The organism is Alkalibaculum bacchi (assembly GCF_003317055.1).
Lineage (GTDB): Bacteria > Bacillota > Clostridia > Eubacteriales > Alkalibacteraceae > Alkalibaculum > Alkalibaculum bacchi.
Window position 1 is genome coordinate 115,343 of sequence record NZ_QNRX01000006.1, and the last position, 57,671, is coordinate 173,013.

Sequence of the window (57,671 nt, forward strand, 5' to 3'; positions counted from 1 at the left end):
TTCTTTTTACAATAGCGCGTAAAGCTTCTTGCCTGTTCCTTCCTAAGCGTATTTCTTCTAAAGCTTTATGAAATTCGTCACTTAAAGGTCCTGTAATCTTGTCTATTGTTCTCTTTAAAGCCATATCAAAAGACAAGCCTGCTTCTACGCTAACATATAGTAAGTCTAACACATCTGGCAAGGAACGAGTAATTTCTTCTTTCCTCTGATCTGCTTTTACCTTGATCATTCGGTAGGGTAAGATAAAACCAATTGTCGCACCCATGAAAATGATAAGGTAATCGGTGCTCTCTCCATTTGAAGAAGCCATATACAACAAAAGTGCCAAAAGTAAGCTAAACATCATTTGAACAGCTACTATTCTAGCAAAGCTCACATTCTTTGGAGAGCCCGCCATAATAATAGTATTTTCATATTTTTCTTGTAGTCCTTCGGGTGTAGCATTGCTTATAGATTGTAATAACTTTTCATAAGAAGGCTTCATTATCCTTTCAGAAAAGGATTTTCTCATAGCTCGTTCATCTTCTGGTAAAGATTCTACATCTACAAATACTTCAAGTCTATCTTTTACTGCTTTTTTATCAGCAAAAAACATCTCATTGATTAATAATACAATTGCAATAGTAGTCATAAAAGCAATGATATATAGTATTATCTCCATATCTTCACCTCACTCTATACTTTTACATCAACTAATTTCGTTAATACAATAATGCCGATGAGTTCAAGAAATACTCCACCAAATATCATAATCTTACCTATTGTTGTGGTGAATAAACTGTCTAAGTATCCAGGGCTTATGACGGAAAGCCCTAAAGCAAGGGCAATAGGAAGTACACTTACTACAATCCCTGACATTCTCCCCTGAGCCGTTAAAGACTTTACTTCTCCTTTAATTTGGACTCTTTCTCGAATTGTATGAGAGATGGTATCTAATATATTTGCAAGATTCCCCCCCACTTGTCTTTGGATAATAAGGGCAGTAATAAACATATCCAAATCTTCATCGTCTGTCCTATCTGACATTTCCTTAAGAGCTTCTTCTAATGGCTTTCCATAAGAATTATCTCGAAGGACTTTCCTAAACTCATCACTAAGAGGACCTTCTAATTCTGTGGTGACTACTGCCATAGCCTGAGTAAAACTAAAGCCTGCTCGCAAACCATTCGCGATAATATTAAGGGCTTCAGGCAATTGACCGTTTATCTTAGCCATTCGTGCCGTTTTTTTCATTCCTAAAAATATGCCTGGTAGGACAAAACCAATAGGCATAAATAGGAATGCGAATGCAGAGCGTAAAAGCAAAAAGAGTATTCCTCCAAATAGAATACTACACATAAAACAAAGCCCCGTAAACTCTTCAGGTTTCATAAGGACTGCTGATTGACTTAATTTTACTCTAGTCTTTTCTGAGTAAGCCCGGTTTGGCATGAACTTACCTAATTGAGCAAGTATAGCACTTAATTGTTCTCTTCTGTCCTTTTTGGCGTCTTCACTATACTCTTCATAATCTTGATCATTTGTAATCTTTTCCATCCTAGACAAAGTATCTATCCTTGGAGAAAAGAGAAGGGAATAAATGCTAAGGACTAAAAAAAACACTGTCAAAAAAGCTCCAAATAAAATAAATCCTTCCACCTTTAAAACCTCCTTTGAGGATTTCCTCGTTCAATAAATACGCTTGGAGGTATGCTTTCTCCTGTTACTCGTATTTTTTCCATACATGCAGGTACAATTCCAGTAGGAACATGTCTCCCCACAATATTCCCATAGGCATCAAACCCCTCTTGTTCAAAAGTATAGATATCTTGAGTGGTAATGGTTTGCCCTTCCATCCCTGTAATCTCAGTGACTTTTGTCACCTTTCGAGAGCCGTCATTTAAGCGGGCCACTTGTATAATCAGATTTATAGCAGATGCAATCTGCTCTTTGATAGCCCTAGAAGGTAGTTCCATTCCAGACATCATGACCATAGTCTCAAGACGCGAGAGACTATCCTTCGGGGTATTTGCATGTACTGTGGTAAGAGAACCATCATGACCTGTATTCATGGCTTGGAGCATATCTAAGGCCTCTCCGCTTCGGACCTCTCCTACGATAATTCGGTCTGGTCTCATACGAAGGGAGTTTACTACTAAGTCTCGTGTAGTGACTTTACCCCTTCCCTCCATATTTGCTGGTCTGGCTTCTAGAGTAACTACATGGTCTTGTTGAAGCTGTAATTCTGCAGCGTCTTCAATGGTAACAATTCGCTCTGTACTAGGAATAAAACCAGACAAGATATTTAAGAGGGTCGTCTTACCGCTGCCTGTACCTCCTGATACGAGAATATTGACCCTCCCTCGTACACAAGCTTTTAAGAGAGTTGCCATCTCTTGACTTAAAGTACCAAAGGATATTAAGTCTTCAAGAATAAGTGGATCTACAGAAAATTTACGTATGGTTATGGTTGGCCCCTTTAGAGCAAGTGGAGGGATAATAATATTTACTCGAGACCCATCCGGTAGCCTTGCGTCAACCATAGGTGAGCTTTCATCTACTCTCCTTCCTAATGGGGAGATGATTTTATCGATAGTGTGCATAATATGAGCTTGATCCCGAAAAGAATACGGAGTCTTTTCGAGTTTTCCAGACCGCTCCACATAAATGCTATCAATACTATTGACCATGACCTCTGAAACCGTTTCATCATTTAACAAGGTGGTAATGGGTCCATAACCAAAAATTTCATCCATTACAGAATTTGCGATGTTTTGCTTATCCCCTAGAGAAAGATGCTTTCTTGTTTCTTCTAGTAAGATATTCACCGTATCCATAACTTGGTCTTGAACCACTTTTTTTTCTGAAGAAGTAGCCGTTTGGGGATTGACTATAATATTATCGATTACCCTGGACAATGCAACATTTGCTATTTGATCTAATTCTTTTTTTCTTTTGCTGCTTATATCTCCATCAGGATATGTTGTAGTTTTCTTTTCTTCTGGCCCGTCAAATCCATTTTGTTTTCCAAATACGCCTATTGCCATTTATCTTCTTCCTTTCTTATTTTCTGTAGAAGAAGGTGCCTCCTGTGTAATCTTTTTTGCCAAATTCAAGTACTCTTTTGCCACTCCCTTAGGCCTTCCCTTTTCTATGACGGGAACGCCTTGATTCAGTGAAGCAGTAGCGAGTTTATAATCTACGCTTATAGAGCCAAAGACCTCTTGTTGCAAAGTAGCTTCTACATCTTTTTCTTTAATAAGCCCTCTATTATCTGCTTTATTTAAAATCACTTTTATTTTTCCTTGGGGATAATTAAGCTCATCTAAAGTAATTAAAGCAGATTTTACATTTCGAATGGCCGATATTTCAGGAGTAGTAATCATGAGAAGCATATCCGCACTCACTAATGCTTGATTGACAGGCTCATAAAACCTAGCAGGCATATCTACTACAATATAATCAAAAGAGCTTCTCAAAGTATTTAATATCTTTTCTACATGATTGGCATTAATAAACTCTGTCATCTGAGGTTTTGCATTAGCAGGTAAGATGACGATACCTGATTCATGAGGAAGGAGATAACTTTCCATTAAGTCTTCATCAATATTTTGAATATCTTCTACTACATTTGTTAGTGTAAACCTTGGAGCAATATTTAGTGCTAAAGACACATTGCCAAAGTCGATATCAAAATCTACAAGAACCACTCTTTTAGATGTTTCCCTTTGAAGAGCAACGGCTAGATTGACGGACACAAAAGTCTTTCCTACACCGCCTTTGGTGCTAAACACAGTAAGCACTTTACCTAGGCTCTTCTGAGGTTTTAGGCTTGAGGTTTTTTCTCTTGTAGGAACAGGTCTTCTTTTGATAAGTTCATATGCACGATATATGGTCTCTACAAGCTTTGCTTCTGTAAAAGGGTAGAATAGCACGTTCTGAGCACCCGCAGAAAGGGATTTGTATATAATGTCTTCATCAAATTCTCTTTCTACCATAATAATAGCCATATTTGGATATTCTTCACTTAGAACTTCTGCTACTCTATAGCCATCACCAGAAACACTTGCATCAACAAGAATTACATCTACAAAATTTGTCTCTAATTCTTCAAAAGCTTCCTCATCAGACTTTACTGCCCCAACTATTTTTATGTATTCAATATTTGATAGAACATCCTCTATATAGGTTCTTTCCTCTCCAATAATCCCTAGTATAAATACTCTTATAAATTCCATCTGCTATCTCTCCTTGTAGGTGCCAAAATTTTCAGAACTGTAGGACTTAAAATCTATCTTTTTCGTATCAGAAGGATTTCTAAGGGTAAAGTTCATCGTTCCATTGGATAAGGCATAGACTAAAACCTCGGCTTGCTCTGGTTTCACTAATAGGGTAAGAGTAGATGGAAGATCTGTTTGAGATGCTGGGTCTCGTTGTTTTGCATTGCCTACTGCAAGAACTTCAATATTTTGAAGCTGAGTGTATGTAGTGGTTACCTTAGCAATATCTTTGTTGCTATAGGTTACTAGAATATCGATTTTGTCCCCAACATTGACAAAGCCAGCTACTCCGACCACCTCATCTGTTGGAATGGAGATCGCCCTCATATCGTCTGGTATTCGATAAGCTAAATCTGCATCGGATTGACCTAGAGCTACTTTATTGGATAAAATTTGCTCTCCTTTTACGATTTCCATTGTTGAAATGCCTCCAATGATTTTACTGATAGATTTATTGGCATCTGGGTGTACGGCATCTGCAGGCATGGATTGAGATACCAACATCTCCTCTGTAATCTTTACATTAGCTGGAATAGTATTCGCCGCCACAATAACCTCTGTATAACCTCCCCCATCTACTGCAATAGCTCCAGATTTTTTCATATAAGTACTTAGTCCAAAGACTGTGGCTAGGCCTAAGATGATTGCAAGGATCAGTATTTTTTTATTAGCTCTCATAAATTTGCTCCTTTCTGTAGTACTAATAACTTACATTTTTTACTCTAATCTCATAACGGCTTGGGCGGTTAGAGATACCTCTTCTTTATTATTAAAAAACAGCCCTACGATGGGTTCAATCTCAGCTTCAGCAATAACAGTTGTCGTATCTGACGAAAAGGTAGTGTTTACACCAATTATTGTCAAACTTGATGCTACTGAAGCATTGATTACAGCCTCTTTTGCATCGTCAACAACTGCGCCCTTGTCATGATATATAGCAGCTACCCTAGCGCCTTCTCTTGCTGCGTTAGTAAGGGTAATCTTACCATTGAGTATCCAGCCAAATTCGATCATGCCTAGGATTAATGCCAATAATATAGGTAAAACCAGTGCAAATTCTACTAATGCTTGGCCTTTATCGCTCTTTCCTAACTTTAATAGACGACTCATCTTGCATTCATCCTCTCTACATGTGGCAAATCTTATGTTAAAAGGACAAAAAATCCTTATATATTCCGCTTAAAGTAAATAATGCACCAAGTGCAATGGCTACGCCATAGGGTACATATAATTTTTCATCATGGATTTGATGCTTTTCTAAAAGGAGATTCTTATGTATTTGATCTAATTTTTCACTTTTAAAACTAAGTGAAAGAGCTTGCATTATAGGTATTGTAAAAAATAAGAAGTATTTTTTTAAAAAACAAAATAATTTCTTTTGATAAATCAGGTAAACAAAAACTACAAGCAATCCAGAAATGGCAGAAAACAAAGTAGCAACTACTACAAATCTCCACCCCATAAGAGAACCAATCGCTCCCATTAGTTTTACATCTCCTGCACCCATAGCACCGGATGCAAAGGGGATGAAGAATAAAACCATCCCTGTAAAAAAGCCTGCAATACTAAAAACCAATCCTTCAAAGCCATTAAAAATTGTATTTAAAACAATTCCCATGAGAATAGCTGGAAAGGTTAAAGCATTGGGAATTCTCTTTTCTTTGATATCGTAAAATGTAGCAATAAGGGCTACCATAACTAATACGACTTTTACTATTAAAATGTCCATGTATGCTCCTAATCGTTTCATATAGTAGAAATGCTCTCTCTATTGGAGAGAACATTTCTTAAAATAAAAAAAATATTATGATTGTTCTGTTTAAGCTGTTTTTTTAGTTAACGCAGTTTTAATCTCTTCAAGTCTAGCCTTAACATTTGTCCCAATATCTGTTAAAGCTACGATTGCTATCACAGCGATGAGTCCAAGAATTAACGCATACTCCACCAAACCTTGTCCTTCTTCTTCTACAAATAATCTTTTTAATAAATTCATCTTTCTTCCTCCTTTTAAAATATGTATGCTACTACCTAATCCCCATAAAGTATTTTATTGCTTTATGTTCATTTATTATAAAATAGTGTGTTTATGTAGCATAAAAACACTATTTTGTAATCCTTAATTTAATCAATTTCTACTTCTTTATTCTGTATATTTTAATATTTGAAAGGATTTACAACTATTACGATAATTTAATCATTGTTCAATTATAATTAACGCGCGCCAAGACCCTCTTCGTATAAAAAATATATACCCATCGGCTTTTTTATCAAGCACATGAAACAGTAAATTTTTACATAAAAGCCCATACTCATCAGCTTATTTACTAGAAAGTTGACACAAAAAAAGCTGCCAAACTAATTTGGCAGCTGAACCATCCTAGTTATGTATTATAACCGTAGACTTCGTGCTTTGCGTCCTTACCTTTCGATAAGTTTGCCTTTTCAATAGATCCTTTTTATGCTGTTGTCCTATGTAATTCTGTAGGTTTGAATTTTTATATAAGCGAAAACGAATGTTACGTTCACATAGCTATTATACAATATTCGTCTATTTAATCAAATGATTTTGATAGTTTATCTCTTAGTATAATATAATTTATTTAATAAATATTAATTTTTCCCTCATTATACTTTCATTCGATTAATTGTGAACCACTACCATTAGGTCCTACATAATCTGTAGGATAATCGGGTAGATTAGGATATCCTACGTCATCATTTCCAAGATCATAGGTTTTAACAGAGGTTAATTTGAGAATTTTATCATCATAATAGTCAAACGTACATTTTACAAGAACTAAGCTTTTTAAAGACACATAGTCTGATTTATTTATTAAATCATTAATGTTTTTTTGACTTCCATTTTGTAAGATAACTTTCTCTGTATCAAAAGCTTTTGGTGATAAACTAAAAATATAAACATATGGAGTTGGAGTCAGGGTAGACTTGTGAGTGTTGTAATAATTTTCAATTGCTTTCTTCTTATTTGCAACCTTACCATTTTTAACCTGTAGTCCATCTTCTATGTGAAGCTGAAAGTAAGTGTTATTAGGAACTCCTTCATTTATGACATCAAAATTCTCTATACTCTGGAAATATCCCGAACTAACTTTATCCCAAACCTCTACCTGTGTTCCTATCTCTAAAAAGCTCTCATGAAAGTTAATAAAAGGTAACCCTTCACCTTCCCATACATATTGTTTTTCAGCTATTGCACTAGCAGAAACTTCCGTTTCTGTAAAACCTAAAATTCTAGCAAAGTAATGAGGAACAGTCTTTGTACATTCAACTTCAACTTTAGATTTATCATCCGTTAGATTTGCATCTGTATCATGTGCTCCATTTAATGCACCATAATTCTCCGCAGTAATTATAGCAGTATTTGCTGGCAAATCCTGCGCCCCCGCTAAAGCCGCCGCATCTGCAGCCTTTTGCATATTTGCTTTCTCTACATACAATATGCCCACATCTACTACTAAAGCAGCAATCCCCATTAGAACAACGATTGCTAGTACCACCATTATTAGGGCTTGACCATCTTCATTCTTGTGGATTTTTGCCCTTTGCTTTTTCATGCTCATGTCTCCTCTGCCTACTACTATAGAAGCCTTAGTTATTTTTCCTTACTGATTGATAGCTACTATTATGAAAAAAGATAATAATAAATGTAGCAATGTATTTAGAAATATCTGCAAATAGTATCTTAATATTATTTTGTTTTATTTAGTATATAATATCGATTCAAAAAATCAAGAATAATTTATAAATTTATTTTTAATTTTATAAATTCATGCAACTTTAACAAGTACAACGATAAGCAGTATACTGTTCATGAATTACATACCTATTCACTTATATATTTAAAGAAGTTAATAAAAATCCATCTATCTATGAGAACTTATGAAGCCCATAAACTCACTAAACGTTTAGATTATTTAGTCCATCACTTTAAGGAAGTACCAAACTTCATTAAATTTGTTTTTAAAAATATAAAAATATATCACAATTATAGTTTAGATATGTTAACTTAAAAACAAGTTTTAAAATTATAATGTTTGACTTTAAAACGAATTTAATATTATCAATAATTATTTCAATTTCTTATCCGACTAACTATAAGAGTATCCTAAATGCGATATTATGTCTATGTATTCTTGACTTTATAATCAAAACCTTGAATTTACATGAAATTAAAATTATTTCAATATAAAAATACAATTTATGTTTTTTCAATACATTCCATAATTTGCATATATTATATTTAGATATGGTAAAGATTATTTTTATTATAAATTTATTATTGATTATAGTTGGTTTCTGTAATATCATTATGGAGGTATATGGTAATAATTAATTAACAATCTACTCTCTGTAAATCTATGTAGATTGTATACGATATTCAATTATTTATTTATGCCATAGACTTATTTAAGTTAATTTAAAAACACAAAGGGGGAAGTATGTATGGAATTTACCTTTGATCTTGAAAAGAACAAAGAAAAAATTCTAGAGTTTAAGGGATTTATTTCAGACCACAAAGACATGCCTGGAGCTTTAATTCCAGCCTTGCAAGAAGCTCAAGTAAAATTTGGGTATCTGCCGCGAGAAGTTATGGAAATGATCGCTAGTGGATTAGATGTACCTACATCAAAAGTATTCGGTGTTGCTACTTATTATTCTCAATTTACCTTTATTCCAAAGGGCAAACATAACATCAGCATTTGTTTAGGTACTGCATGCTATGTAAAAGGTGCTCAAGATATTTTAGAAGAATTTGAAAATATCTTAGGAATAAAAGGTGGTGAAACTACCCCAGATCTACAATTCTCTATTACAGATTGTAGATGTGTTGGAGATTGTAGTATCGCACCAGTAGTAGTAGTGGATGAAGATGTTTATGCAAAGGTTAAGAAAGCAGATGTAAAAGATATCATTCAGAAATACAGTTTGGAGGTAGAGTGCGTTGATAACTAGGGAAGAACTAAATCGTATTCGAGGGTCTCACAAACCAGAGCTAGAAGCTAAATTATTAGCAGATGGCATAGCAGAAGTCAAAAACGGTCACCTTGTTTTAACAGGGGATTACTATAAAAACCAAAAAAGAGTTGCATTAAAAAATTGTGGTTTAATTGATCCTGCAAATATTGATGATTATATAGCACTTGGTGGTTATAGTGCATTAGAACAAGTTTTATTTGAAAAAACTCGAAAAGAAGTAATCGATTTCGTAACAGAATCCAATCTTCGAGGAAGAGGGGGAGCGGGATTCCCTGCAGGAAGAAAGTGGAATGAAGCTTACGGAATAGATTCCGATCAAAAATACTTCCTATGTAATGCCGATGAGGGAGATCCAGGTGCTTTTATGGATCGTCACATTCTTGAAAAAGATCCTCATTCTGTTTTAGAAGGGATGGCTATTGGTAGCTATGCGATTGGTGCAAACCAAGGGTATATCTACGTTCGAGCAGAGTATCCATTAGCAATAAAAGTATTACGTAAAGCTATCGAACAAGCTAGAGAATATGGATTATTAGGTAAAAACATATTAGGAACAGGTTTTGATTTTGATATCGATTTAAGATTAGGATCAGGAGCCTTTGTTTGTGGTGAAGGTACAGCTCTTATGGAATCTATCGAAGGCAATCGAGGAATGCCAAGAAAGAAACCACCAAGAACTTCTCACAAAGGTTTATGGCTAAAACCTACTATTCTAAACAATGTTGAAACACTAGCATGTGTACCTGTTATCTTCCAAAATGGAATAGATTGGTTTAAAGGAATCGGTACAGAAAAATCAACTGGTACTAAGGTATTTGCTCTTGTAGGAAAAGTAGAAAATGCTGGACTTGTTGAAGTACCAATGGGTATGCCATTAAAAGAAATCGTTTATGATATTGGCGGTGGCGTAGCAAACGGTAAGAAATTAAAAGCAGTACAAACAGGTGGACCATCCGGTGGATGTATTCCAGTAGACTTAATGGACACTCCAGTAGATTTTGAGTCTCTTGCTAAAATTGGGTCTATTGTAGGTTCTGGTGGTATGGTTGTTATGGATGAAGATACATGTATGGTTGATATTGCAAGATTCTTCTTAGAGTTTACTGTTGATGAGTCTTGTGGAAAATGTACTCCTTGTCGAGTTGGTAACAAGCGTATGTTAGAAATACTTACTCGAATTACAGAAGGTACAGCAGAATTTCATGAAATAGAAGATTTAAGGGAACTTGCAGAAGTAATTGTAGAGACTTCTCTTTGTGGCTTAGGACAGACAGCACCAAATCCTGTTCTTTCTACATTAAAATATTACTATGACGAGTACGTTGCTCATGTGAGAGACAAAAAATGTCCTGCAGGAAGCTGTAGATCCCTAATACACTTTACTATTACAGAAGATTGTATAGGATGTACAAAATGTGCAAAAGTATGCCCAGTTTCTTGTATTTCTGGAGAAAAGAAAGAGCTACATACTATCGATGATAGCCAATGCATCAAGTGTGGAGCATGCCTAGAATCTTGTCCAAAAGATGCGATTAGAAAGGAGTAGGAAATCTTGATTAATTTAACAATTAACGGAAAAGACGTATGTGTACCAAAGGATTCTACTATATTAGATGCCGCTAAAAAACTCAATATAAAAATTCCTACATTATGTCACATGAGCCTTTACGATATGCAGTTTTTCAATCAACATGCATCTTGTAGAGTATGTGTTGTAGAGGAGGTAGGAAGGAAAAAACTTTTACCTGCATGTGGAACTCCAGTAAGTGAAGGAATGAAGATTGCTACGGATACTCCTCGTGCTATTAGAGCGAGAAGAACCATTGTAGAATTACTTCTTTCTGATCACCCTAATGATTGCCTTATCTGCCCTAAAAATACAGACTGCGAACTTCAACAAATCGCTGCTGACTTAGGCGTTAGAGAAATCAAATACCAAGGTGAAATGGTAACTGTTCCTGTAGATAATAGCACTTATTCAATAGTAAGAGACATGTCAAAATGCATCCTTTGTAAGAGATGTGAAACAATGTGCTCTAATGTTCAAACCGTACATGCTTTAACAGATATTGGAAGAGGTTTTGATACCATCATGGGAGCAGCTTTTAATGCTCCAATGAACGAAACAACTTGTACTTTCTGTGGACAATGTCTTGCTGTATGCCCAACAGGTGCATTAACAGAAGTAAACAATGTCTCTAAAGTATGGGATGCTATTAATAGCAATAAAGTAGTCATTGTTCAAACAGCTCCTGCTGTTCGAGTTGCTCTAGGAGAAGAATTTGGAATGGAGCCAGGTTCTTTAGTAACTGGCCAAATGGTAGCTGCTTTAAGAAGACTTGGATTTGACAAAGTATTTGATACAGATTTTGCTGCTGACCTTACAATTATGGAAGAGGCTAGTGAATTAATACATAGAATTCAACACGGTGGAAAGCTTCCATTATTGACAAGCTGCTGCCCTGGATGGATTAAATTCTTAGAGCATCAATTTAGCGATATGTTAGATATACCATCTACTTGTAAATCACCTCACGAAATGTTTGGTGCTATTGCCAAAACCTATTTAGCAGAAAAAATGGGTGTTAAACCAGAAGATATGGTTGTAGTATCTATCATGCCTTGCGTAGCTAAAAAATACGAAGCTGCAAGACCTGAATTAAGCGAGGGGCCAGATCACGATGTAGATATCGTAATCACTACTAGAGAACTTGGTTTAATGATTAAAGAAGCATGTATCGATTTTGTCAATTTAGATGAGGAAGAGTTTGACAATCCATTAGGAGAGTCTACTGGTGCTTCTGTTATATTTGGTACAACAGGTGGCGTTATCGAAGCAGCACTTCGTACTGCATATGAAATGCTTACAAATAAAACTTTAGAATTCGTTGAATTCCAACAATTAAGAGGAATGCAAGGTATTAAAGAAGCTACGATAGATATCGATGGCATGCCAATAAATATCGCCGTAAGCCATGGCCTTGGAAACGCTAGAAAACTACTAGAAAAAATCCGTTCTGGTGAAGCAAATTACCATGCTATTGAAATCATGGCATGTCCAGGAGGCTGTATTGGTGGCGCTGGTCAACCTTTCCACCATGGTGACATGACGCTTCTTGAAAAACGAGCAAATGGTCTTTACAAAGATGACCGTAGTAAAACTTTAAGAAAATCTCATAAAAACCCAATGATTAAAAAACTCTACGATGAGTTCTTGGGAGAACCATACAGTGAAAAAGCTCACGAGCTTCTTCATACAGAATACGTAGCACGTAAAAAGGTTTAAAATATATTATTAGCAGACTATAGATATAGCTTATAACTATGTAAATACCTTTACAAGAGAGAATGCGCCTTAGGCGCATTCTCTTTATATGGGGAAAGCACAAAACATGCTCCCCTAATTTGTAGGAAAGCATGTTTTTTTAGATTACTTCTTTCTTAATATTATTCCGCCGGATAGAGTCATGAATCCACCTACAAGGTAAAGAGCTGTTGCAGGACTTCCTGTCTTTGGAAGTTTTGCCTGTATTGCAACAGCTTTTTCTTTATTGTTGGAATCCGTTGCATTTGAGTCACTTGCTTTAGGTTTTTCAGTTTGTTTTGGTTCCTCTTTGTTAGCATCCTTAGGCTCTTCTTTACTTGGATCTGTTGGGTCTACAGGGTTTAAAGGTTCTTTAGGATCTTCTTTGTCTTTGTCTTTATCTTCCTTTTCATACTTAAATACGATGAGCCATTCATATTTTTCGTTAGTTAAAGAAGCTGTATAACTACCTTTTCCAACTAATTCAAAACCTTCAATTGGAATTGCTGTTTCTGTATAATCTCCCAATTTTAAGCCTACTCTAGTCTTTGAATCTAAGAGAGTTCCATTTACGTCTTCATATCGAATTATGATCTTCCCAAGTACCTGATCATTACTTCTCGTGTACTCTGAAATGATATTTGATTGTGCGTATTGTTCTGTCGTTTCTCTTATCTTACCCACCATCTGAGTACCTATTTCTTTTGCCTTTTCTGTGTCTTGTATATCAAATGTCTTGCCCTCTAATATCTTACTTTCTAGTATTTTAGTTTCTAAAATCTTACTGTCAAATCTCTCTTCTGCAGCAACAGTGCTCGTAAGGCTGATGATTAAAACGACGACGACTATTAATATTTTAGTCATCCTAGAACTTTTTTTCATGGTTTTCACCTCCTTTATTTTGTTAGCTCTCTTTGATATTTGATCCTTTCTAGAGCCTTTTATAATAATGGTCACCTCCTTAATTTTTAGGGCATTTTTCGCTGCACTCACCATACTAAAGATTTCATTCATATGCCATTTTTTGTTCGTCTATATCGAGCAGATCCCCTACGGTTGCATCTTTTTCTCGCACACATTTTTCGAGAGCTTTTATCATGTATGAATGGAATTTTTGTATGGTTTCCAAAGAAACGATATTAACTTGATATTCATAATATATTTTTAACCCCCCCATAAAACCGCCATCCATTACTGTAAGGTATAGACCACCGCTATAAGCTCCATTACCATACCACTTTGTATCAAGATTCATCCCCGCTACACTTAATTTAACAGGCTGAAATGTTAAGGATGAAAAAAAGTGAGTTGCCTCTTGTGGAACATTATATGTTTCTTTACTTATTTTCACGACTTCAAGTGGATCCATATTTGCATAGCGATACAGTGTAGACTGTTGTTGATCTATACTCTTACAAGCATCTTGTACAGTAACCTCTCTTTCAAATACCGTTCTAAATGGAAAGAAGTGAACGCGAGTACCTCCTGTATTCTTTTCTCTCAATGTACCTCTTCTCGCCACAACCGTGTGCATACTAATGTCATTTACAAAGTTCACTTTTGCTACATATCTGGTATAAACTAAAAGTATGAGAGACTGCATAGAGATTTTATTATCTGTACAATAAGCATTCATTTCATCTACAAGCTCTTTGTCTATGGGTAGCATGTGATTATCTGCCTTAGACCATAGATTAAATGAAGATGCGTATCTAAGACTTGGATTACCTTTCTTTCCTCTGTACTTTTCTAGAACTTCAGAACCATTAATATGTGTAAAAATGGGTTCATTTTCTTCTACAAATAGACTTTGAAAATACGCCTTGTCTTTTTCATATGCAGGAGTATTTCTGTAATTTAATTCTTCTATTAGCAATTTTTCATATGGGTATAGTGGTTTTGGCATTTCTGTTCCATTTATTAAAGAACTGTATATTGCAAAAATATCTTTAAAAAATGTGGTAATTCCCCAAGAATCTAAGATCATATGGCTCACAACGAAATAGATACCGTGAGTACCCTCAGGAGAACAAATGGTATGTATTTTGTACATTGGCTTTTTATTCTTTGTTACACGTTTTTTTGCTATCTTATAGAGTTTTTTATCCATGACTTCTCTTGTTTTTCCTTCGAAATCTAAGTACTCTATAACCGGCTCCTCGTACTCTGCAAAATACTGTTTTTCATCTCCTTTTACTTTTTCGAATCTAATATTAAAGCAATCGTTTCTTTGAACTGCTATTCTTATTGCTTGAGTAAGGATATCTACATCAAGTTTTTGATCTGTTAAGGCAAAAGTCGCTACATTATTAACTTGTTTATGTAGTGTATATTTCTGTGAGTAGTAGAGTATTCTTTGTGCAAAAGTCAAATCATAGTAATTTCTATCCATTGCAAGTACCCTCCGATAAATTCATTTTTATTCAATAGACTTCAAAGATTCTACCATAGGTATATTGGTTACACTTCTGTACATAAATACATTGACTAAAAACACAAATAGTAATGTAATGAAGAATGCGTATAAAAAGCTTATAGGATTAATATAATTACCATACATAATCCCATTTTGCTCCAAAGATACCATAATAAAACTGTGTAGTATAATGCCCACCCCTAAGCCCACTATAGAGGCAATCAAAGAAAGTATGACATTTTCTCTAAAGACATAGGCTGAGACTTCTCTGTTGTAAAAACCTAATACTTTTATCGTTGCAATCTCTCTTATCCTTTCGCGAATATTAATATTCGTTAGGTTGTACAAGACGACAAAGGCCAGTAGTCCTGCAGATATGATGATTACTACCACGATATTGTTTAGAATATTTACCATATCTTCAAAATTTGAAATTGCTCCAGAGTAAAACAGTACAGAGGCAACTCCCTTGTGTTTTGCCAATTTGCTGCCAAGTTGTTCTTCTATTTTAGGACTTGTTTCTTTTAGCTTAACCATAAGGCTATTATATTGTGGTGAAAGCCTGAAAATTTCTCTATAGTACTCTGGTGACATATAGACATAATGAAATACGTAGTTTTCTGTGATATCATGGATCACTACTTTTTTTCTAGATCCATATCCATCATCCATTTCAACCATATCTCCAACCTTCGCATGTAATTCTTTAGACAGTTTTTCGCTTATTATAACCCCCGATTTAGGTAGGGTAATAGCCTCTTGGCTTCTCCTATCTCTTAAGGTGATAAAATCATCAAACTCTTGTTTATTAGAAGGGATTATTAGTGTAGCTGAAATTTCATTGTTGTCACTTTTTAGCTTAGCATTATACTGAGATATTTCTGTAAACATTTTTATATTGTTGTCTTGTGACAAAATCTCTTTAATCTCATTGTGTCCTGTTCTATCAATTAAGGCATCGTACTTAATGTCTAAATCGTATTTAAAAATTTCTTTGTACTGATTGTTTACAATTTGTCCTATAGAATCGCTTAAACCGAAACCTGCCAATAAAAGAGCACAACATCCGGATATACCAATTATGGTCATGAAAAAACGCTTTTTATATCTGAATATGTTTCTTGCAGTAACTTTATGAGAAAAAGACAGTCTATTCCATATAAAATTGATTTTTTCTAGGAAAATTTTCTTTCCAGCCTTAGGAGCTTTGGGGCGCATTAACAAGGCAGGTGTTTCTTTTAATTCTTTATAACAGGCTCCAAAAGCTGAAAGAGTTGTAACCAGAACCCCTATGAGTACGCTTATAAACATTAATGGAATTTGTGTCACTCTCACCATAGGTGGAAGAGTATACATCATTGTCCAGGCGTTATAAATCACCTCAGGGAATACTTTTAATCCTAAAGAAAGACCAGCTACACCTCCTAAAATACTCGCTAGGGCTGCATAAAGTACGTATTTTAACGCTATGGATTTGTTATTGTAACCTAATGCTTTGTAGGCTCCAATAATCATCCTTTGTTCATCGACCATTCTCGTCATGGTGGTCATACATACTAATCCTGCGATCAAGAAGAAAAACAAAGGGAAAATCTTAGCAATAGCATCTATTCTCTCTGCGGTCATCTTGTAATCAGTAAAGCTATACAGCGAATCTCGGTCTAAGACATACCATTGTGGTTTTGAAATCTTTTCTATTTCATTTTCAGCTCGTATGATTTTTTCCTTGCCCTCATCGATCTTTTCTTGTCCTTCTACCTTTTCTTTCTCGTACTCAGCTTTTCCGTTCTCGTAATCTTTCCACCCTTTTGCCAGTCTAGCCTCAGCTGCCCTAAATTCGCTATTCGCTTTTCTCTTACTAGATTCTAGTGCAGTAGTGGCTCTATTGAGCTCATTTTTGCTTCTGGCTAATTCTGTCTCAGCGCTCTTTAGCTGTCTTTCTGCATCTCTTACTTGCCCTTGGCTAAAATCATTTAGTTCATTAATAGCACTTACTCCTGTGTCTGCTAGGCCTAAAAAGTTTTCATAATAACCTTTAAGAGATGAATAATCACTTCGCTCTTCCTCAGTAAGATCTGGATTATTTAATTGTGCATTTATTTCTTCTAATCTCTGACTTGCTTCTTGTCTTTGCCCATTGACGGTAGAAGTCATATTATCAAGGTTCTTTAGGTCTTCTCCATGCTCTGACATAGCCTGATTATATGTTGCTAAACCTTCAGCGTATTGTTTTTCACCATTTGCTAATCTCTTTTTAGCATCTTCTATCTGCTTTAAACCATTTTGATAATTAACTTGAAAATTTTTCTTTTCTGTTTCTAATTTCGTTTCTCCTTCAACTAAATCCATCTGAGCCTTATTAAGTTTATCTTCCGCTTTTTTCATTTCTTCCTCAAAGACCTTCTTCTGTTCTTCAAATTCTGTTTTGGCCTTTTCTAATTCCTCTAAAGCAAGAGATTTTACCTCGTCTAGCCTTAACAAACTTCTATCGGTACCTAAGTTTTCTAGTGGCGCACTTACATTAGAAACAGTTTCTTTGTATTCTTTGCCATAGGAATTTAGCTCTTTTGCTCCCTTTACGCTTACAATGGCTTCTGTGTACACAGGCAAAATAAAGTCATTCTCTAAAACCATCATATAGGTGTCTACTTTTCCATTACCAATTTCTGAAGAACCTTTTTCGTAGGAAAGATAATAGGGAGTGATTGCTTTACCTACAATCTTATACCGATCAACTGCAAGAGTTTCTTCTGTAATAGCTTCTGCTTTACCAGATTGAATGTTTATAATATCTCCTACTTCTAAACCTAAATCCATAAACATATTGTCCTCTAGGATGCATTCTCCAGACTTTTCAGGGAGCCTTCCCTCTGTCAATTTTATTTGGTTTAGAGAGTCTTTCGTTCTAACTGAAGGAATACTATGAACTTTGATGACGATTTCTGTAGAGCCTATTTTACTCACTACATCAGTAAAATACCCAGGTTGAACCTTGTCCACGCCCTTTACTTTACCTATGGCTTTTATATCCTCATCTGTAATTCCTAAAGTAGACATAATTTGTAAATCCATTAGATTGTAGTCATCATAATATACATCCATGGAATTTTTCATATCAGGAGCAGTAGCTTTGATTCCAGCAAAAAAGGCAACCCCTATGAAAACGATTGCAAAGATTGAGATAAATCTGCTACAAGACTTCTTTATTTCTCGAAAGAAATCCTTCCACATAGCACTTTTCATCACCATTCCACCTTTTCTACATCTACAGGTTTATCGTTGATGACGATAGAATCTACCTTGCCACTCTTTACCTTAATCACTTTATCTCCAATGGCTGCAAGAGCTAAATTGTGGGTGATAATAATTACAGTCATTCCCGTTTCTTTACACGTATTCTGTAACAATTTTAGAATGGATTTTCCAGTTTTATAGTCTAAAGCACCTGTTGGCTCATCACAAAGCAATAATTTTGGGTTTTTAGCCAAAGCCCTTGCAATAGCGACCCTTTGCTGCTCGCCGCCTGATAGTTGGGCTGGAAAATTGTTTTTTCTATCTTCAAGGCCTACAGCATTGATAATTTCATCGATATTTAGTGGATTCTCACTTATTTGCGTTGCTAATTCTACATTTTCCTTTGCTGTTAAATTAGGTACTAAATTATAAAACTGAAATACAAATCCTACACCGTGCCTTCGATAGGTAATAAGTTCCGTGGTGTTACGCTTGCTGATGACCTTCTCGTCAACAAGAATCTCTCCTGATGACAGATTATCCATTCCTCCAAGTATATTTAGAATGGTTGTCTTACCAGCGCCACTTGCACCTGCAATGATTACCAGCTCACCTTTTTCTATTGAAAAGTTTACTCCTGCTAATGCCTCAATTTCTACTTCACCCATATTATAAACTTTTTTTACATTTTTAAATTCAATGTAGCTGCCCACAGTGATCACAGCCTTTCAATAGTTAATTAGACAGATTGCAGCAATATAATCCTTAGAATCTTCAATAATTCGAAAGCTGCAGTTTGACTTATTGCAATAAATTTTTTCGTTAGACTCTATTATAAAATTCACCTCTTTCATAGAATAAGAAATTCCTGTGCCTATTGCTTTAACATAGCTTTCCTTTAGAGTCCAGTATTTAAAAAATGCTCTATCTTTATCTGCCCCGTTATTAATGCAATATAATTCATCTCCACTACAAACTTTTAAAGCTGCACAGTAGTTAAACTCTCGTATTTTTTCTACATCTATGCCTACATCTACATCCGCAATGGCACACATGAGAAGATTGTTGCTATGAGTAATATTATAATGAATATGTAAGTGCTTTTTTAATCTGGGCTTACCCCATTGGTTTTTTACAATATCTTCTCTTTCATATACAATTCCCTTTTCTTCATAAAGTGCAAGTGATAGCAATTTTTCCCCTAAAAGGTGATATTGTCTTGCACCTAATTTTTCTGCAATGTTTGGCAACAAATATCTATAAATCATTTCATCTTGTTTTTTAAATACTCGTCGAGATCTTTGACAGTTTCTAAATTTTTTATTTCACTATCTTCTACCTCTACTCCTAAAACATCTTCAATCTTACCAATAAAGCACATTATGTCATAAGAGGTCAGGTTAAGATCTCTTATAAAATAAGTATCTTCATTGATTTTATCTTCGCCTATTTCTACGAATTCCAATAAAGTAGTCTTGATTACATTAAGCACTTTGATAACTCCTCTCTGCAATTGAGTTTCTTTTTATTTTTTTACTTGTAGTCTTTTCGAACTCGTATTCACTGAACATTATTCTGTTGATTTGTTTGTAAGCGGGAAGGCTCCTATTTAATGATTTAAAATCTTTATTTAATTGAGCTTTAAACTCATCTATACCCATACTATGTAAGTATTCTTCTTCAGGACATACACAAGCTGCTATACATTCACCGCCTACATCGCTACTAGAAGCACTATAAACTACTACTTCCTTTACATAAACTAATTTTCTTCTTATAATCTCTTCTAGTTCTTCTGGATGTACGTTTTTCCCATTTGAAAGTATGATCAAATTTTTCTCCCTTCCATTGATATATAGGAAATTATCTTTATCTAAATATCCTAAATCACCCGTTTTAAACCATCCATCCTCAGTAAAGCTTCTCTCTGTGCTTTCTGGGTCATCGTAATACCCAAGCATTACGTTATCTCCCTTTACTTGAATTTCACCTTTTCCCTGTGAATCCGGATTATTAATGCGCACTTTACAATTAGACATGACTCGTCCTAAGGAACCTGGTTTTCTCCACTTTAGATGATTACAGGCTACTAAGGGTGCACATTCAGTTATTCCATAGCCATTGAGGATGTCTATACCTAAATCAGTAAGCCCTTTTACCACTTCGTAGGACAAGGGCGCCCCTCCACAGACAATTTGTTGTAAATTGCCTCCAAATCGATTTAGTACAGGAGCGAAATACTTTCTTCTGCGATCGATTCTAATTTTTCGAATGAGATTACTAAACCACACTCCATATTGAAGATGTTTTTCAAGGCCTTGACGTTTTGATTCTCTCCATATACTGTTATAAATCGCCTCTAAAAACATAGGAACCATAATGCTCATATTGGGCTTAAAGAGATTCATACTCTCTACAACCCTCTTCAAACTATCGATAAAACAAATTGTTATTCCACTGTATAGTCCGCCTAAGATATGACAGCTACACTCATATGTGTGATGTATTGGCAATACAGAAAGGGATACTCCCTCTGCTTTAATCACTGTCATTGACCCATATAGCACAGTCATAAGGTTTTTCTGACTTAACATTACCCCCTTATTAGGACCTGTAGTGCCGGATGTAAATATAATTTCGCACATATTCTCTACGTCAATGGGTGTATTTGTGTAATCTACATCTCCATCTTTAATAAATTCTTTTCCCTTTTGTATCAGCTTTTTCATACTTAAAAAATCAGCATGATCTTCGCTGTTCATTACGATGATTTGTTTTACTTTTAAATTATTATCAATACACTTTTGAGCTATTGATGCATAGGTCTTTGAACATATAATTGCATCGGTATTACTTTTTTTTATTAAATGGAAAAGATCCTCTTCCGATAGCTCTTTATCTAAGGGAACTGCCACGCCAATGCCCTGTATGATTGCTAGATAACTAACTACCCATAAGTATGAGTTCTCTCCAAGAATCGCAAAATGATATCCCTTCATTCCCATTTCGATTAACGAAGCCCCAAAAGCATCCACATCTTCTTGTAAGTTTTTGTAAGAGTACTCTAGAATTTGCTTATTCGGTCCAATTTCTTTAAATGCAATGTGTTCACTGTACTTAGAAGATGATCTACTTAGCAATTCTCTCGTGCTATTTAATTTCTCTGGTTTATAAAATATTCTACTCTTCAAAGGCTTACACCCCTAACATTCGTTTTTTGCCTTATAAAAATCTCATACAGATGATACAAGAAGTGTTCTTTCTACTTCTCATATAAGATATTTATAATGATTAACATATTAGTAATGCATATGTTCACAAAACTGGAGCAATTATTCTAGTTTATCTCACTTCCTTTTCGTTAAGATGAATGTCAATTTAATTAGAATAATCCCTCCTTTATATTATATCTTCACGCGTATTTCTTGATTTTTTACTATAATTGTCCATAAAAAATGATATTCATCATTCTAATAAAATAGAATATCTATTTACTATAATGAACATAAGACATCATTATTGTAAATATTTACATTTTTATTTTATCATAAATTATTACCTTTAAATACCATTATTTTCATAAAATTAACAATAATGTATAAATAAACAACAACGTATAAACAAACATCAATGATAGTATAGGCATAGAAAAATGAGGGTTGCATCTCATAACATCTTTTGTTTATGATTTAGAAACAATAATAAATAAAATAAGAGCCAAGAAGTTAACAAAATTCTTCTTGACTCTTACTCTATTGCTCTTATTAAGCATTATTACAAAAATGAATTTATTCATTTTCCCTTATCCCAAATTCATATCCATTTTCTGTTAAGAGCTCTATGACTTTTTCATAGCTTTTTTCTATTATATTACCGCACTTTATCATATAACTGTTCTCTCCATCGTCAAATTTATTTACACCTATAAGATCGACACAATCAATGCTTTCAAATTCCTCTTCAAACCAATCCGTGAATTCATGAACCATATCACCATAATTTTCTTTGTAATATTCTTCATCTTTTCCCCTGCCTGCATAAAGACCCAATATCATTATTCCACCTATAAGTATGCCACAGGTTTTTTGCCTACCTGCTATTCCATTACATAATCCATTTACACTTCTAATTAAATCTTCATTCACAGTATCTTCGTCATCTAAAGCCATCTTAAGCATAATCTGTGTACAGCAATATCCAATAGCAGATAATTTAAATACTTTAAAAGCAGTTTCATTAGACATCGTAAACCTCCTTACGAGCAATCATTAAAAAATATCCTAATTTTGATTTTGATAAAATGCTTTGAAACCTACTTCCATCAAAAGAGCCACCCTGAGATCCTTTCCAAAAGTTCCTCATGGAATCGTGTTGAAATATTATTTTAAAAACAAGCTGTTTTATATATTTATCATATTTTTCTTCAAGAAGGATATTAAATCCTTTGCTCTTTAAAATGCTTTTTAATTTTGCAATATCATGAGGTCTTTTTAAACAAGTGTTCATGGAATAGCTTTGTAATTCATCTAGATAATCCGTATTATTGATGTATAAATCTGAGATTACAAAATACCCACGTGGACTTAATACTCTATAAACTTCATCTATTGAATTTCTCAAATTGTTCATCAATGATAAAGTGCATTCTGCAAATACACCGCCAAAAGAATCGTTTTCAAATGGAATATCCTCTCCAGAAGCGATCACTATTTCTGAATCTGTGTTTCTCCTTGCTTCTTCTACAAGTTCAAGTGATATATCCAAGCCTTTAGCAGCGATATTATAGTTGTCTTTTAAATATTTAATCGTTGCGCCTTTACCGCAACCTAAATCCAACAGCATGTCTTTATTTTTGAATGCACAATATTCTATGGCTCTTTTCGTTATTTCAAACCCTCCAGGTCTTAGCGTATCACCGAGAGTACTTTGCATTAAAGGACATTCGTATAAATTTTGTGCGGACAACTATTTATCCTCCAATGATTTTTCTACCTCTAAAATTTTACCCCTGGCTAAATATTCTTCTATAAGAACCATCCCACATTTAGGACATTTTAATAGCTCAACTTTAAAATCCGCATCCAAATAAAGAATACTGGTTGTTTCTAATTGTAATTCTTCATTACATTTATCGCATATCCATGGAACATTTGTATTTTCAAGAACCTTCATTACTATTTACCTCCACAACTTCCATCCTATGACTATAAACATTCGTTACTACAACATCTTTTTCCTTCATCTCATATTGAACCCAATACGTTACATTTTCTATTCGTAACCTCGTTAAATAAGATTGATTCGAAGGGTCGTAAAACCTTTCCCTTTTTTCTATGGAATTTTCAACAGATTTTCTTACATCACTAAATACGATATACATTTCTTCCATTTTATCTTGTGCTTGTTCCGTAAAAGTAATATTGTATTTTCCTTCATCGTACATTATTTCTTCACCCCAGATGTCTTTTAGTAATTTCTTTTTAACATACATTCTATTATATTGTCTTTCTGAAAGGGTAGGCATTTTTTGTAAAGCAGATTTTTCAAAATCATCGCTAAACAATAAATCTAGTATGTGAAATGTTCTTTTTCCCCTACTTGTAAACAAGTCTTTGCACATGGTACAATATACAAGCAAATCTTCACTGCTTTCCATTATTCGATCATCGATAAAATCATTAGATTGATCTCTATTAGCAAAGTAGACTAGTCCACCATAGCCGCAGCACTTTGTGAGTTCTTTTGAATACCTTAATTCGTGTACTTCATTATTTAACTTAGAGACAATATTTCTTATGCTCTCTTGCATTCTTGAATGATCTCTTGCTGTACAAGGGTCATGAATATTTAACTTAAGAGTTTGTGAAGAAATTGTATTTTTAGGTAATTCATGTTCATCTATAATTTCCCACAGAGACACATAATTTATTTCATCCATATATTTTTCAAAATTGCTCATACAGCTAGAACAGGCTAATATAAATGTTGGTTTTCCCATTTCAGTCCATGCATTCTTAATTAATGAAGCATTTTCTTCCATTAATTCTGCTTGACCAGCCCAATCAGCAGGTGCACCACAGCAACCAAGCATAAGTCCTACACCTTCATCTATACTATCTGTTAAATACTTATATATATTTTCAATATAATCAGGGTTTGAAGCTGGAAGCTGACAACCAGGATAAAGTACATATTTAATATTCTCTTTTTCCGGTTCCTTTCTATATGTAAAAAATTTCTCACTATTACTAAACTTCATATCCTTTAGTGCAAAGTCATGGGCTGATTGAGGCATTTTTTCTCTTTCAACCATACTCTTCCTTGTTTCTATTATGACTTCTTTCATATCAACATCATAATCGCACATTTTATCACAAAGCCCACATTCTGTGCAGGATAATATCATTTTATTCGCATAATGAGAACCTTTGATTATTCTTTCATTATGGTTAATATTTCTTATATACGATTTTGGAGCTATATCAAATCTCTTAAGATGAACACACTCTTTTATACAATCTCTACATTGACATTTAAAACATCTTGTTGCTTCTTCTATGGCTTCATCCCTAGTTAAGATATGACCACTTTTAATTTTTCTCTCTATTGTTTCTTCGTCATCCGTTTTATAGTTTAAAGCGGTTTTGTAACTTCCTTCATTTTCTCTCGATGCAGTCATGGATGTACCTTTTATATATCGCTCGATAGAAATAGCAGATCTTCTTCCTACACTTACAGAAAAAATGATAGAGTTATTTAAAGCTTCCTCCATTTTTCCAACAAATACATTGCTGCTTTCTACTTGAAAAGTATCCGTGTCAATTTCATATAATGACATCAAATTATTAGCTGCAATAAATACAGCATCGTATTGGCTAATTAAATCCTTTAACTTATTTTCATCTATTAAAGTATTTAAGAAGATAGTTGCATTTTTATCATTTAAAAATTCTAACTCTTCACTTATTAATTCAGAAGTAATGTATTCTCCTTGAAAACTCCATATTCTTCCCCCTACTCTGTCGTTTTTTTCATAGATATCAACACCTATTCCTTTTTTAAGAAGGTCATAGCTCGCTGTGAGCCCTTGTAGCCCACTACCTATTACGGCAACTTTTTTATTTATAGAAGGGATTTTAAATCCTTTTTTAGGTTTCGTATATCCATGATATACTACTGATTTTTCAAGTTCTCCAATTGAAATAACCCCTCCTTTTTTATCTCTAACACAAAGATCTTCGCAGGGGTGGTCGCATATCATACCAATTATTCTCGTAAATGGTATTCTCTTTTCCATTAACTTATATGCTTTATTAAAATTGCCACTTTCAATTTCTTCAGTAAATGATTTTACGTCTAAATGAAGAGGACAGTAAGCAGTACATGCAGGTGGTGCTTCGTTTATACATCGATCACCTATTTCTAACAACTTATCGAGATCCATATTTACCTCCAAAATAAGGTGTGGGGACAGTACGTCCCCATCCCTTTATTTATGTTTTTTTATCACAAGATTGACCTTACATCAAAAGTGTATCTCTTAAGCTTTTAATCCTGCCAATATTTTTTCTGGCAGTGCAGGTAATTTTGTTATTCTTACGCCACAAGCGTCGTAAATAGCATTTACTATTGCCGCATGTGGTGCTGATAATGGCATTTCGCCAACTCCAGATGCTCCTCTTGCTCCGTCAGGTCTTTCTGTTTCTTGGTGAATAATCTTAATATTATCTGGTACATCTTTTATTTGAGGCATTCCTGCTTTCGTAAATGATGTATGGAAGTGAATATCTTCGTAATCTTCTGTCAATGCAAGACCAATACCTTGTGCTAAACCACCGTAAATTTGTCCTTCAACAAGTAATACATTACCAATCTTACCAATATCAGATACGATCGTTAATTGGTCTACAGTTGCTTTACCAGTAGTTGTATTAACTTTAACTTCAGCTAATAAAACACCGTACATGTAGTTTGCAAATGGATCCCCTTGGCCTGTAACAACATCTTGATCTGTTCCAGGTGTAGCCCATTTACCTTCATATTTTGTTGGAAGGCCTGCTGCAACAACTTCATCGTATGTCATGTATGTACCATCAGGTTTTCTAAGTGCATTTACAAGGTTTTCACAAGCAACTCTTGTAGCATTACCAGTAGTTACTGTAGAACGGCTACCACCTGATGGACCTGAGTTAGGTGTTTTTTCCATATCGTTCATAACCAAACGAATTTGTTCAGGAGTTATTCCTAAAGGCATTAATGCGTCATAAGCGTGATATAAAGTACCCATGTCTGCTCCTTGACCATGGTCTTCCCAAGAGTTACCTACACTTACGCCTTTAGGTGTAATTTCTGCCCAAGCTTCAGAAGTATCAACGCCACCTAAGCCTGCACCATAAATTAACAATGAAACACCTGCACCGTATTTAAATTCTCCGCCTTCTTTATTCTTTTCTGCAGCTTTTGCTTTTGCTTCTACATAATAAGGTTTTAATTTATCCATTGCATCGACTAAGCAGAATACTTCTGGTTCGCAACCTTGTGGTGTTGTATCTCCAGGTCTGTATACATTTTTATATCTTAAATCAAATGGGTCAACTCCCATTTTTTCTGCTAGTTCATCTATTAATACTTCTGTTGAGAATAAACTTTGAGGTGAACCATAGCCTCTAAATGCAGAACCCCATTCATGATTTGTTGCTACTGTACGACCATGATTTCTAATATGTGGAATATTGTATCCTGCACCCATAAATTGTGTTCCTCTTATGGTTAATAAGTCTCCAAATTCACAGTATGGACCGTGGTCAACTGAGAAATCACCCTCCATAGCTAAAAGTTTACCGTCTTCATCTGCAGCAAATTTAACATTCATGAAGAATGGAGATCTCTTTCCTGTGTAAGCAAAATGCTGATCTTGTGTAAATTCTAAGTATACAGGTTGTTTTGTTACTAAAGTTGCTACCCCTAAAAGTCCTTCCATTGTTGGACTAAATTTATAACCAAATGTACCACCAGCATTATTTTCAACGATTACATATTTGTCAGGATCAACACCTATACCTTCTGCAGTCATTAGATGATGGAAATGTAAAGCAATACTCTTAGAATGAACAATTAACTTTCCGTCTTCATCCATATACGAGAATCCTGTATCGTTTTCAAGAGGCATATGTGGTTGTCTTCCAACGTAGAAATCATCTTCTACAGTGTATTTTGCTTTGTCAAATATTGGCGCTGTTTCTTCTCCCTTTATTACTCCACAGTCAAAATAAACATTTGGCGTTCCAGGATGGATTTCAATAGCATCTTCTGCCATTGCTTCAAGAGCACTCATATATGCAGGCAATACTTCAAGTTCAACTTTTACTTTTTTACAAGCTTCTTCTGCTATAGAAGGGTCAGTTGACAATACGATGGCTAAAGGATCGCCATATTGGAATATTTTTTTATCGCAAAGTATAGGTCTTTCTTTTCCATCCCCTTTATTTTGAGGGAATGCCAAACCATTAATTCTATTTGTTCCTGGAACATCTTTGTAAGTTAATACTCTATAAACACCTGGCATTTTTTCTGCTTCTGAAGTATCTATAGAAAGAATATTTGCATGTGATACTTCTGCTTGCACTAATTTAGCATGTAATGTTCCTTTAGGAAGTTGAAGTCCTAAATCTGCACCAAAATCCCATGTTCCTGTTACTTTAGCTAAAGCTGATGGTCTAATATATGCAGTACCCATCATTTGAGCGCCTTGTGGAAGTTTGTACCATATGTCTTCTGTCTTAATCTCGCCTCTCATCAATCTAGCTGCGTCCATTACAGCATCTACTATTGGTATGTATCCAGTACATCTACATAAATTTCTATGTTTTTGGAACCAATCTCTAACTCCTTCTCTAGTTGGATTGATGTTTTCTTCTAATAAAGCAACTGCTGACACGATAAAACCAGGAGTACAGAAACCACATTGAGCTGCACCATGAACCATCCATGCTAATTGTAAAGGATGTAGGTTTTCTCTAGAACCGACGCCTTCAATTGTTATAATCTCTGCGTCTTCTTTTACATTTTTCATTCTAGTAATACATGCTCTTACAACTTTACCATTAAGAATTACGGAACACGCACCACATTCCCCTTTGTTACAACCAACTTTTGTACCTGTTAAATGCATTTGTGTTCTTAAAAACTCTGATAATTTTGATTGAGGGTCAACAACAGCTCTTGTTTCAACCCCATTGATAAATAATGTTCTTTTAATCATAATTATCCTCCTTAAATATATTAGTTTACTACTACTATATTTAAAGCAATTTCCATGCCAAACTTTAAAACCTCTGATTTCAACAACCGGAACATGTGTTTGTTATTTTTTTTAACAATGTTCGTCCATTTATTGTTAGAAAATTGAACAAAGTGTCATTTATAATATTTTCATATCTCTATTTATGTGTTCCTTACTTTTGAGATCACAAATGCTATATTTGAATATTGTATTTCTTTATCTTATTATACAATGTATTTCTCCTTATACCAAGAATATCAGCGGAATGTGTAATATTTCCATTGCATCTTCTTATTATTTTTACTAGATGCTCTTTTTCTACAGATTCCATATCCATATTTTCTTCATAACTTTCTTGGCTACAGCGATTTAATCTCTTCATGAAATAGTGTACCGGAAAATTTTCTGTATTAATTATTAATTCAACGATATTTTGAAGCTCTCTTATATTACCTGGCCAATCATATTTTTCCATCATTAATATATTTTCTTCTGTGATATTAATTTTATTTTTATTCAAGTCCATAGAAATTTTATCCATAAAATAATCTAATAATATCCTTATGTCACTTTTTCTTTCTCTTAAAGGAGGAATATACAATGGCAATACATTTAGCCTATAATACAAGTCCTTTCTAAATTTTCCTTCTTCAACATCTTCTTCTAAGTCCCTATTTGTTGATGCAATTATTCTAACATCTACGGGTATCGGCTTTTTACCACCAAGCCTAGTGATAAAACCTTCTTCTAAAGCTCTCAAAAGTTTCACTTGCATGTCTAAGGGCATTTCTCCTATTTCATCCAGTAGAATGGTACCACCATACGCTAATTCAAACTTTCCAGGATTTCCACCTTTTCGAGCTCCTGTAAAAGCACCGTCCTCATATCCAAATAATTCGGATTCAATAAGAGCTTCAGGAATAGCTCCACAATTTATTGCAATAAAGGGTCCATCATTTCTAGAGCTCGAATTATAAATAGATTGTGCAAATAATTCTTTTCCCGTACCGCTTTCGCCCATAATTAAAACGGTCGAACTACTATCTGCTATCTTTTTTGCATATTCAATTATTTTAATTAGATTTCTATCTTGCCCTATAATATTATCAAAATTATACTTATACTTATTTACCTTATGATGATTTGCTCTTTCATTTTTCTTAAAAGTATATACTATTTCAAAACGTTCTTCGTCCTCATTGTAAATTTTATTTGCTTCTAAATCGTATGAGATATCCTTACATGAGGTGATATGAACCTTTTTTACTATGTTTTTATTGGCAAGGAGCATATCTTTTACTTGATGCCATTCATCAATTATTTGACCGATATTATGTTCTTTTAATTTGTTATTTTCTCCAAATATTTCTGCTGCTTTATCATTATACCTTTTTATATTCCCATGTTTATCTGAAGTGATAATACTCTCATTAATAGCATTAAGGACTTTGTTAATACTATTGTATTTTCTTTTTTCTTGTTCATTTTGAGCTTTAACAGCAATCATCTCTTCAATAGCTTTAGCTACTGCAACAACAATTCCAAGAGTGTGAGGATGTACATTTCTTGTATACCCGGTTAAATCCACGACACCAATTACATTGCCGTGACTGTCTTTTATTGGTGCCGCTGAACATGTCCATCTGTGATAAGCGTAAATATAGTGGTCTTCTCCAGTAAGCTGTACGGGATTTCCTGTTTTAATAACATAAGACATGGCATTTGTCCCAATATTTTCTTCATTCATATATGCACCTGGAATCATTTTAAGGCTAAAAGCCTCTGTTAAAATTTTTTCATCTCCCATTGCATTTAGAATACATCCTTCACTGTCCGTTAAAAAAACAAAGAAATCACTTCCCTTTGTAAATTTAATTAGTTCATTTATAAATGGGAGTGCAGTCATAATCATATCTCTGTTCTTCATAAGAATCTTTTGTAAATTTGCATCGCTAATTATTTTATTGCTGTATTTTTGTTCTCTTTTTAGTGCAAGCTGCCTACATCTTTCTTCAGATTCTTTTATTAATACTTTATAATTCCCCTTCATATCATCGCTCCCTTCACCCTCTTTTTAGTACATATCGAACACATTTTCACAGCAGACACCTTTAGTAACAAAAAAATATCTTAACAATAAAAAATACTTAAATATGTTATTGTTGTAATTATATCAATTGCTTCCAGTATTTTCAATATGATAGTAATTTATTACCTCGTTCCTCCTTACAATAATCACAAAGAATGGCTCTTTACTGGTTTAAATTTCTACCAGAACAGAGCCATTCTTTTTCTAAAGCACAGATTTATTTATTTTGCTTTGATTTCTCGTACATCCTTGCGCCTATTAGATTTTAAATTTTCGAATTGCTGATTGTAAATTTTGTGCTAAGTTTGCGAGACCTTCGCTAGCACCTGCTATTTCTTGAATAGATGCAGTTTGTTCTTCCATAGAGGCAGACGCTTCCTCTGTACCTGCAGAATTCTCTTCTGCAATAGCAGTTAAATTCTGTAATGTATTCAAGATTTCATTCTTCATCTTTTCCATTTCTTTACTAGAAACATCTAATTTTTCAACTGCACTTATTGCATCGTTCATAGCTTTTTCAACCATTATGTATTTATCTTTATTATTTTGAACGCTATTATATTGTTCTTCAAATATTGCAGATACTCTATTCATTGATTTTACTGCGCTCCCAACATTTGTTTGAAGCTCAGATATGGTTTCATCAATTGCCATAGTAGATGCAGAGGATTGCTCTGCTAGTTTTCTTATTTCTTCTGCTACTACTGCAAAACCTTTTCCCGCTTCTCCTGCTCTTGCGGCTTCGATAGCTGCATTTAATGCCAATAGATTTGTTTGATCTGCAATGGATTTGATTACGCTGCTAGCTTCTCCAATTTCATCTGAACTACTATTTGTCTGTAAGATGATACTATGAATGTCTTGGATAGCTTGCGTGCTTTCATCTGTTATTTGGATTAGTTTCTCAATTTCTTGTAAACCTTCACCCACTATAGTAGATACTTTTTCTGTAGTAACATTTAAGTTTTTTACATAGTTTAAATCTTGTTCTATGGTTTCACCTAGCTTAGTAGCTCTTGCTGAGCCCTCTTCTGTATTTAGAGCTTGCTCTGCAGCCCCTTTTGCTATTTCTTCTACAGTTTTTGTAACTTCCTCAGCAGTAGTTGCAGATTGTCCAGAGCTTGCCATTAATTCTTCAGAGGCTGCTGCTACTTGTTCAGAAGAATCATTAACTTCATTGACAATCATTCGAAGATTGTCAGTAATACTCTGGAATGATCTTGCCAATTCTCCAGTTTCGTCCTTGCTTTTTAAATCAGCTTCTAAAACATCTCTCGTAAGATCTAAATCGGCAAGGGTTTTTGCAAGAGCGGTTGCGTTAATAATAGGCTTTGCAATTGTATTGCCGATAAGATAGATTATAATTATACTTATGGCTAATACTACAGCAGTTAATAAAATAATTGCCTTCATTAAGGATGGTATTCCTGCTAATATTTCCTCTTCATCTGCGCTCATAATGAGAATCCAATCCGTATTATCAATAGAATCATATGCCGAGTATAATTCTTTCCCTTGGCTATCCTTATACTTGGCTACTCCTGTTTTTTCTTCTAGCACTTTCTTATGAAATTCTCCAGATGCCTTTTCACTGTCATCGGCTTCTGCTGCCTTTATGGGATTAATTTGATTGCTTACTACACTTCGATCTGAGTAGGCAATAATTGTCCCTTCTTTATCCATTATATAGGCTTGACCTGTTTCGCCGTATTTTAACGTATCTGTAATATCACTTAAGGCATTGCCATCTCGGCGTCCTAAAAGTGCTCCTACGATTTTTCCATCTCTTTCAATAGGTGTCGCATATATTAAAACAACTTCACCTGTGGCTGGGCTAATACCAAAATTCAACGCATTCTTATCGCCCTTTAAGGCTTTCCATACAGGGTCTGTTTCTGGCAGCTGGATTGTCCTTCCATCTGTATAAGTTACGGTTCCATCTAATTGCATGATTCCAAAATTAATAAAGTCAGAAACTTCTACTTGTTTTTGCAAAATAGGAACTTGAACCTCTAAGTCCATATTTTGGATTTCGCCTAATTGGGCAAGTACTTCTAGCGTTCTTCTTTGAATTTCCATTCGGTTCTGCACTACTACTGCTCCATCATTAGCAGATGTTATAAGACCTTTTTCTGCTTCCACTGTAACAATTTTACTAGCGCTATTGATGGAGATGATTCCTAAAGCTACAGATGAAAATAAAATAAGTGCAGAAAAATAAACCACTAATTTCATTTTAATACTTCTCATGTTAACTCCCCCTTTTGTTAAAATAAAAAAATCCCTTTTAAAATTAGATAAAAGGGTTTTGTTTATAATATGCAACTGGCTACCTTGCGACAAATAAGTCGGTTAGGCCCATAGCTTTGCGTCCTTACCTTTCGGTAAGTTTGCCCTTAGATGTAATTAAACTGTCAAAAATTTATTTTATTATTTCTATCATAGTTAAAATCTCTTAATAAATCAACACCTATTTTACATATTTCGGCACTTTTTTAATTTAGCTGCGATACATTATACGATTGTTAATCCTATTGTGGTTAAATAATAGATATAAAAGTAGATTTTTTTATTCATGGATCACGTTTAATTCCCTTAATATTCTTTTTATTAGATAAAGTACATCTTTTTTATTTTTGGGGCACAAATAATCCAGTCATATCCACTCCTTCATGCTCTAGTAGCTTTACCTTTTTTTCAATTCCACCTGCATAACCGGTCAGACTTCCGTTGGTGCCTACTACACGATGACAAGGTATAATGATAGATATGGGATTGTGTCCCACAGCACCACCTACAGCTTGAGCAGACATCCTGTTTTTCCCTATGCGTTTTGCAACTTCTTTCGCCATATGACCGTATGTTGTCAGCTCACCATAGGGTATTTCAGTGAGAATTTTCCACACCTGCTGTCTAAACTCACCACCTATAGGAGCAAGAGGTAGCCTAGATATTTTTGGTTTCTTACCAGTGAAATAATCATCTAACCATGCTATACCTTCTTTAAGTATTGGAATATCATCTTTTTCGATAATATTTTTTGGCATTGTGTTTCCGATATATTTCTGTTCGCCAATCCACAGACCAATAATACTATCTTCATCACTTGCAAGCAATATATCCCCAACGGTCGATTTGTAATGTATCGAGTAGTACATTTTCTCCTCCTCTAATTCTATATTTATATTCAACTGCGATTTTCTTTCATCGTATATCTATTATTCTTCGATATTTGAATGTCCTAAAAATAAAGAAATTCTTTTTTGATACTTTATTGTTGGCATGAAGCATAACACTCCTAATGTGCCAAATGCAATCACCCTATTGGAAATGAATCCTTTATCAATATATTCCCAAACAATAACCGAGTTCTTCTAAAAAATAGCGATATTCCTTTTCGCTTTTGTAACTCTGTTGTGCGACAAACTCAGCGGTTCGGCGACATGTCTCTTTGGAAAATTTGAATCTTAGTTGTAACGGACCCACCACCATTCTTATCGTTGGATAATATAAGTTCTCCATGATATTTTGTAATAATGGTGTTTGCTATATATAAACCTAATCCATGATGTCCAGTTTTGGTTCTGCTATCATTATCCATTGTAAATCGCTGTTTTCCATACTTTAGCATTTTTTTAGAAAAACCATTCCCCTGGTCTATTACTTGGATAATGAGATAAGAATTATCAATAAAACCATTAATAATAACACTAGAATTTTTTGAAGAAAACTCTACTGCGTTTGACAAAATGTTCATCAATGCTCTTTCAAATTCATCTTTGTTTCCTTGTATATATAAATCTTCTTCAATATCTATGTTCCATATCATATTGAGATCATAAATTTTTCCAAGAGCCTCTCCCTGGCTTCTTATAAAATTTGTTGTTTTCATAGCGCTGATGATTTCATCAGATTTACGATAATCAATTTCTTTTTTTGTAATAGTCAGCAAACTTTTTAGATATCCCTCCATGTGTTCACTACTTTCCTCAATATAACCGCAATAAGATTTCTGCTCATTTGTCAAATTTGTTTCACCAAGTAATCCAACATTCCCTTTAATTATCGTTAAAGGCGTTTTTATATCGTGTGCTAAAGCTGATATTTGTTCTCTCTTTTGCTGTTCTACTGACCATTGTTCTTCTAGGGCCTTTTTTAATGAGTTTTTCATCTTATCAATCCCTTTAAGAACCATGCTGATTTCTTCTATATTACTCGTACCTACATTAAAATCTAAGTTCTGTTCTTGTATTTTTGCCATTGGTATTAGAAGGGTTTTTAATTCATTATTAACCTTTTTGGCAAATCGATTAGACCACAAAATGATCAAAGCTATAAGCTGAATAAAAAATACAATCACTATTGTCAACTCAGCATTAGGTAAAGTTCTCCTTAAAATTTCATTTCTATATTGCGCAGTTAAAGGATAGGTAATAATCAATATCCCCTCATCACGATCAATCGTTATTATATACTTTTCTAAACCTGTTGATGTTTTTCCTTGTTGATATCTATCCCAGTTTATTTTTATATCCTTAGAAGAAAAATTTCCATATAGAAAATCTCCTTCCTCAGAATAAACACCAAAATTACACATTGGAGTCAATAGTTCTATGGTCACCCTAGGTAAATTCTTTAACTCATCGTAATTACTTTGAATTATTTTTTCTGAATAATTTGCTGGATAAACTCCAATGGAGGCTACAATGAACAAGTAATAGTTCACTAATATTAAAATAATAATAAGTAAACCAAGGGATACAACATATTTAATAAAAGTTGTACGTAGTTTTGTACTTTTTCTTATTCCCATTTATACCCTATTCCCCAAACTGTCTTTATAGGTTCTTCTTTAAATTGAGTAAACTTAGCTCGTATGTTTTTTATATGTTCAACAATTGCACTTAAATTACTCTCTCTCTCATATCCAAAAACAACTTCAAATATTTGTTCCTTAGAAAATGTCTTGCCTCGATTAAGAGCTAAGTATTCACTTATTTCATATTCACTTTTTGTAAGTGGTACCTTATTATCTAATACAAAACACTCTTTACTGGAAATTGAAAACCTAATATTATCAATAATTACAGAGTTGATTTTTTCTCGTTGTTCTCTCCTAATATGAGCATCTACCCTTGCACGGAGTTCTTGAACTCCGAAGGGTTTCATCAAAAAATCATCTCCTCCTAACCCCAATCCTTTAATGATATCTGTTTCGTCTGATTTTGCAGTAAGAAATAAAATAGGTGAATCGACCGATCCTCTTATTCTAGTGCATAATTGAAAACCATCAATATTAGGCATCATTATGTCTAATATTATGAGATGATAGTAGCTTAAATTTTCTTGAAAAACCTTTTCTGGCTCGTTTATTTTTTTGACAAAATGCCCACTTTTATTTAGTACATTCTCAATTAAATCTAAAATGGATTTATCGTCATCTACAGCTAAAATATTCGCCACAATAATTCTCCTATTCCTCTGACTTTTCCCCTTCCCACTTTGTATACCATGCTACTATAATTATCAAAGATAGTATTGTTCCAACAATAGATATCATGATTCCTAAGGTTAAAGCTGGGTCTCTAAAAGCGCCACCACTATCTTGATATTTCATAAGTAAAGAGCTAATAAATCTGATACTCCATGAACTAGGTAAAAAGGGCCACCTGCCATCTCCCATGCCTGTTAAAAACAATGCTGATATAAGGGATTCTACAATTCCTATCCCAATGGAAATCCCCTTCGAGAATCTTAAACTTAAAAAGAAATGCAAAATATATAAAAAAATATTACTACATATTAATACTCCCGCAACCTTTAAATACATAGTAAAAGGAAATATTATGTCCTCTATAAAGGTATACCCTATATAAAAACCTAAAACGGCTATAATTGTACTAAGCGCTCCAAATGCCAGCACTAAAATAAGTTTGCTTAAAAATGATAAACACCTTGTTTCTGAGCTTGCCAAAAGATTTCTATAACATCCTGCCACATACTCTTGATCGGCCATCATTGAAGTAATTATCCCGATTAATATGGGAAAAATCATACATAATACTTGTAAATATGCCGAAATTTTACTCATACTGTCCCAGGGAGAGTATAAATAATAACTTAAAAATAGTATCAGTCCTAAAATAGGTATGTATAAGTGCATCCACACAATCTGAGTAGATTTTAATTTCATTATATCAGCTTTTAGGAGTTTTTCTAACTGTAGCATTTTAAATTGCCTCTCTTTTCCTAAACCACAGGGATGTCAAAATAGTTAATATAATAAAAATAATAATACTAATCACAGTATCTCTTATAACCATATCTCCGTTTAGGTGAAGACTGCTTTCTGATACTGGAAGACCATTAGGTAAAATATGAAGAACTGGAGCCATTAATGCGGATGATGTCCTATATGGAAAAAATTTCAATATTGAAGTTGTATCGAAGGATAGTACTCCAATCATTGTCATAGCTATATTAAAGAGAACGGCAACAAACATATTAAATTGTACCGTCAAAAACATGCTAAGTGGTATATTAAATAAGAATGTTAGTATTAATATCACTGTTGCAAGAATATTTGATTTTAATGGGATAATTGATTCAAATATAAGACCAATACCATGAATCCCTACCATAAAGATCACACTAGAGAATACAAATAGAATACTAATATAGAGTATTTTTCCGAACCAAACTGTACCTTTATCTTGTGGATATAAAGACACTCCTTTATAGGAAATATCCTTCTCCCTTGTAATTATCTGGGCAGAAATAATCGCTAACATCCCTGGAAGAAACATTACATACCACCAATTATACGCTCCATTTTGACCTCCACCCCATAATGTACATAATAAAAGTGTAAACAGAGGTGTTATTATAGCAAACTTATTTACAGTTGTTCTTTTACTTTTTAAAAATTCTGCTCTAATAATATCCCTCATTGTCTTGTACCTCTATTTCTTCGTACAATATCCATAAATATTTTTTCAAGATCATCCTTCTTATTTATTTTGCCTGTATGTCCAATAATGCCGTTGGATATAATTCCTATTTCATCAGCTACTTGTGCTACTTCTGATAGAATATGACTCGATAAGATTACTGTCATTCCTTGAGGAGGAAAAGATCTAATTAACTTTCTTAATTCTTCTATGCCAATGGGATCTAATCCATTTGTAGGCTCATCTAAGATTAATAGTTTGGGTTTATTGATAATAGCAATACCAATACCTAGCCTCTGTTTCATTCCCATGGAAAAATTCTTTACTTTCTTCTTTCCTACGTTTTCAAGATCAATTATATTTAAGACTTCTTCTGCTCTAGTATCAGAGAGACCATACAATGTACAAGCAACTTTTAGGTTCTCCATAGCTGTTAAATTTGGATATACAGCGGGACTCTCAATTAATGCTCCAATATCTTTTAAATCTGCCCTACTCCATGGACGATTTTCAAATAATATTTCTCCAGAGTTTGGTGTCATAATCCCTATTATCATTTTTAGCATAGTAGATTTTCCTGCACCATTTGGTCCAAGCAATCCAAATACAGAATTCTTCCTAATAGACAATGAAGTATTGTCTACAACAATTTGGTTTTTAAATTTCTTCGTTAAGCCTTTTGTTTGTAAAATATAATCTGACATCCTAATTACCTCCTGTTTTTATCCTGCATTTCGTCTTTAATTAAAGTATAGAAGGTAATTATAAGGAATTTATAAGGATTTAAAATAAAATAGAATCTTTCTTTGTATCTGCATTGTCTATTTGTAATAAAAACGCAAAAATGCCCGACTGAGAATACAGTCGGCATTTTTAGTTATTATCAGCTAATATATCTTCTCTTTATACTTTTTATCAATCTTTTGTGTCTGCCTCCCGCTTTACGATCTTATGGAATCAATTATATTTTGATTCTTTAATTTATGAGCTGCATATCTTGTAGTACTCCAGGTTATTATAAATACTACCAATACACATAGTATTATTGAAAGCCATGGCATTTTATACGGTATTGGGAATATTGTTCGGATAGGTAAATTGACAAAAAAAGTCACGGCCATACCAATAGGAATTCCATATAAAAGGGCTTTGATAGAACATAGTATACTTTCATAGTTCAACATCCGTCTCAGGCTTTCTGGTGTCATACCTACACTTTTTAACACTGCAAATTCTCGTGAGCGCATCAATACATTGGTTGATAATGTACTAATAACATTTGTAAGTCCAATGAGCATAAGTAATGCTACAAAACTATACATAAATACTGCTGCCAACGAAATTGCAATATTCATAACCTTTATATAATCATTGATTTTGTAAACTCGTGTATTAAATCCTTCCTCCATATAAGAAGAATTCACCTCACTCGGGAATACATCCTCCAGTACTTTGTTTGAATGCTCGATAAATCCATCTATGTCCGCAGGTGCAGAGTACCAGGAGAAGCCTCGAACCATCGCCTTTGGCACAACCAGACGTACTGGATTTGTATTCGGGTAAAAAAGTTCTTGAGGAATTTGCTCCTGTGTTAAGATTCCTTGTATGAGTATATCCAAGATACTTCCATTGGCTTTTACAAGCTCCATTTTTTTTATAGATGACAAGAAAGGTTCCAGGCTCACTTCATGTCCAAAGTCATTATAGCTATAATGATTCAATAGAATTGTAGACCCAATTGGAACTTTAGCTTTCTCACAGAGCTTTGCATAATTTTTCTGATCCAGCGTGATGATCTCTACAGGAAATTCATAGTTTAGCCGTGCCTCATCTTCAAATGCCTCCTGCATCTTGACGGAAATTAATTCTTTGGATAAAACAGTATAATACGTATCCATATCATTTCCTATCCCAAATACACTAGTATCTTCAAACTCTTCTAATTTTTGTGTTACTCTATTTGCCGATTCACTATCAATGGGATGTAAATATATGGTTTTCTCTCTTCCAGTTCCCTCATCTATTTCATTTGCATAATCAGAAATATACTCAGATATCACCGTTTGATCCATACCTGGATTCATATAATCTTCTATCGCATTGGCTTGACTTTGTAACCCACCAAGGCTTATAAACAAAATCACACCAACAGAAAGAGAAATCACCGTTGCGCGAAAATTACGATGATTCCGTTTTAAGTTTTTATCAGCAAGTGTTCCTTCAAATCCAAACAATTTCTCCACCAAGTAGCTCGTGCCTAAGGGCTTTGTATTTATCCTTGTTTCTCCTGCTCCGCGTATACACTCTATCGCCGGAACTTTTGCAGCTTTATGTGCTGGACGCCAAGCTGAATACATCACAGTCATAAAACAGAGGACTGCAGACAGAAGTATTGCCTGCCATGAGAATACGAAATGCAAAGACAGATTGATTTCATTAATCATGATATGAGCCAAACTATTCAAATCACCAAAGAAATGATTTGCAACATGAATTCCAGCAAAAGCTAGAATCAGACCTAAGCAAATCCCCACTGGAATGCCAATTGCACAAAGCCAAATACTCTCATACATAACAGTATCTAAAATTTGTTTTTGGGTTGCACCAGTGCATTTCATGATTCCAAACTCTGTAACTCGTTCCTGCGCACTTATTCGAAAGACATTCGATACAACTGTCACAGACATAGCAATAATGAGGACTCCAAAAATAACAGCCGGAATCAGCAATAACATCAGATAACTTTTGCCATACACACCATAATTCTCGCCTAAAAAATCTACAAGCATTGCATTGCCACTGGAAACAAAACTGCAAATAGCAGTTGTCAAGGCTGTTGACAGTGCTATTGCAATCAGGGTCCATAGTGTTCTGGATCGATTTATTTTCAGTTGACTATATGCTAATTTTGCAGTTATTTTCATGGTTTCATCACCTCATCTGAAAGAATTTTTCCATCTCCTATGGTGATGATGCGATCTGCCTGCAAAGCTATTTTCTCATCGTGAGTAATAAGAAGCAGTGTCTGACGACATTTTTTGTTTGCGAATTTAAGAAGATCTATGATCTCATGACTTGTCTTACTATCCAGATTACCTGTTGGTTCATCTGCAAGAATAAATGCAGGATCATTGATCATTGCTCTTCCTACGGACACCCTTTGCTGTTGTCCACCTGACAATTGACTTGGCAAATGCTTTGCACGCTCGGAAAGTCCAATCATTTCTAAAATAGAGGAAAGTTTATCCCTATCATCCCCTCGGTTATCAAGTAAACGAGGGAGCATTATATTTTCTTCTGCTGTAAGTGTTGGGATTAAATTATAAAATTGATATATCATACCAATATTTCGTCTGCGAAAAATTGCGAGCTCACTTTCACTCAGCTTAAAAATTTCTCTTTTGTCAATAAATATGCTTCCCTCTGTTGGTCTGTCAATTCCCCCTATTAAATTCATAAGCGTTGATTTTCCAGATCCTGATGCACCAATTATTGCAACAAATTCTCCCTTATTCACACTGAAACTAACATGATCTAGTGCGGTAATCTTTGTATCTTCACTACCATATATTTTTGTAAGTCTTTTGACCTCTAATACAGCCATTTCTTTTCCCTCCTATATTTTATGAAAACAGTATAGCAAGTGAAAGTGACTGCTTAGTGACTATCAAACTTTTTAAAGTGACAATCTATTCACTTGTAAAATTTTATAGAAAAAGTGGCTCCTTTGCCATGCCCGCCCCCATCAATTTCAATATCTCCATTTTGACCTCTCACAATAGATAGAGCCAACGGTAGGCCTATTCCGTAACCTTTTTCACTCTTAGAATATTCAAAACGTTTGAAAAGACTTGCATACTGTTCTTTGCGCAATCCTTCTCCACTGTCTGTGATCGAAATCCAACTGTATATTGGATTGACTCCACTATTTACATAGATTTTACTGTTTACTGGGGAATATTCCGATGCATTTTTCAACAAATTCGTCAGAGCTTCCACCGTCCAACGCTTATCACAAGATAACTCTGTATCATTTAATATTTCCACCGACTGATTTTTCACATCTAACAAAATCCCTAGTGGTTTCAATGCGCTCTTAATCAATTCACCTGCCTGTATCGTCACTCTGGAAAAATCTACTGCTCCAGAATCAAGCCTTGCCATTTTTAGTAGTGTTGAGACAAGCCATTCCATATGTACAAGACTGATTTTAATATTGCCAATAAATTCTTTCTGCTTATCTACAGGTGCAGTGTCTAACAGCTCTGCCATAATCATCATAGAAGTAATTGGAGTTTTTAACTGATGGGAAATATCTGCTAAATAGTCTGCCAACAAATCACGCTCCAACTGTGCAGAATTCATCTGCTCATTTTTAATATGGACAAGGGTATTGATATCATTTCTCAAAATGCTAAATGGGCCTTCTCGATTATCGCGAAAATCAATATCCTTTCCATCAATGGCACTACGGATATTGTCTGATAACTCTATGATTTCTTTCTTTTTAATCAACACGATATCCAATCCCCCTAACAGTTTCGATTTTTACAGCATCCCCAAGTTTTTCACGCAATCGTTTCACGTAGACTGTTAGAGTATTATCCTCCACAAAATGCTCACCGTAATCCCAAATATTTTCTAATATTTGTGTACGCGTTAAAAGCCGTGACTTATTAGAAGCAAAAATCAAAAGTAGACGATATTCAAGCGCCGTTAAGTCCACTTGCCTCGTCCCTACAAATACCTTCCCTGCTGTTGTATCAATATTCACGTTCCCAACAAAGAGAAGTTCAGGTTTATCTGCTCCACCGCTCGCTTTTAATGTTCGCTTTACACGAGCTAGCAGTTCTCGAAGTCGAAAAGGTTTTGTAATATAATCAGCAGCCCCATCATCAAATGCACGGACAATTTTATTTTCATCGTCTACGATTGTTAAAAAAATTATTGCAGTACCTGTGTTTTTTAGCTTTTGGCTGATGTCAAATCCCGTCCCATCTGGCAACTGCATATCAAGAATTGCCAGATCAAATTTGTTTGTTATAATCTCACTGAATGCGGTATCAATATCCTTGCAATGAGTCGGTGCATATCCCTCATTTTCCAACGCATAGACAAGCCCAGAAGCAATCATAACATCGTCTTCAACCAATAAAATTTGTTTCATGAGATCACATCCCTTCTACCATTTTCAATAATTAGCATATCATTGCTGAAAAGAGTTCCAAGCTTTTTATACCGTCCAACAACAAGGATGGAATTATATAGCATCCTAATATGATAAATACGTCAGCAACTCCTATAAGCAATATAAGCTTAAACATTTCCATAGACAATTTATTACTTCTCACCTTTCTCCTCCTCATAAATAAAAATTTCTTCGATTGGTATACCAAAATAGCGCGCAATTTTAAACGCTAAAACAATAGATGGATTGTAACGTCCATTTTCGAGAGAACCAATAGTTTGACGAGAAACTTGTAAAATATCTGCAAGTTCCTCTTGTTTTATTCCACGCTCTTTTCTTAGTTGCTCTAACTTGTTTTTCACAATACAGTTTACCTCCTATTTCCTTATGGAAAGTTTACTTTCCATAAGGAATATATCAATTATTCATCTATATGTCAAGCAAGCTTTCCATACTGATTGAGTCAAGTAATAGAAAAATAAAAAAGATTTTCCCCTTAGATAACATTTCTATTATGAACGTGTTTAGAAAACGGTGTCTTTATGGTGGATTAAATAAAAATCTATATTGGTTATAGAATTTTTTGATGTATTCACTATAACTGCTATAATAAATAAATATACCACTTACAAACGATTTGATTAATAGTCATGAAATCAAATCACTTATGAAGCAAAAGAGTATTTCAACAAAATATTAGATTATAAAGGAGCGATTATGAATTTGAAAGTCTTATACGAAGATTCCCATATAATTGTAGTAGAAAAACCACCTAAAATTCCTTCACAGAGGGATAAAACTGGAGATAAAGATATGTTGACTTATGTAAGTGAGCATTTGAAAATCAAATATCCAGTTGCAAAATCACCATATGTAGGATTGATTCAGCGATTAGATCGGCCTGTTGGAGGTGCCATGGTTTTTGCAAAAACAAAGATAGCCAATCAAAGGCTTTCGCAGCAGATACAGCAAAAAGAGATTGGGAAAGTTTACTACGGTATTGTCTGTGGTGTTCCAGAAAAAAATCATGCTGTTTTGGTGGATTTCCTTCTTAAACAAGGTAAAAACAATTTGTCTAAGATTGTATCAAAGGATACTGCCAATGCAAAGGAAGCCATCTTAGAATATGACTTACTAGAAACCCTAGATACCCCAGAACACGGAGTTTTATCCCTACTTAAAATAGTTTTAAAAACGGGTAGGCATCACCAAATCCGAGTACAGCTTTCCAATGCACAGCTTCCCTTGTGGGGAGATACGAAATACAACAAAAGATTTGCAAAACAAAAAGAGTGGACACAGATTGCTTTGTGGGCAAAGACATTAACATTGGAGCATCCAACAACAAAGAAATCTCTCACTTTTCATTCTTCGCCAAAAAATCATTATCCTTTTACTTTATTTGAAAAAATATAAAAAACAAAATTAACGTTTTAATACAGCAATAGACTTATAGCGAGTCAATATTTGAAAAATAAGGTAATATTATGTTCACTTAAAAAGCCCAAAGCGACTTATTATAAAATCTCTTTGGGTTCATGATATTATGATATTTACATAAATCTTGCTGCTGATTGATCAACATTTTTCTATCTTATACTGCTAGTAAAGACATTTTCTTGTTATAACTTTCTTTTTACTACCTTCATCAAAGCGAGAATGGATATCTCTTTTAATTATTTTTCATTGCACGCATTGAGTTTAGCACAGCAATTAATGTTACTCCAACATCACCAAACACTGCTTCCCACATAGTACCTAATCCCATAGCTACAAGTACTAGTATAATAGCTTTAATACCTAAAGAAAAAACTATATTTTGCATTACTATTGTTCTTGTTTTCTTAGCTATTTTAATAGCTGTCGCAATCTTTGAAGGTTCATCCGTCATAATAACTACGTCAGCAGCTTCTATAGCGGCATCAGAACCAACGCCCCCCATTGCTATACCTATATCTGCTCTAGCTAATACGGGTGCATCATTTATACCATCACCTACAAATATCAGCTTACCTTTAGATGATTTCTCTTTATCTAAAAGTTCTAGTTTTTCAACTTTTTGATCCGGTAAGAGTTCTGCATGAACTTCATCAAGTCCCAGCTCCTTTGCAACTTTGCTTCCAACTGTTTTATTATCGCCAGTTAGCATAACAGTCTTTTTAACACCAATTGCCTTTAGTGCCTTTACTACCTTAGCTGAGTCCTCTTTAATTTCATCAGATATTACTATGTATCCTACGTATTTTTTATCTACAGCAATATGAACTACTGTACCTATAGATTCAAACTGTTCAAATGGTATATTTTCTTTACTCATTAACTTATTATTTCCAGCTAAAACTTCTTTGCCTTCAACTATTACCTTAACGCCATGACCTGAAATTTCTTCATAATCTTTTATTAAATCCTTATCTATTTCCTTACCATAAGCACTTACGATAGAGGTAGCTATTGGGTGATTAGAGTAGCTTTCCGCATGAGCTGCAAAACCTATAAGTTCATCTTTAGAGATATTCTTTTGTGGCTTTACGTCAGTTACTTTAAATACACCCTTTGTAAGTGTTCCTGTTTTATCAAAAACAACGATCTCAACATTATTTAGTGCCTCAAGGTAGTTCCCACCCTTTACAAGTATTCCGTTTCTTGAAGCTCCACCTATACCTCCAAAGAATCCAAGAGGAATAGAAACTACTAAAGCACATGGACAGGATACTACTAAGAAAGCTAAGGCCCTATAAAGCCACTGTGAGAATGTTGCACCCTCTATAATAAGTGGTGGTATTACAGCCAAAGCAACTGCTGCGAAAACAACAACAGGTGTATAGTACCTCGCGAACTTCGTTATAAAGTTCTCTGTAGGAGCCTTCTTGCTGCTTGCATTTTGAACCAAATCAAGGATCTTTGCAACAGTTGAATCTCCAAATTCCTTTTGTACCTCAATTGTTAAAAGGCCATTCTTGTTAATAACTCCACCTAAAATATCATCACCTACCACTACTTCTCTAGGAACGGATTCTCCAGTTAAAGCTGAGGTGTCTACCATGGAGTTTCCTTCAATAACCTTACCATCAAGCGGTACCTTTTCTCCAGGTTTAACTACTATGATATCACCAATACAAACTTCTTCAGGATCAATTTTTCTAAGTTCATCCCCTATCTTAAGATTAGCAAAATCAGGCCTTATATCCATAAGCGCTGTGATAGATTTTCTCGAGCGATTAACAGCTATACCTTGGAAGATCTCACCAATCTGATAGAAAAGCATAACTGCAACACCTTCAGCATATTCACCAATAAAAAATGCACCAATGGTTGCTATGCTCATAAGGAAGTTTTCATCAAATACTTGTCCTCTGCGAATATTATTAAGTGCTCTAAAGACTACTTTTCCACCTACAATTACGTAACTTATGAGATATAGTATTAGCTCTACTGCATTTGGAAACTTTGTAGCAATTGCTACTCCAAAAATTGCGGCACCGACGGTAAACTTAATGATATCTGCCTTATTAGAATTGCCATGCTCGTGTTCTTGATTATGTTCTTTGGATATCTTACTTTTGCTTTCAAGAACAATTACATTAACATCTGGCTCTATTATTTTAACGATTTCCTTAATCTTTTCAATAATGGTATTTTGCTTAGATGGATTATCTATCTCCATAATAAGCTTCGTTGATATAAAATCCACTACTGCAGACTTCACACCATCAATATTGTTTGATTCTCTTTCTATCTTTGCAGCACAGTTTCCACAGCATAAGCCTTCCAGCAGTATCTCTTTTTTCATAAACTCAACCCTCTACTATTAATTCTTCTCATCAATATGAATTAAACCTTGGTCAAATATACTCTTAACATGTTCGTCCTCTAAAGAATAATAAACTACTTTACCATCCCTTCTGTACTTAACCAATCTTGCTTGTTTTAATACTCTCAGCTGGTGTGAGATTGCAGATTGGTTCATACTTAGAAGTGAAGCAATGTCACAAACACACATTTCAGCTTGAAATAAGGCACTAAGTATCCTTATCCTTGTGCTATCACCAAGGACTTTGAAAAAATCAGCTAAATCATAAAGTTTTTCTTCCTGAATCATATCTGCTTTTACCCTATTGACGACATCTTCATGTATGACGGTACAATTACAACTATCAATATTATCTTTCTCTCCCATAAAGTCACCTCTTTATTATATGTGAATATATGAACGCGTGAATATCTGTGCATATGTTTATTATATGTATAACTTTTTATTATGTCAATATAGTTTGAAAATTTATTGTTATTAGACGTAGAACATAAACTGCTAAGATATTAATAGAATAATTTCTTGAAAAAATCTCGTTTGGTTATAACAAGATTTTGAAGATCATCGGTAATTTTTTGTATGTAACTGGTTCTGTAATATGATTATCAATCTCGAAAGCAATATTTTTTCTCCAAGGCATATGTAAGACAGGTAGATAATTGCAGAAAGAGCATGAAATCCTTGTATTTATCTTCAAAGATTATGCTCGTTTACTCCATCTTAATAATAATGCAGAATTTATTATTACAGTTTCATACTTCTATTTCTTCTAAAAACTTCGCAAACTTGTTTCCCGAGAAAATCTCATTGGTCACAAACTTGCCATTATAGAAAAAACTATAGGCTGTAAAAGGTGCAGGTGCATTTTGAGCCTGCTCCTTTGATTCTACCTTGTTTAGCTTTATAGTTTGACCCTTTGTTTTTGCTATCTCAGCTATCAATGGAACATACTTGTCCGTATATGGACACTGATTTGTATAGTATAAAACCATTCCCTTATCTTCTATTGAGGCATTCTTGCAGCAATCCTTGAATTTCGGTTTTAATTCATTTTCTTGAAATGGCAGATACAAAAGTTCATAATATGGATTTGCTGTATCACAAGTCTTAAATCCTTTATATTCCAAATACTTGGGGTCTGATAAAAACGGCATTTTCTTTGCAGACGAAAGAATAACAAGCCCTTTCTTGTTTTGTGCTTTGGCATCGTTAAGGCATTCATCCAATAGCTTATTCGCATATCCCTGGCCTTTAAACTGACCTGAAACCCAAAAGCAATTAATAAAAATATAACCTTCTGCCTCAATAGGACACCATGCATTTTCAGCAGGAATATATTCTATAAAGACTTTTCCTCTGGCATCAAACTTTTTAAAAACAAGACCTTCTTTAAATTGATTTTTCATCCATTCCTTTTTGGAAGAAACACAAGTTTCTCCCTTTTTATCTGAAATGGCGCAGCATATATGTTCCGTATTAATATTACTGGCGTCAACACTAACGATATCCATACCTTCTACTCCTCCCTTATTGCTTTATTGTTCCTATAAATCGATCTTGAAATAGATACCAACTCGATGATGTCTATTATTAAACCATGCAGCATAGGTTCGACAAAATTTCTTCATTTAAAAGGGCATTTACTACATTTCGGTTTGCTTGGATTACAGAAGAATCTCCCCACCTCCCAGCGTAAGCCATCCATTATTCCTGAAAACTCCGGATTCAGTTCTCTTGCTTTTCTAAATATACAACACAACTTATTAATTACTGTTTCGAACTATATTTTTAGAGCTTACATAGGTTGCATAAAAGTATCCACCATATATTATAGCTAGAGCGAGAGATATCATCAATGAAGAACTTCCTATTAAACTACTGTTGTAAGCACTGAATATCTTATTAATTACAATCATTCCAACTATTGAGTCAATAATTGCTAAAGATAAAGGTATCATAAAATATATTAAATTCTGTTGTAATATCGCTTTGTTTATTAATTTGTTAGTAACACCGATTTTCTTAAGAGACTTATATCTATCAAGGCTATCGCTTATATCAGACAATTGTTGCAATGCTAGTACTGCTGCACTCGATACTAAAAACACTATACCTAAATATACACCCAGAAATACAATCATTGTTGTTGATCCGTATACTCTTAAATGTACCAGCTCTATTGTATTTCCGATAACTTCGATAGAGCTATATTCTACATTCTCTGAAATCTCATTTAAGAAGTTAGAGAATGTTTCTTCTGATTGTTTAGGATCATTCTCTTCAAACATTATATTGAATCCTGTGGAATATAAACTTAACTCTCCAGAGAACTGGTCAGGGACAACTAGATAGAAGAAGTTCAGATAAGATCCTGTAGTAACTATGTTTTCCTTTATTGGGACTTCATTTTTAATGGTGAATATTTTATTATCTATATTTATAGTGTCTTCATTTTCCATAAATATAGATAGAGCATTATTCATTTGTTCATAATTGGACACAACCAAGACCTCTTCTTCACTTAGAGTAATAGGTGACTGCCCTTTAAGTTCTAGAATTGAATTATATTCTGATACTTTTATAGTAGACACAGGACCATCTATATAGTTTTCAGCAAAATCCTTTTTTTCTTGCTTAGTCAAATATTCGCTTAATAAGTCATTTATAGTTATATTAAGTTTATATTCATTGAAAAACATCTGTTTTTCATAATCATTATATTTAAAATCCATTATGTCCATATATTCTTTAATATCTTTTACCTTTTGATCTTCTTGATTGATAAAAAGTTGAATTGTACCATCAAAAGAAGTATTTCCCTTTATCATCTTATCATAACTACCTTTGAAGCTAAACATAGTGAATAAAAGTGTAATTGTTAAAAAAATCATAAGACAGATTACAGTCATTGATAAGAAATTCGTATTTATCTTGTTATTCACTTGTCTTAGTACGAATATATTTAAATTTTTAAAATATACTTTTCTATTCTTTTGTACAATATTGATAAAGAAATTAGAGAGACTAAAAAAGAATAACAAAGTTCCTATAATTCCCATCATGATAGAAACTAGAAATAAAATACTTTCAGTTTCTAATCCAACCTTCAATATTAGTATATATGCACCTACCAACATTGCTATAGATAAAAAGAATACAACTATTGAGAGTAAAGGATTATTCAGCTTAATTTTTTCATTTCTCTTTGATGCATTTAGCATATCAATCAACTTATATTTAGAAATAGTGCGCTGATTAAGGATCATTACTAGAATAAATATTATACCAAAGTATAGGGCAGATTTAATCACTGCACTTACTGAAATAATAAATTTATATTGATTTATGCTAACGGCTAAAAGTTTCGCTGTTAATATGGATAGACCTTGCGAAACTATAATTCCAAGTACAATCCCAATAATTAGAGATATCAGACCAATTAAGATCGTTTCAATAATTAATATTCTTGAAATTTTACCTTTTGACATACCTAATGTCATGTATATGCCCAGCTCTCTTTTTCGTTTCTTTATTAAAAAATTATTAGCATAAGCTATAAGTCCACCAAGAATAAAAGCTACAAATACTGACGCTCCAGCTATGAGCGTATTTAATGTAGACATAAACTCCGTAGTACTTTTGCCCATTTCAAGCATTGAATTTTGAGCTTCAATAGAATTAAAACTGTAAAATATACATACTGCAAAAGTTAAGGTAATAAAATATATGAAATAATCTTTAAAACTTCTTTTTACATTATTGATTGCTATTTTAGAAAACATCTCCTATGTCACCCCCTAACAAGGTTACAACTTCAATGATCTTATTAAAAAATTCTTTTCTCGTATCCCTGCCACGTATCAATTCATTAAAAATCCTACCATCTTTTATAAACAAGATTCTATGAGCATAACTAGCTGTAAAGGCATCATGGGTAACCATCAGTATCGTAGATTGAAATTCTTTGTTCAACTTTTCAAATGAATCCAAAAGCAATCTTGATGATTTAGAGTCCAAAGCACCAGTAGGTTCATCCGCTAGTATGAGTGAGGGCTCAGTAACTAAGGCTCTCGCAGAAGCTACTCGTTGTTTTTGCCCCCCTGACATTTGAAAAGGATACTTTTTTAGAACCTCCGTAATTTCAAGCTTCTCTGCAATTTTTTTTATAAATTTATCTATTTCAATAACTTTCCTCTTTTGTATTGTTAGGGCTAGTGCTATATTTTCATAGGCCGTTAGGGTGTCAAGAAGGTTAAAATCCTGAAATATAAAACCCAATTCATCACGTCTGAACTCTTCAATGTTCTTTGCCTTTAGTGTTGTAATATCCTGACCATTTATGACAATATGCCCAGTTGTAACGGTATCAATAGTTGAAATACAATTCAAAAGAGTAGTCTTGCCACTACCTGACGGTCCCATTATTCCAACAAACTCTCCCTTATCTACCTTAAAGCTTATATTGTCAATTGCCTTTGTTATATTCCCCTTATTGCCATAGTATTTTTCAATTTTTTCAACGCTTAATATATTATTCATTCCTTTTCCCCCATAATTTCATATATCTTTATCTTTTCACATCAAACTCGGTGTGAGTTTCAATAACATCCCTACCATTTACATATACACTGACACTGTAATGTCCTTCTTCAAGCCCTTCTGGAACGGATAGTTTGGTAGAGAAGTACCCGGCATCGCTTATAACTATATCTTCTTCAACCAAAAATCTGTTTGCTGTTTTAACTTTGCCTTTATACCATACAACTTGTGCTTCTTTAACCCAGAATCTATTGCCCTTCGCTGCAAAACAAACTATATCTTCTGGTGAAAACTTAGTGGTTATACTTATAGGCCTTCCATTATCATCGATACTTTTTGATACAACGGCCTCTATAATCTTTGGGCCATTATAGTAAGTATAAGCGAAGTACACGCTAATCAATAAAAGAATAACTATTATTGTTGAGATTACATTTTTTTTCAATTTCAATTCCCCCTAAATCTATTTTTTATTTACACTTATTATCTTATCAGGGGTACTTATGAATACATATTGGTTTATATTTTATTAAAGTTACATTTCTGAAAGGTTAGAAATATAGTGAAGTCTTTTAAAATAATAATAACGAGTTTACAGCTACTATAATGTGCAGTAGCTGCAAACTCGTTATTACAAAGTTAATCAACTCATTAAGTTAACCTTACCTAAAGGAAAGATGATGCTAACCTTTGTTCCCTCTCCAATTTTCGAGGTTAAATTTAATCCTAAGCCAAGCTGATCAGAAAGTTTTTTACACAAGTAAAGTCCTATTCCAGTAGACCTGCCAAATTTTCTTCCATTCTCTCCAGTAAAACCTTTTTCGAAAACTCTATTTATATCATTATCTATAATACCTATCCCGTTATCTTCTACTGTAAGAGCAATATTGTTTTCATTTTTAACAGTATATACTTTTATTTTCCCACCCTTTTCTCTGATGTATTTAATGGAATTTCCTATCACTTGATTTAGAATAAATTCTAACCATTTAGCGTCACCATACACTGTGCCCTCTACAGCTTCCATATCTATAGAAATCTTTCTACTTATAAAGTCTCTGGAATTTCTCTTTATGGCGTTTCTTACTAGGGTAGTTAAAGAAATTTCTTTAATAATATAATCTTTGCTTACATTATTACTTCTTGAGTAATATAATACCTGTTCAATGTATTCTTCAATTTTTTTTATTTCATAATTAATGTTTTTGGTAACTTCATCTTGATTATTGTCTATAATTAGTCTTGCTGAAGCAATAGGAGTCTTTATCTCATGCACCCAGGTCTCTATGTATTCTCTATATTCACTTTCCATATCTTTATACTTCTTTACATGTTCATGCATATCCTTATTCGCCTGTTTTAACAAATCATATAAGAACTTACCTTCTATAAATTCTGGCTCTTTAATAATCTCTGATAATAGGTACTTTATATCCAAATCATTCATTATGTTGGTTACTTCATTATAAAAGTTTTTTTGCTTAATAAACTCTGTAATTATAAAAGAAAAAACAGGAAGAAACCAGATGCAAAAAATCAGAATAATTATATGAGTACTCATTTCAATAAGTAGCATAATGCCCCACGCTATAGTAAATAACATAAAATGAATCAATAAGAATAAAGTTCTATCTTTTAAATAATCTTTTATATTCATGGTAGTATATATCCTAATCCACGTCTTGTCTCAATGCTCTCTTTCATTCCGACTTCTTCAAGTTTTTTTCTTAATCTGGTAATATTAACGGATAAATTATTATCATCTACAAAAATATCTGAATTCCACATGAAGTCCATCAAATCATCCCTTGATACGATTTTTCCTTTGTTTTTAATCAAGCAAGAAAGTATCTTAATTTCATTTTTTGTCAGTTCAGCTGAATTACCTTTATATATAATAGATCCATTGGACAAATTAAACTTTAAATCATTATAGGTAATTATATCTTGAATATGAACTCCTTGAATTCTTCTTAGTATAGAGGTGATTCTTGCTAAAAGAATTTGAGTATTATATGGTTTTGTAATAAAATCATCGGCACCTAAATTCATACTCATAAGTTCATCCATCTCATTATCCCTGCTTGTAACTACTATTATAGGTACATCTGAACTTTTCCTTATTTCTCTACATATATAGTATCCATCAAATACAGGCAGATTTATGTCTAGAAGTATTAGATCCGGTTCCTCACTTAGAGTATATTCAATAATATGTTCAAAGTTTGTTGGCGCAACAACCTCATATCCATATTTAGTTAGGAACGTTCTAAGTTCTTCTCTTATAGTTTCGGCATCTTCTATAATAATTATTTTTGACATAATCACTCCCCCTAGTATAAAAAATTTATTTGTTTAAGAATATTATAAATGATTATAAACTTTCTGCAAAAATAGTCTTATTAATAATAAAAAAGGGTAATTTTAATAAATGCCTATCATGAGAATTTTAAATTATTCTATTCCTTCTTTTTTTAATCATGCCATGTATCTTATATAGATATATCAAAATCCCTACTATAAGACCTTTTTCTAAAATCCAAAAAACAAATGCAAAGATAATAAATGCACTTGGCAAGCCTGAACTAGGATCTGCTAAACTCATATTCATATTCTCCTCACCTTACATATTAACACATACTCAGGAAGCATATCTCCTTGAATAAGCGCTTTTTCTACTACTGTATACCCATTTGACTCAACATATTATGTATAATCTTCCGACTTCCATTAATACCTCAAATTATTATATGGTAAATAGCCTTGCAATGAGTGTCTCATCTCGCATGAAGCAGTATGGAGCATTTCGTGCCATCGGTTTAAGTAATCGGCAGCTAATAAAAATGATTATTGCTGAAGCCTCAACCTATGCAATCACAGGAAGTCTTTGTGGCGGTATTGTCGGGTTAATGGTCAATAAGTTTTTGTATGCAAGACTGGTAACCTTTCACTGGGGCGAACAATGGAATATTCCATTCGTAGAAATTACTATCATAGTAGCAATCGTCCTTTTGTCTGTTATCTTAGCTGTACGAGGCCCAGTAGAACGAATTCATCATATGTCCATTGTAGATACCATCAGCACACAATAATATTAAATGGCATGTCGATCAAATAGAACATGAAGTAAACACGCACTTGCTACCATAACAACGGTAATAAAAAAACCGTTATTATGGCGACAAATCAACACTTTTTTGATGCCGGTATCCACAATTCCATATAGACACTGCCTGGTGAGCTGTCATAGTACATTTCAGGAGAATAAACATCCGTTGTCAATCCGTGTTTATCTAGCCAAAATCCACTATATTTTACAGCTTTATTGAGAACTACGGTTACAAGTTGTTCAAAATCTTCTGCTTCAAATCCGCAAACAATATATTCTCTGGCAGGAAGCTCCCATTTAACAAATCGAGAATCTTCTGTTTGCCATGGCACTTCCGCACCAGCAAAGTAAGTGAAATAGCCTTCGGGTACATCACCAAGATACGCAACTCCCAGTTCGCGTCCTCCCTGTATCCGAGGAATGATTTGTTTTTCTTGGTGGAATTTTCCCCAGACTTCACCAGGCATATCTATACCTGTAGCTTCGCCAAGTGGCATTTGTCCCCCAATAGGAATAATACCTTTGAATCCCATAAAAAGAATTGGGTGCAAGATTGTTTTACGGTTAAACTCCAACACAATGCCATCACTAATAAGTGGCACACCTTCGTCAATTATAGTGTAGTTTAACAGTAAATCTGGCTTATCAAACTGATTAAGCATTACCGGTTTCCTGCGATATTCCTCTGGAGTCATTTTATAGGCTTCTTTGAATGCTCTTGTAAATGTTTCGTGACTTCCAAATCCACAATCTAGTGCAACATCTAAAATTCGGAGTTGTTTATTAGCAAGCAACTTACAAGCGTAAGCTAATCGGCGCAGCTTAATATATTCTCGGACTGGTTTCTTAACAAGACGGGAGAACAACCTTTGGTAATAAAAAAGGGATAATGCTGATTCTTTAGCAAGCTGTTCGATATCAATTTCTTCACTAATATTTTCTTCAATAAAATTCAATGTTTTTTGTATGGCTTCCCATGCATGCATGATATGCACCTCCTTTAATAGATAGCATATCACTATTACGTTTTATCCGCTTGACTTGCTCTGCTCTTATTTTCAATGATATTTAGAAGCATTACAGTATTCCCATTATTGCAATCATGAATATAGCTTTTGGAGATATTTTTAATAAAATAATATTCAAAGATTATACTCTAGTGGTATAGATATAACAATACAGAAAAAGGGCTTTGGCTAGAATATAACCGAACCCTTTTCCTTTTATAATCAGTTCAACAAGCCCTGATTTCTTTCAGGTAGAAGTCGCCACCACTGATCATCTCAAATTCATTACTCTGGCACTCGGGACAAACTTCTGAGTTTGCCACCAGTGGAAATACCTTTCCACAAGCCCTACAAATTCCATTGGCTGTGAGTATTTCCACTTCTAATTTGGTATTTTTAAGAAGTGTGCCATCTACAGCTGCTGGGAAGCAAGCATGAAGATACCTTGGAACCACAGAAGATAATTCTCCTACTTGCAGTACAATGGCCTCAACCTCTTGAAGCTGATTCGATTCTACAACTTTCAACACTTTTTCAACAATATGGTACATGATACCTAGTTCGTGCATGGCTTATTTTTTCCTTCCAAGAACTTTTTTGGCGGTTATCTTTACCTTACGCTTAATCACATGGGGTATAATCGCCTTCTTCATGCCTAAAAACTCTACACCTTCACCATCATAAACACGTTCTAAGGTGATAGCATCAAACTTACATTTTGTAGCACACATTCCGCAACCTACACACATGTATTCATCCACCACCGTAGCACCACAGCCAAGACATCTCTCGGTTTCCTTCTTCATCTGGTCTTCGCTAAGGGATGTGCGAATATCACGGAAGGTTTTCTTGGCTTTCTGACCATCAATATTTCCTGCTCTTTGCCTAGGAGTTCTGTCGAAACTATCAAGAATAACCGCATTCTTATCCAACTGTAAATACTGGCGACGACTACGTCCAATCAACAGATCCTGTCCCTCATGGACAAAACGATGAATAGAAATGGCAGCTTGCTTTCCTGCTGCTATGGCATCAATGGCAAAACTAGGTCCAGTCACCACATCTCCACCTGCAAAAATGTCAGCCTGTTTCGTCTGATAGGTAGCATCGTCTACCTGGATGGTATTGTTGGAATTTAGTACTACCTTACTTCCACTTAAAACACCACCCCAGTCGATAGACTGTCCTACTGATAGAAGAACATAGTCAGTTTCTACAATCATCGTATCACCTTCATCGTACTTAGGGCTGAAACGACCATTTTCATCAATAGTACTGATACAGCGCATCAGTTCGATTCCTGTCACCTTACCATTCTCTCCTATAATACGCTTAGGACCCCAAGAATTGTTGATTGTGATGTCTTCACTTTCAGCCACATGAATTTCTTCATCCAAAGCTGGCATCTGTTCTCTGTTTTCCAGACAGAACATCTTAACGTTTTCCCCGCCTGCACGGACTGCTACACGGGCTACATCAATGGCTACATTACCACCACCTATTACTACTACATTACCAGAAATGGTTTCTTTTTCATTTTGATTGATACGTGAAAGGAATTCTACTCCGGATATGACTCCTTCATAGTCTTCTCCCTCTATGCCAATTTTTCGCCCCTTCTGGGCTCCAATAGCCAGATAGAAGGCCTCGTATCCATTACTTCTAAGCTCATCCAAAGTGATATCTTTTCCAACCTCTACTCCGGTTTTAAATATAACACCAAGTTCTCTTAAGATATCGATTTCTGCCTCGATAATTTTTTTCTCAAGAACGAAGGAGGGAATCCCAAGAGTCAACATACCACCCAGTACCTTTTCCTTTTCAAATACCGTCACATCGTATCCATCAATGGCCAGAAAGTATGCGCAGGACAATCCAGCTGGGCCAGATCCCACAATAGCAATCTTTTTATCACTGTAATTATTACGTTTCTTAGGAATAAATCTATTATCTTTCTTTAAATCTTGATCTGCAATAAAACGTTTGATATCGTCAATGGCAATGGGTTCGTCCAAATCGCCTCTGGTACATGCATCTTCACATCGCTTGTTACAAATATATCCACAAACTGCAGGGAATGGATTTTCCATTTTAATCAGTTCAAGAGCTTCTGTATACTTCCCTTGAGCTGCTAATTTTATGTATCCCTGTACGGCAATGTGGGCAGGACAACTGGTTTTACATGGAGCTGTACCCGTATCTACAACTTCTTCCCGATTGGTTCGGTAATCGATATTCCACTCTTTTTCTGTCCAATCATTGTTTCTTGGGGTATGGGTTGTCGTAATATCCTCTGTTACAGGGCCATTAGAGCAAAGCTTCTGACCTAGCCTCATGGCATTCATAGGACAGTTTTCAACGCATTGACCACAGGCTACGCATTTATCCTTATCAACCTTGGATACATAATTAGACCGTACCATATCCACGTTCTTGTACATAGTTCCAGAGCGTAGGGATAGACAAGAGCATCCACAGCAGTTAC

The 57,671-nt window shown here is 34.3% G+C and carries 50 protein-coding genes, 1 pseudogene and 2 riboswitches (2 of these 53 running past the window's edge); of the genes and pseudogenes, 4 read left to right on the forward strand and 47 right to left on the reverse strand.

The window, feature by feature from the left end:
* The 9 genes from DES36_RS06035 to DES36_RS06075 form a co-directional block, all read right to left on the reverse strand.
* Positions 1-661, reverse strand: partial view of a type II secretion system F family protein gene (locus tag DES36_RS06035; protein WP_113920323.1) — the 5' portion only. It extends 257 nt beyond the left edge of the window; 661 of the gene's 918 nt are visible here — the first part of the coding sequence; the start codon lies at positions 659-661; the stop codon falls past the left edge of the window.
* A 14-nt stretch (positions 662-675) separates the two neighbouring features.
* Positions 676-1,638 (reverse strand): type II secretion system F family protein, encoded by a 963-nt coding sequence (locus DES36_RS06040; protein ID WP_113920324.1) that lies wholly within the window; start codon positions 1,636-1,638, stop codon positions 676-678.
* 2 nt (positions 1,639-1,640) lie between these two features.
* A complete protein-coding gene (locus DES36_RS06045; RefSeq protein WP_113920325.1) occupies positions 1,641-3,026 on the reverse strand; it encodes a TadA family conjugal transfer-associated ATPase in 1,386 nt (461 codons plus the stop codon).
* On the reverse strand, positions 3,027-4,217 hold the full coding sequence (locus tag DES36_RS06050; protein ID WP_113920326.1) for a CpaE/TadZ family protein: 1,191 nt from the start codon (positions 4,215-4,217) through the stop codon (positions 3,027-3,029).
* 3 nt (positions 4,218-4,220) lie between these two features.
* Positions 4,221-4,937, reverse strand: coding sequence for a Flp pilus assembly protein CpaB (gene cpaB, locus DES36_RS06055; RefSeq protein ID WP_113920327.1), 717 nt, complete (start codon positions 4,935-4,937; stop codon positions 4,221-4,223).
* Positions 4,938-4,976: 39 nt separating this feature from the next.
* A complete protein-coding gene (locus DES36_RS06060) occupies positions 4,977-5,369 on the reverse strand; it encodes a TadE/TadG family type IV pilus assembly protein (protein WP_113920328.1) in 393 nt (130 codons plus the stop codon).
* Positions 5,370-5,406: 37 nt separating this feature from the next.
* Entirely contained in the window at positions 5,407-5,988 is a 582-nt protein-coding gene (locus DES36_RS06065; protein WP_187387062.1) for an A24 family peptidase, read from the reverse strand.
* Between the two features lie 90 nt (positions 5,989-6,078).
* A complete protein-coding gene (locus tag DES36_RS06070; protein ID WP_113920330.1) occupies positions 6,079-6,252 on the reverse strand; it encodes a Flp family type IVb pilin in 174 nt (57 codons plus the stop codon).
* A gap of 366 nt (positions 6,253-6,618) precedes the next feature.
* Positions 6,619-6,708, reverse strand: a riboswitch (cyclic di-GMP riboswitch).
* A gap of 184 nt (positions 6,709-6,892) precedes the next feature.
* Positions 6,893-7,834 (reverse strand): pilus assembly protein TadG-related protein, encoded by a 942-nt coding sequence (locus DES36_RS06075; protein WP_170128198.1) that lies wholly within the window; start codon positions 7,832-7,834, stop codon positions 6,893-6,895.
* A 967-nt stretch (positions 7,835-8,801) separates the two neighbouring features.
* Here DES36_RS06075 and DES36_RS06085 point away from each other — a divergent pair.
* Together DES36_RS06085 and DES36_RS06090 are read left to right on the forward strand one after the other, a co-directional pair.
* A pseudogene (locus tag DES36_RS06085) lies at positions 8,802-10,803 on the forward strand (NAD(P)H-dependent oxidoreductase subunit E).
* A gap of 3 nt (positions 10,804-10,806) precedes the next feature.
* Positions 10,807-12,543 (forward strand): NADH-dependent [FeFe] hydrogenase, group A6, encoded by a 1,737-nt coding sequence (locus DES36_RS06090; protein ID WP_170128208.1) that lies wholly within the window; start codon positions 10,807-10,809, stop codon positions 12,541-12,543.
* 144 nt (positions 12,544-12,687) lie between these two features.
* On the opposite strand, the gene DES36_RS06095 is transcribed toward DES36_RS06090, so the two are convergent.
* From DES36_RS06095 to DES36_RS06215, 26 genes are all read right to left on the reverse strand, one after another.
* The gene (locus DES36_RS06095) at positions 12,688-13,443 is read right to left on the reverse strand and encodes an LPXTG cell wall anchor domain-containing protein (RefSeq protein ID WP_170128199.1); all 756 of its coding nucleotides are present in this window, start codon (positions 13,441-13,443) and stop codon (positions 12,688-12,690) included.
* Between the two features lie 124 nt (positions 13,444-13,567).
* Complete coding sequence (locus DES36_RS06100) at positions 13,568-14,953, reverse strand: condensation domain-containing protein (protein WP_113920335.1); 1,386 nt, start codon at positions 14,951-14,953, stop codon at positions 13,568-13,570.
* Between the two features lie 27 nt (positions 14,954-14,980).
* A complete protein-coding gene (locus DES36_RS06105; RefSeq protein ID WP_170128200.1) occupies positions 14,981-18,220 on the reverse strand; it encodes an ABC transporter permease in 3,240 nt (1,079 codons plus the stop codon).
* Positions 18,220-18,924: an ABC transporter ATP-binding protein gene (locus tag DES36_RS06110; protein WP_113920337.1), complete on the reverse strand. Its 705-nt coding sequence runs from the start codon at positions 18,922-18,924 to the stop codon at positions 18,220-18,222. Before DES36_RS06110 ends, DES36_RS06105 begins: the two co-directional genes overlap by 1 nt.
* Positions 18,925-18,939: 15 nt before the next feature.
* Entirely contained in the window at positions 18,940-19,461 is a 522-nt protein-coding gene (locus tag DES36_RS06115) for a 4'-phosphopantetheinyl transferase superfamily protein (RefSeq protein ID WP_207657432.1), read from the reverse strand.
* A gap of 14 nt (positions 19,462-19,475) precedes the next feature.
* Positions 19,476-19,703, reverse strand: a complete 228-nt coding sequence (locus DES36_RS06120; RefSeq protein WP_170128201.1) for an acyl carrier protein — start codon at positions 19,701-19,703, stop codon at positions 19,476-19,478.
* On the reverse strand, positions 19,696-21,402 hold the full coding sequence (locus DES36_RS06125) for an AMP-binding protein (RefSeq protein ID WP_113920340.1): 1,707 nt from the start codon (positions 21,400-21,402) through the stop codon (positions 19,696-19,698). The genes DES36_RS06120 and DES36_RS06125 overlap by 8 nt, the downstream gene beginning before the upstream one ends.
* A 597-nt stretch (positions 21,403-21,999) precedes the next feature.
* Positions 22,000-22,455 carry a DVU_1555 family C-GCAxxG-C-C protein gene (locus tag DES36_RS06130; RefSeq protein ID WP_113920341.1) on the reverse strand — a complete coding sequence of 152 codons (456 nt, stop codon included), beginning with the start codon at positions 22,453-22,455 and terminating at the stop codon, positions 22,000-22,002.
* On the reverse strand, positions 22,448-23,176 hold the full coding sequence (gene trsM / locus DES36_RS06135) for a DVU_1556 family methyltransferase (protein ID WP_113920342.1): 729 nt from the start codon (positions 23,174-23,176) through the stop codon (positions 22,448-22,450). The genes DES36_RS06130 and trsM overlap by 8 nt, the downstream gene beginning before the upstream one ends.
* Entirely contained in the window at positions 23,177-23,383 is a 207-nt protein-coding gene (locus tag DES36_RS06140) for a DVU_1557 family redox protein (protein WP_113920343.1), read from the reverse strand.
* Positions 23,370-25,655, reverse strand: a complete 2,286-nt coding sequence (locus DES36_RS06145) for a pyridine nucleotide-disulfide oxidoreductase/dicluster-binding protein (RefSeq protein ID WP_113920344.1) — start codon at positions 25,653-25,655, stop codon at positions 23,370-23,372. Before DES36_RS06145 ends, DES36_RS06140 begins: the two co-directional genes overlap by 14 nt.
* Before the next feature lie 96 nt (positions 25,656-25,751).
* A complete protein-coding gene (locus tag DES36_RS06150) occupies positions 25,752-28,472 on the reverse strand; it encodes a molybdopterin-dependent aldehyde oxidoreductase (RefSeq protein WP_113920345.1) in 2,721 nt (906 codons plus the stop codon).
* Positions 28,473-28,686: 214 nt separating this feature from the next.
* Positions 28,687-30,543, reverse strand: a complete 1,857-nt coding sequence (locus DES36_RS06155) for a sigma-54-dependent Fis family transcriptional regulator (RefSeq protein WP_113920346.1) — start codon at positions 30,541-30,543, stop codon at positions 28,687-28,689.
* 297 nt (positions 30,544-30,840) lie between these two features.
* On the reverse strand, positions 30,841-32,832 hold the full coding sequence (locus DES36_RS06160; RefSeq protein WP_113920347.1) for a methyl-accepting chemotaxis protein: 1,992 nt from the start codon (positions 32,830-32,832) through the stop codon (positions 30,841-30,843).
* Positions 32,833-32,899: 67 nt separating this feature from the next.
* A riboswitch (cyclic di-GMP riboswitch) is annotated at positions 32,900-32,987 on the reverse strand.
* 225 nt (positions 32,988-33,212) lie between these two features.
* Positions 33,213-33,740, reverse strand: a complete 528-nt coding sequence (locus DES36_RS06165; protein ID WP_113920348.1) for a methylated-DNA--[protein]-cysteine S-methyltransferase — start codon at positions 33,738-33,740, stop codon at positions 33,213-33,215.
* 269 nt (positions 33,741-34,009) lie between these two features.
* Positions 34,010-35,395: a HAMP domain-containing sensor histidine kinase gene (locus DES36_RS06170; protein ID WP_113920349.1), complete on the reverse strand. Its 1,386-nt coding sequence runs from the start codon at positions 35,393-35,395 to the stop codon at positions 34,010-34,012.
* Complete coding sequence (locus tag DES36_RS06175; RefSeq protein WP_113920350.1) at positions 35,386-36,045, reverse strand: response regulator transcription factor; 660 nt, start codon at positions 36,043-36,045, stop codon at positions 35,386-35,388. Before DES36_RS06175 ends, DES36_RS06170 begins: the two co-directional genes overlap by 10 nt.
* A 10-nt stretch (positions 36,046-36,055) precedes the next feature.
* The gene (locus DES36_RS06180; RefSeq protein WP_113920351.1) at positions 36,056-36,811 is read right to left on the reverse strand and encodes a lantibiotic immunity ABC transporter MutG family permease subunit; all 756 of its coding nucleotides are present in this window, start codon (positions 36,809-36,811) and stop codon (positions 36,056-36,058) included.
* Position 36,812: 1 nt separating this feature from the next.
* Positions 36,813-37,532, reverse strand: coding sequence for a lantibiotic immunity ABC transporter MutE/EpiE family permease subunit (locus tag DES36_RS06185; RefSeq protein ID WP_113920352.1), 720 nt, complete (start codon positions 37,530-37,532; stop codon positions 36,813-36,815).
* Entirely contained in the window at positions 37,529-38,236 is a 708-nt protein-coding gene (locus DES36_RS06190; protein ID WP_113920353.1) for a lantibiotic protection ABC transporter ATP-binding protein, read from the reverse strand. The genes DES36_RS06185 and DES36_RS06190 overlap by 4 nt, the downstream gene beginning before the upstream one ends.
* A 237-nt stretch (positions 38,237-38,473) precedes the next feature.
* A complete protein-coding gene (locus DES36_RS06195) occupies positions 38,474-40,456 on the reverse strand; it encodes an FtsX-like permease family protein (RefSeq protein ID WP_113920354.1) in 1,983 nt (660 codons plus the stop codon).
* Positions 40,453-41,136: an ABC transporter ATP-binding protein gene (locus tag DES36_RS06200; protein ID WP_113920355.1), complete on the reverse strand. Its 684-nt coding sequence runs from the start codon at positions 41,134-41,136 to the stop codon at positions 40,453-40,455. Before DES36_RS06200 ends, DES36_RS06195 begins: the two co-directional genes overlap by 4 nt.
* An 89-nt stretch (positions 41,137-41,225) precedes the next feature.
* The gene (locus DES36_RS06205) at positions 41,226-42,050 is read right to left on the reverse strand and encodes a sensor histidine kinase (protein ID WP_113920356.1); all 825 of its coding nucleotides are present in this window, start codon (positions 42,048-42,050) and stop codon (positions 41,226-41,228) included.
* Entirely contained in the window at positions 42,040-42,699 is a 660-nt protein-coding gene (locus tag DES36_RS06210) for a response regulator transcription factor (protein ID WP_113920357.1), read from the reverse strand. Before DES36_RS06210 ends, DES36_RS06205 begins: the two co-directional genes overlap by 11 nt.
* Positions 42,700-42,730: 31 nt before the next feature.
* Positions 42,731-42,883 (reverse strand): hypothetical protein, encoded by a 153-nt coding sequence (locus DES36_RS14775; protein ID WP_170128202.1) that lies wholly within the window; start codon positions 42,881-42,883, stop codon positions 42,731-42,733.
* Complete coding sequence (locus tag DES36_RS06215; RefSeq protein ID WP_113920358.1) at positions 42,873-43,082, reverse strand: helix-turn-helix transcriptional regulator; 210 nt, start codon at positions 43,080-43,082, stop codon at positions 42,873-42,875. Before DES36_RS06215 ends, DES36_RS14775 begins: the two co-directional genes overlap by 11 nt.
* A 355-nt stretch (positions 43,083-43,437) precedes the next feature.
* Between DES36_RS06215 and DES36_RS06220 the strand changes: the two genes are divergently transcribed.
* On the forward strand, positions 43,438-44,136 hold the full coding sequence (locus DES36_RS06220; protein WP_113920359.1) for an RluA family pseudouridine synthase: 699 nt from the start codon (positions 43,438-43,440) through the stop codon (positions 44,134-44,136).
* A gap of 256 nt (positions 44,137-44,392) precedes the next feature.
* Here the strand turns inward: DES36_RS06220 and DES36_RS06225 are convergent, their stop codons facing one another.
* The 9 genes from DES36_RS06225 to DES36_RS14780 all read right to left on the reverse strand — a co-directional run bounded on the left by DES36_RS06225 (position 44,393) and on the right by DES36_RS14780 (position 53,675).
* Positions 44,393-46,510, reverse strand: coding sequence for a heavy metal translocating P-type ATPase (locus DES36_RS06225; RefSeq protein ID WP_113920360.1), 2,118 nt, complete (start codon positions 46,508-46,510; stop codon positions 44,393-44,395).
* Between the two features lie 18 nt (positions 46,511-46,528).
* The gene (locus DES36_RS06230) at positions 46,529-46,897 is read right to left on the reverse strand and encodes an ArsR/SmtB family transcription factor (RefSeq protein ID WP_113920361.1); all 369 of its coding nucleotides are present in this window, start codon (positions 46,895-46,897) and stop codon (positions 46,529-46,531) included.
* Between the two features lie 386 nt (positions 46,898-47,283).
* A complete protein-coding gene (locus DES36_RS06235; RefSeq protein ID WP_113920362.1) occupies positions 47,284-48,042 on the reverse strand; it encodes an N-acetyltransferase in 759 nt (252 codons plus the stop codon).
* Between the two features lie 252 nt (positions 48,043-48,294).
* Positions 48,295-50,313, reverse strand: a complete 2,019-nt coding sequence (locus DES36_RS06240; protein ID WP_113920363.1) for an FtsX-like permease family protein — start codon at positions 50,311-50,313, stop codon at positions 48,295-48,297.
* Positions 50,303-51,070 (reverse strand): ABC transporter ATP-binding protein, encoded by a 768-nt coding sequence (locus DES36_RS06245; protein WP_113920364.1) that lies wholly within the window; start codon positions 51,068-51,070, stop codon positions 50,303-50,305. The genes DES36_RS06240 and DES36_RS06245 overlap by 11 nt, the downstream gene beginning before the upstream one ends.
* Positions 51,071-51,098: 28 nt before the next feature.
* Positions 51,099-51,515: a hypothetical protein gene (locus DES36_RS06250; RefSeq protein WP_113920365.1), complete on the reverse strand. Its 417-nt coding sequence runs from the start codon at positions 51,513-51,515 to the stop codon at positions 51,099-51,101.
* A gap of 198 nt (positions 51,516-51,713) precedes the next feature.
* On the reverse strand, positions 51,714-52,727 hold the full coding sequence (locus tag DES36_RS06255; protein ID WP_113920366.1) for a sensor histidine kinase: 1,014 nt from the start codon (positions 52,725-52,727) through the stop codon (positions 51,714-51,716).
* A complete protein-coding gene (locus tag DES36_RS06260) occupies positions 52,724-53,392 on the reverse strand; it encodes a response regulator transcription factor (protein ID WP_113920367.1) in 669 nt (222 codons plus the stop codon). The genes DES36_RS06255 and DES36_RS06260 overlap by 4 nt, the downstream gene beginning before the upstream one ends.
* A gap of 127 nt (positions 53,393-53,519) precedes the next feature.
* Complete coding sequence (locus tag DES36_RS14780) at positions 53,520-53,675, reverse strand: hypothetical protein (protein WP_170128203.1); 156 nt, start codon at positions 53,673-53,675, stop codon at positions 53,520-53,522.
* 145 nt (positions 53,676-53,820) lie between these two features.
* Here DES36_RS14780 and DES36_RS06265 point away from each other — a divergent pair, with 145 nt between their 5' ends.
* Complete coding sequence (locus DES36_RS06265) at positions 53,821-54,162, forward strand: FtsX-like permease family protein (RefSeq protein ID WP_341457125.1); 342 nt, start codon at positions 53,821-53,823, stop codon at positions 54,160-54,162.
* Between the two features lie 94 nt (positions 54,163-54,256).
* On the opposite strand, the gene DES36_RS06270 is transcribed toward DES36_RS06265, so the two are convergent.
* From DES36_RS06270 to DES36_RS06280, 3 genes are all read right to left on the reverse strand, one after another.
* A complete protein-coding gene (locus DES36_RS06270) occupies positions 54,257-55,165 on the reverse strand; it encodes an AraC family transcriptional regulator (RefSeq protein ID WP_113920369.1) in 909 nt (302 codons plus the stop codon).
* A 248-nt stretch (positions 55,166-55,413) separates the two neighbouring features.
* The gene (locus tag DES36_RS06275; protein WP_113920370.1) at positions 55,414-55,755 is read right to left on the reverse strand and encodes a hydrogenase maturation nickel metallochaperone HypA/HybF; all 342 of its coding nucleotides are present in this window, start codon (positions 55,753-55,755) and stop codon (positions 55,414-55,416) included.
* Positions 55,756-55,758: 3 nt separating this feature from the next.
* Positions 55,759-57,671: the 3' portion of an FAD-dependent oxidoreductase gene (locus DES36_RS06280; RefSeq protein WP_242981715.1), read on the reverse strand. Its footprint extends 817 nt past the window's final position; the window shows 1,913 of its 2,730 coding nt (coding positions 818-2,730); its start codon lies beyond the right edge, outside the window; its stop codon occupies positions 55,759-55,761.

Excerpts from the sequence above, each read along its gene's own strand:
- DES36_RS06045 (WP_113920325.1), bottom strand. The coding sequence starts at position 3,026 with ATGGCAATAGGCGTATTTGGAAAACAAAATGGATTTGACGGGCCAGAA.
- DES36_RS06050 (WP_113920326.1), bottom strand. The coding sequence starts at position 4,217 with ATGGAATTTATAAGAGTATTTATACTAGGGATTATTGGAGAGGAAAGA.
- cpaB (WP_113920327.1), bottom strand. The coding sequence starts at position 4,937 with ATGAGAGCTAATAAAAAAATACTGATCCTTGCAATCATCTTAGGCCTA.
- DES36_RS06060 (WP_113920328.1), bottom strand. The coding sequence starts at position 5,369 with ATGAGTCGTCTATTAAAGTTAGGAAAGAGCGATAAAGGCCAAGCATTA.
- DES36_RS06065 (WP_187387062.1), bottom strand. The coding sequence starts at position 5,988 with ATGGACATTTTAATAGTAAAAGTCGTATTAGTTATGGTAGCCCTTATT.
- DES36_RS06070 (WP_113920330.1), bottom strand. The coding sequence starts at position 6,252 with ATGAATTTATTAAAAAGATTATTTGTAGAAGAAGAAGGACAAGGTTTG.
- DES36_RS06075 (WP_170128198.1), bottom strand. The coding sequence starts at position 7,834 with ATGAAAAAGCAAAGGGCAAAAATCCACAAGAATGAAGATGGTCAAGCC.
- DES36_RS06095 (WP_170128199.1), bottom strand. The coding sequence starts at position 13,443 with ATGAAAAAAAGTTCTAGGATGACTAAAATATTAATAGTCGTCGTCGTT.
- DES36_RS06100 (WP_113920335.1), bottom strand. The coding sequence starts at position 14,953 with ATGGATAGAAATTACTATGATTTGACTTTTGCACAAAGAATACTCTAC.
- DES36_RS06105 (WP_170128200.1), bottom strand. The coding sequence starts at position 18,220 with ATGAAAAGTGCTATGTGGAAGGATTTCTTTCGAGAAATAAAGAAGTCT.
- DES36_RS06130 (WP_113920341.1), bottom strand. The coding sequence starts at position 22,455 with ATGTCTAATGAAACTGCTTTTAAAGTATTTAAATTATCTGCTATTGGA.
- DES36_RS06140 (WP_113920343.1), bottom strand. The coding sequence starts at position 23,383 with ATGAAGGTTCTTGAAAATACAAATGTTCCATGGATATGCGATAAATGT.
- DES36_RS06145 (WP_113920344.1), bottom strand. The coding sequence starts at position 25,655 with ATGGATCTCGATAAGTTGTTAGAAATAGGTGATCGATGTATAAACGAA.
- DES36_RS06150 (WP_113920345.1), bottom strand. The coding sequence starts at position 28,472 with ATGATTAAAAGAACATTATTTATCAATGGGGTTGAAACAAGAGCTGTT.
- DES36_RS06155 (WP_113920346.1), bottom strand. The coding sequence starts at position 30,543 with ATGAAGGGGAATTATAAAGTATTAATAAAAGAATCTGAAGAAAGATGT.
- DES36_RS06160 (WP_113920347.1), bottom strand. The coding sequence starts at position 32,832 with ATGAGAAGTATTAAAATGAAATTAGTGGTTTATTTTTCTGCACTTATT.
- DES36_RS06165 (WP_113920348.1), bottom strand. The coding sequence starts at position 33,740 with ATGTACTACTCGATACATTACAAATCGACCGTTGGGGATATATTGCTT.
- DES36_RS06170 (WP_113920349.1), bottom strand. The coding sequence starts at position 35,395 with ATGGGAATAAGAAAAAGTACAAAACTACGTACAACTTTTATTAAATAT.
- DES36_RS06180 (WP_113920351.1), bottom strand. The coding sequence starts at position 36,811 with ATGCTACAGTTAGAAAAACTCCTAAAAGCTGATATAATGAAATTAAAA.
- DES36_RS06185 (WP_113920352.1), bottom strand. The coding sequence starts at position 37,532 with ATGAGGGATATTATTAGAGCAGAATTTTTAAAAAGTAAAAGAACAACT.
- DES36_RS06190 (WP_113920353.1), bottom strand. The coding sequence starts at position 38,236 with ATGTCAGATTATATTTTACAAACAAAAGGCTTAACGAAGAAATTTAAA.
- DES36_RS06195 (WP_113920354.1), bottom strand. The coding sequence starts at position 40,456 with ATGAAAATAACTGCAAAATTAGCATATAGTCAACTGAAAATAAATCGA.
- DES36_RS06200 (WP_113920355.1), bottom strand. The coding sequence starts at position 41,136 with ATGGCTGTATTAGAGGTCAAAAGACTTACAAAAATATATGGTAGTGAA.
- DES36_RS06210 (WP_113920357.1), bottom strand. The coding sequence starts at position 42,699 with ATGAAACAAATTTTATTGGTTGAAGACGATGTTATGATTGCTTCTGGG.
- DES36_RS06220 (WP_113920359.1), top strand. The coding sequence starts at position 43,438 with ATGAATTTGAAAGTCTTATACGAAGATTCCCATATAATTGTAGTAGAA.
- DES36_RS06225 (WP_113920360.1), bottom strand. The coding sequence starts at position 46,510 with ATGAAAAAAGAGATACTGCTGGAAGGCTTATGCTGTGGAAACTGTGCT.
- DES36_RS06230 (WP_113920361.1), bottom strand. The coding sequence starts at position 46,897 with ATGGGAGAGAAAGATAATATTGATAGTTGTAATTGTACCGTCATACAT.
- DES36_RS06235 (WP_113920362.1), bottom strand. The coding sequence starts at position 48,042 with ATGGATATCGTTAGTGTTGACGCCAGTAATATTAATACGGAACATATA.
- DES36_RS06240 (WP_113920363.1), bottom strand. The coding sequence starts at position 50,313 with ATGTTTTCTAAAATAGCAATCAATAATGTAAAAAGAAGTTTTAAAGAT.
- DES36_RS06245 (WP_113920364.1), bottom strand. The coding sequence starts at position 51,070 with ATGAATAATATATTAAGCGTTGAAAAAATTGAAAAATACTATGGCAAT.
- DES36_RS06255 (WP_113920366.1), bottom strand. The coding sequence starts at position 52,727 with ATGAATATAAAAGATTATTTAAAAGATAGAACTTTATTCTTATTGATT.
- DES36_RS06260 (WP_113920367.1), bottom strand. The coding sequence starts at position 53,392 with ATGTCAAAAATAATTATTATAGAAGATGCCGAAACTATAAGAGAAGAA.
- DES36_RS14780 (WP_170128203.1), bottom strand. The coding sequence starts at position 53,675 with ATGAGTTTAGCAGATCCTAGTTCAGGCTTGCCAAGTGCATTTATTATC.
- DES36_RS06265 (WP_341457125.1), top strand. The coding sequence starts at position 53,821 with ATGGTAAATAGCCTTGCAATGAGTGTCTCATCTCGCATGAAGCAGTAT.
- DES36_RS06270 (WP_113920369.1), bottom strand. The coding sequence starts at position 55,165 with ATGCATGCATGGGAAGCCATACAAAAAACATTGAATTTTATTGAAGAA.
- DES36_RS06275 (WP_113920370.1), bottom strand. The coding sequence starts at position 55,755 with ATGCACGAACTAGGTATCATGTACCATATTGTTGAAAAAGTGTTGAAA.